General features: G+C 76.3%; 52 protein-coding genes (2 of these 52 only partly in view). 17 read left to right on the top strand and 35 right to left on the bottom strand.

From position 1 onward, the window contains the following. The 14 genes in view from ACI8AC_RS03825 to ACI8AC_RS03760 are tightly spaced (at most 34 nt apart) and all read right to left on the bottom strand, a layout consistent with a single transcriptional unit that may run on beyond the window. Window positions 1–157 carry the start of a VOC family protein gene (locus ACI8AC_RS03825; protein ID WP_456895355.1) on the bottom strand. It extends 293 nt beyond the left edge of the window, so 157 of the gene's 450 nt are visible here — the first part of the coding sequence; its start codon is at window positions 155–157; its stop codon lies off the left edge, out of view. Continuing rightward, on the bottom strand, window positions 154–921 hold the full coding sequence (locus ACI8AC_RS03820; RefSeq protein WP_456895353.1) for a TcmI family type II polyketide cyclase: 768 nt from the start codon (window positions 919–921) through the stop codon (window positions 154–156). The genes ACI8AC_RS03825 and ACI8AC_RS03820 overlap by 4 nt, the downstream gene beginning before the upstream one ends. Window positions 922–944: 23 nt before the next feature. Further along, window positions 945–2,216 carry a cytochrome P450 family protein gene (locus ACI8AC_RS03815; RefSeq protein ID WP_456895351.1) on the bottom strand — a complete coding sequence of 424 codons (1,272 nt, stop codon included), beginning with the start codon at window positions 2,214–2,216 and terminating at the stop codon, window positions 945–947. Between the two features lie 30 nt (window positions 2,217–2,246). Continuing rightward, entirely contained in the window at window positions 2,247–5,096 is a 2,850-nt protein-coding gene (locus ACI8AC_RS03810; RefSeq protein ID WP_456895349.1) for an FAD-dependent monooxygenase, read from the bottom strand. Continuing rightward, complete coding sequence (locus tag ACI8AC_RS03805) at window positions 5,093–5,440, bottom strand: putative quinol monooxygenase (protein ID WP_456895348.1); 348 nt, start codon at window positions 5,438–5,440, stop codon at window positions 5,093–5,095. The genes ACI8AC_RS03810 and ACI8AC_RS03805 overlap by 4 nt, the downstream gene beginning before the upstream one ends. Continuing rightward, complete coding sequence (locus ACI8AC_RS03800) at window positions 5,437–6,672, bottom strand: beta-ketoacyl synthase N-terminal-like domain-containing protein (RefSeq protein ID WP_456895346.1); 1,236 nt, start codon at window positions 6,670–6,672, stop codon at window positions 5,437–5,439. The genes ACI8AC_RS03805 and ACI8AC_RS03800 overlap by 4 nt, the downstream gene beginning before the upstream one ends. Beyond that, complete coding sequence (locus ACI8AC_RS03795) at window positions 6,669–7,964, bottom strand: beta-ketoacyl-[acyl-carrier-protein] synthase family protein (RefSeq protein WP_456895344.1); 1,296 nt, start codon at window positions 7,962–7,964, stop codon at window positions 6,669–6,671. Before ACI8AC_RS03795 ends, ACI8AC_RS03800 begins: the two co-directional genes overlap by 4 nt. Continuing rightward, on the bottom strand, window positions 7,961–8,395 hold the full coding sequence (locus ACI8AC_RS03790) for a cupin domain-containing protein (protein ID WP_117375886.1): 435 nt from the start codon (window positions 8,393–8,395) through the stop codon (window positions 7,961–7,963). Before ACI8AC_RS03790 ends, ACI8AC_RS03795 begins: the two co-directional genes overlap by 4 nt. Continuing rightward, the gene (locus ACI8AC_RS03785; protein ID WP_456895341.1) at window positions 8,392–9,360 is read right to left on the bottom strand and encodes an ACP S-malonyltransferase; all 969 of its coding nucleotides are present in this window, start codon (window positions 9,358–9,360) and stop codon (window positions 8,392–8,394) included. The genes ACI8AC_RS03790 and ACI8AC_RS03785 overlap by 4 nt, the downstream gene beginning before the upstream one ends. Further along, window positions 9,357–9,860 (bottom strand): SRPBCC family protein, encoded by a 504-nt coding sequence (locus ACI8AC_RS03780; RefSeq protein WP_456895339.1) that lies wholly within the window; start codon window positions 9,858–9,860, stop codon window positions 9,357–9,359. Before ACI8AC_RS03780 ends, ACI8AC_RS03785 begins: the two co-directional genes overlap by 4 nt. A 15-nt stretch (window positions 9,861–9,875) precedes the next feature. Continuing rightward, window positions 9,876–11,645: an acetyl-CoA carboxylase biotin carboxylase subunit gene (locus tag ACI8AC_RS03775; protein ID WP_456895338.1), complete on the bottom strand. Its 1,770-nt coding sequence runs from the start codon at window positions 11,643–11,645 to the stop codon at window positions 9,876–9,878. Continuing rightward, entirely contained in the window at window positions 11,642–12,172 is a 531-nt protein-coding gene (gene accB / locus ACI8AC_RS03770) for an acetyl-CoA carboxylase biotin carboxyl carrier protein (protein ID WP_456895335.1), read from the bottom strand. Before accB ends, ACI8AC_RS03775 begins: the two co-directional genes overlap by 4 nt. A 2-nt stretch (window positions 12,173–12,174) precedes the next feature. Further along, window positions 12,175–13,914, bottom strand: coding sequence for an acetyl-CoA carboxylase carboxyltransferase subunit alpha (locus ACI8AC_RS03765; RefSeq protein WP_456895333.1), 1,740 nt, complete (start codon window positions 13,912–13,914; stop codon window positions 12,175–12,177). A 34-nt stretch (window positions 13,915–13,948) separates the two neighbouring features. Then, complete coding sequence (locus ACI8AC_RS03760; protein ID WP_456895331.1) at window positions 13,949–14,275, bottom strand: TcmI family type II polyketide cyclase; 327 nt, start codon at window positions 14,273–14,275, stop codon at window positions 13,949–13,951. A gap of 467 nt (window positions 14,276–14,742) precedes the next feature. On the opposite strand from ACI8AC_RS03760, the gene ACI8AC_RS03755 reads away from it, so the two are divergent. Further along, window positions 14,743–15,450 (top strand): LuxR C-terminal-related transcriptional regulator, encoded by a 708-nt coding sequence (locus ACI8AC_RS03755; protein ID WP_456895329.1) that lies wholly within the window; start codon window positions 14,743–14,745, stop codon window positions 15,448–15,450. Window positions 15,451–15,799: 349 nt separating this feature from the next. Beyond that, a complete protein-coding gene (locus ACI8AC_RS03750) occupies window positions 15,800–16,483 on the top strand; it encodes a response regulator transcription factor (RefSeq protein WP_456895327.1) in 684 nt (227 codons plus the stop codon). Window positions 16,484–16,595: 112 nt separating this feature from the next. Here ACI8AC_RS03750 and ACI8AC_RS03745 read toward each other — a convergent pair whose 3' ends face one another. From ACI8AC_RS03745 to ACI8AC_RS03730, 4 genes are all read right to left on the bottom strand, one after another. Continuing rightward, window positions 16,596–17,891, bottom strand: a complete 1,296-nt coding sequence (locus tag ACI8AC_RS03745) for a PhoH family protein (RefSeq protein WP_456895325.1) — start codon at window positions 17,889–17,891, stop codon at window positions 16,596–16,598. A 286-nt stretch (window positions 17,892–18,177) separates the two neighbouring features. Further along, the gene (locus ACI8AC_RS03740) at window positions 18,178–18,354 is read right to left on the bottom strand and encodes a hypothetical protein (RefSeq protein WP_456895323.1); all 177 of its coding nucleotides are present in this window, start codon (window positions 18,352–18,354) and stop codon (window positions 18,178–18,180) included. 6 nt (window positions 18,355–18,360) lie between these two features. Continuing rightward, window positions 18,361–19,578 carry a DUF885 domain-containing protein gene (locus ACI8AC_RS03735; RefSeq protein ID WP_456895321.1) on the bottom strand — a complete coding sequence of 406 codons (1,218 nt, stop codon included), beginning with the start codon at window positions 19,576–19,578 and terminating at the stop codon, window positions 18,361–18,363. Window positions 19,579–19,622: 44 nt separating this feature from the next. Beyond that, the gene (locus ACI8AC_RS03730) at window positions 19,623–20,402 is read right to left on the bottom strand and encodes an isoprenyl transferase (RefSeq protein WP_456895319.1); all 780 of its coding nucleotides are present in this window, start codon (window positions 20,400–20,402) and stop codon (window positions 19,623–19,625) included. Window positions 20,403–20,525: 123 nt separating this feature from the next. On the opposite strand from ACI8AC_RS03730, the gene trhA reads away from it, so the two are divergent. Further along, on the top strand, window positions 20,526–21,338 hold the full coding sequence (trhA, locus tag ACI8AC_RS03725) for a PAQR family membrane homeostasis protein TrhA (protein WP_456895317.1): 813 nt from the start codon (window positions 20,526–20,528) through the stop codon (window positions 21,336–21,338). A gap of 124 nt (window positions 21,339–21,462) precedes the next feature. Here trhA and ACI8AC_RS03720 read toward each other — a convergent pair whose 3' ends face one another. The 8 genes from ACI8AC_RS03720 to ACI8AC_RS03685 all read right to left on the bottom strand — a co-directional run bounded on the left by ACI8AC_RS03720 (window position 21,463) and on the right by ACI8AC_RS03685 (window position 30,337). Beyond that, window positions 21,463–22,713 (bottom strand): geranylgeranyl reductase family protein, encoded by a 1,251-nt coding sequence (locus tag ACI8AC_RS03720; RefSeq protein WP_456895315.1) that lies wholly within the window; start codon window positions 22,711–22,713, stop codon window positions 21,463–21,465. Between the two features lie 59 nt (window positions 22,714–22,772). Beyond that, on the bottom strand, window positions 22,773–23,399 hold the full coding sequence (locus ACI8AC_RS03715; protein WP_456895313.1) for a hypothetical protein: 627 nt from the start codon (window positions 23,397–23,399) through the stop codon (window positions 22,773–22,775). A 56-nt stretch (window positions 23,400–23,455) separates the two neighbouring features. Then, window positions 23,456–25,453, bottom strand: a complete 1,998-nt coding sequence (locus ACI8AC_RS03710; RefSeq protein ID WP_456895311.1) for a thioredoxin domain-containing protein — start codon at window positions 25,451–25,453, stop codon at window positions 23,456–23,458. 157 nt (window positions 25,454–25,610) lie between these two features. Continuing rightward, window positions 25,611–25,901 carry a hypothetical protein gene (locus tag ACI8AC_RS03705; protein ID WP_456895309.1) on the bottom strand — a complete coding sequence of 97 codons (291 nt, stop codon included), beginning with the start codon at window positions 25,899–25,901 and terminating at the stop codon, window positions 25,611–25,613. Further along, the gene (locus ACI8AC_RS03700) at window positions 25,865–27,124 is read right to left on the bottom strand and encodes a serine hydrolase domain-containing protein (RefSeq protein WP_456895307.1); all 1,260 of its coding nucleotides are present in this window, start codon (window positions 27,122–27,124) and stop codon (window positions 25,865–25,867) included. Before ACI8AC_RS03700 ends, ACI8AC_RS03705 begins: the two co-directional genes overlap by 37 nt. Window positions 27,125–27,183: 59 nt before the next feature. Further along, window positions 27,184–27,732, bottom strand: coding sequence for a nitroreductase/quinone reductase family protein (locus tag ACI8AC_RS03695; protein ID WP_456895305.1), 549 nt, complete (start codon window positions 27,730–27,732; stop codon window positions 27,184–27,186). Window positions 27,733–27,970: 238 nt separating this feature from the next. After that, window positions 27,971–28,300, bottom strand: coding sequence for a lysylphosphatidylglycerol synthase domain-containing protein (locus ACI8AC_RS03690; protein ID WP_456895303.1), 330 nt, complete (start codon window positions 28,298–28,300; stop codon window positions 27,971–27,973). A gap of 1,182 nt (window positions 28,301–29,482) precedes the next feature. Next, complete coding sequence (locus ACI8AC_RS03685) at window positions 29,483–30,337, bottom strand: phosphatase PAP2 family protein (RefSeq protein WP_456895301.1); 855 nt, start codon at window positions 30,335–30,337, stop codon at window positions 29,483–29,485. A 169-nt stretch (window positions 30,338–30,506) separates the two neighbouring features. Between ACI8AC_RS03685 and ACI8AC_RS03680 the strand changes: the two genes are divergently transcribed. The 4 genes from ACI8AC_RS03680 (at window position 30,507) to ACI8AC_RS03665 (ending at window position 36,193) form a co-directional block, all read left to right on the top strand. Further along, window positions 30,507–32,864, top strand: coding sequence for a heavy metal translocating P-type ATPase (locus ACI8AC_RS03680; RefSeq protein WP_456895299.1), 2,358 nt, complete (start codon window positions 30,507–30,509; stop codon window positions 32,862–32,864). A 38-nt stretch (window positions 32,865–32,902) separates the two neighbouring features. Next, window positions 32,903–33,826, top strand: coding sequence for an alpha/beta fold hydrolase (locus ACI8AC_RS03675; RefSeq protein WP_456895297.1), 924 nt, complete (start codon window positions 32,903–32,905; stop codon window positions 33,824–33,826). Between the two features lie 184 nt (window positions 33,827–34,010). Then, window positions 34,011–34,760: a response regulator transcription factor gene (locus ACI8AC_RS03670; RefSeq protein ID WP_456895295.1), complete on the top strand. Its 750-nt coding sequence runs from the start codon at window positions 34,011–34,013 to the stop codon at window positions 34,758–34,760. After that, window positions 34,757–36,193 carry an ATP-binding protein gene (locus ACI8AC_RS03665; protein WP_456895294.1) on the top strand — a complete coding sequence of 479 codons (1,437 nt, stop codon included), beginning with the start codon at window positions 34,757–34,759 and terminating at the stop codon, window positions 36,191–36,193. Before ACI8AC_RS03670 ends, ACI8AC_RS03665 begins: the two co-directional genes overlap by 4 nt. Window positions 36,194–36,257: 64 nt before the next feature. Here ACI8AC_RS03665 and ACI8AC_RS03660 read toward each other — a convergent pair whose 3' ends face one another. Next, complete coding sequence (locus tag ACI8AC_RS03660) at window positions 36,258–37,262, bottom strand: MBL fold metallo-hydrolase (RefSeq protein WP_456895291.1); 1,005 nt, start codon at window positions 37,260–37,262, stop codon at window positions 36,258–36,260. A gap of 307 nt (window positions 37,263–37,569) precedes the next feature. Here ACI8AC_RS03660 and ACI8AC_RS03655 point away from each other — a divergent pair, with 307 nt between their 5' ends. Genes ACI8AC_RS03655 through ACI8AC_RS03640 form a run of 4 tightly spaced genes read left to right on the top strand, consistent with a single transcriptional unit; the run spans window position 37,570 to window position 40,738 of the window. Beyond that, window positions 37,570–37,869, top strand: coding sequence for a hypothetical protein (locus tag ACI8AC_RS03655; protein ID WP_456895289.1), 300 nt, complete (start codon window positions 37,570–37,572; stop codon window positions 37,867–37,869). Further along, window positions 37,862–38,095, top strand: coding sequence for a hypothetical protein (locus tag ACI8AC_RS03650; protein ID WP_456895288.1), 234 nt, complete (start codon window positions 37,862–37,864; stop codon window positions 38,093–38,095). The genes ACI8AC_RS03655 and ACI8AC_RS03650 overlap by 8 nt, the downstream gene beginning before the upstream one ends. Then, a complete protein-coding gene (locus ACI8AC_RS03645; RefSeq protein ID WP_456895286.1) occupies window positions 38,085–38,990 on the top strand; it encodes an FAD:protein FMN transferase in 906 nt (301 codons plus the stop codon). The genes ACI8AC_RS03650 and ACI8AC_RS03645 overlap by 11 nt, the downstream gene beginning before the upstream one ends. Continuing rightward, a complete protein-coding gene (locus tag ACI8AC_RS03640; RefSeq protein WP_456895284.1) occupies window positions 38,987–40,738 on the top strand; it encodes an FAD-binding oxidoreductase in 1,752 nt (583 codons plus the stop codon). Before ACI8AC_RS03645 ends, ACI8AC_RS03640 begins: the two co-directional genes overlap by 4 nt. A 117-nt stretch (window positions 40,739–40,855) precedes the next feature. Here the strand turns inward: ACI8AC_RS03640 and ACI8AC_RS03635 are convergent, their stop codons facing one another. Further along, window positions 40,856–41,374 carry a MarR family winged helix-turn-helix transcriptional regulator gene (locus ACI8AC_RS03635; RefSeq protein ID WP_456895282.1) on the bottom strand — a complete coding sequence of 173 codons (519 nt, stop codon included), beginning with the start codon at window positions 41,372–41,374 and terminating at the stop codon, window positions 40,856–40,858. A 116-nt stretch (window positions 41,375–41,490) separates the two neighbouring features. Here ACI8AC_RS03635 and ACI8AC_RS03630 point away from each other — a divergent pair, with 116 nt between their 5' ends. From ACI8AC_RS03630 to ACI8AC_RS03610, 5 genes are all read left to right on the top strand, one after another. Beyond that, window positions 41,491–42,540: an EamA family transporter gene (locus ACI8AC_RS03630; protein WP_456895280.1), complete on the top strand. Its 1,050-nt coding sequence runs from the start codon at window positions 41,491–41,493 to the stop codon at window positions 42,538–42,540. Between the two features lie 64 nt (window positions 42,541–42,604). After that, window positions 42,605–43,474 carry an NAD(P)H-binding protein gene (locus tag ACI8AC_RS03625; protein WP_456895278.1) on the top strand — a complete coding sequence of 290 codons (870 nt, stop codon included), beginning with the start codon at window positions 42,605–42,607 and terminating at the stop codon, window positions 43,472–43,474. Between the two features lie 180 nt (window positions 43,475–43,654). Continuing rightward, window positions 43,655–43,882, top strand: coding sequence for a heavy-metal-associated domain-containing protein (locus tag ACI8AC_RS03620; RefSeq protein WP_456895276.1), 228 nt, complete (start codon window positions 43,655–43,657; stop codon window positions 43,880–43,882). Continuing rightward, complete coding sequence (locus tag ACI8AC_RS03615; protein WP_456895274.1) at window positions 43,879–44,880, top strand: hypothetical protein; 1,002 nt, start codon at window positions 43,879–43,881, stop codon at window positions 44,878–44,880. The genes ACI8AC_RS03620 and ACI8AC_RS03615 overlap by 4 nt, the downstream gene beginning before the upstream one ends. A 45-nt stretch (window positions 44,881–44,925) precedes the next feature. Further along, window positions 44,926–47,229 carry a heavy metal translocating P-type ATPase gene (locus ACI8AC_RS03610; RefSeq protein ID WP_456895272.1) on the top strand — a complete coding sequence of 768 codons (2,304 nt, stop codon included), beginning with the start codon at window positions 44,926–44,928 and terminating at the stop codon, window positions 47,227–47,229. A 31-nt stretch (window positions 47,230–47,260) separates the two neighbouring features. Here ACI8AC_RS03610 and ACI8AC_RS03605 read toward each other — a convergent pair whose 3' ends face one another. The 7 genes from ACI8AC_RS03605 to ACI8AC_RS03575 form a co-directional block, all read right to left on the bottom strand. After that, window positions 47,261–48,124: a hypothetical protein gene (locus tag ACI8AC_RS03605; RefSeq protein ID WP_456895270.1), complete on the bottom strand. Its 864-nt coding sequence runs from the start codon at window positions 48,122–48,124 to the stop codon at window positions 47,261–47,263. A gap of 360 nt (window positions 48,125–48,484) precedes the next feature. Further along, on the bottom strand, window positions 48,485–49,135 hold the full coding sequence (locus tag ACI8AC_RS03600; RefSeq protein WP_456895268.1) for a DUF305 domain-containing protein: 651 nt from the start codon (window positions 49,133–49,135) through the stop codon (window positions 48,485–48,487). Window positions 49,136–49,228: 93 nt separating this feature from the next. Next, window positions 49,229–49,675, bottom strand: a complete 447-nt coding sequence (locus ACI8AC_RS03595) for a hypothetical protein (protein ID WP_456895266.1) — start codon at window positions 49,673–49,675, stop codon at window positions 49,229–49,231. Window positions 49,676–49,790: 115 nt separating this feature from the next. Continuing rightward, window positions 49,791–50,960 carry a DUF3159 domain-containing protein gene (locus ACI8AC_RS03590; RefSeq protein WP_456895264.1) on the bottom strand — a complete coding sequence of 390 codons (1,170 nt, stop codon included), beginning with the start codon at window positions 50,958–50,960 and terminating at the stop codon, window positions 49,791–49,793. 101 nt (window positions 50,961–51,061) lie between these two features. After that, window positions 51,062–51,772, bottom strand: coding sequence for a DJ-1/PfpI family protein (locus tag ACI8AC_RS03585; RefSeq protein WP_456895262.1), 711 nt, complete (start codon window positions 51,770–51,772; stop codon window positions 51,062–51,064). Between the two features lie 5 nt (window positions 51,773–51,777). Then, window positions 51,778–52,470: a DJ-1/PfpI family protein gene (locus tag ACI8AC_RS03580; RefSeq protein WP_456895260.1), complete on the bottom strand. Its 693-nt coding sequence runs from the start codon at window positions 52,468–52,470 to the stop codon at window positions 51,778–51,780. Continuing rightward, on the bottom strand, window positions 52,467–54,236 hold the full coding sequence (locus ACI8AC_RS03575) for a multicopper oxidase domain-containing protein (RefSeq protein WP_456895258.1): 1,770 nt from the start codon (window positions 54,234–54,236) through the stop codon (window positions 52,467–52,469). Before ACI8AC_RS03575 ends, ACI8AC_RS03580 begins: the two co-directional genes overlap by 4 nt. A 175-nt stretch (window positions 54,237–54,411) precedes the next feature. Here ACI8AC_RS03575 and ACI8AC_RS03570 point away from each other — a divergent pair, with 175 nt between their 5' ends. Further along, window positions 54,412–56,710 carry the 5' portion of an AfsR/SARP family transcriptional regulator gene (locus tag ACI8AC_RS03570; protein WP_456895256.1) on the top strand. The gene runs 950 nt beyond the window's last position, so only the first 2,299 of its 3,249 coding nucleotides appear in the window; it begins with the start codon at window positions 54,412–54,414; its stop codon lies off the right edge, out of view.

Below are 56,710 nucleotides of genomic sequence, written 5' to 3'. Positions count from 1 at the left end.
CCCCGTCGGCGAGCCGGAACTTGGCGTAGGACGTGCGGCCGCCGGGGCCCGGGCGGGTGAAGTACGGCCCCGTCCCCAGCAGCTCGGTGTACCAGTCCGCGGCCGCGGTCACGTCGTCGGCCCAGTAGATGAGCGTGGCGAACCCCCGGAGGGTCACGACGCGCTCCCCGCCCGCGCCGGGGTGCCGTCGGGGGCCTCGGCCGGTGCCGGGACCGGGGCGGCCTCCTGCTCGGGCGACCAGTCGGGGGCCTGCCAGCGGTGGAACACCCGGGCCACCGAGTCCTTCGGGCTCTGCCAGGTCTCCGGCCGGTACGGGCCGACGTACGGGCTGAGCGCCTGCATGATCTTGGCGAACGCCGGCGCCGGCTTGCCGCCCTCGTGCTCGGCGCGGACCGCCGCGGCCTTCTCCCGGTCCTGCTCCAGCAGGTGCACGAACACGTCCTCCATGGAGAACAGCCACCGGCCGGTGACACCGGTCTCGACGGGCAGGTCACCGGCGTCGGACTCGGCGAAGACGCGGGCGATGTCCTCCTCGGAGCCGGGCTTCATGCGCTGCACGATCACCGTCAGCTCGCGGTCCTCGGGCACGTCGCCCTCGGGCACCCACTGGTAGAACGGCTTGGCCACCGAGTGCGAGGGGTTCTCCCAGTAGCTCGGGTACGGCGTCACGTAGGGGGCGATCTGCTCGGCGATGGCCTGGAACGCCGGCAGGCCGCGGCGCTGCCCGGAGACCGCCGGGTCCTCCTTGCGCTCGATGACGTGGATGTAGAGGTCCTCGAGCGAGCACAGGTACCGGCCGATGACCCCGAGGTCCTGCGGGCGGGTGGTCTCGTCGTAGTAGGCGAAGACGGGACCGACCTTGTCCTCGCTGCCGGGGACCATGTGGCAGACGATCACGTTGCGGAACGGGCGGAAGGTCATGGCAGGGCCTCTCTTCTCATCTCTCATCGGGGGGTGGGGGTGAAGCGCAGGGGCAGTTCCAGCAGGCCGCGGAAGGCCGACGCGGCCGGCAGCCACTGCAGGTCCTCGACCGGGACGTCGAGGCGCAGGTCGGGCAGCCGGACGAGGATCCGGCGCAGCGCCGTCGTGGCCTCGAGCCGGGCGAGGGCGGTGCCCAGGCACTTGTGGATGCCGTGCCCGAAGGACATGTGGTGGGTGGGTCCCCGGGAGAGGTCGAGGGCGTCGGCGTCCGGCACGAACTCCGGGTCGTGGTTGGCGGCGCTGAGCACGATCGTGACGATCGAACCCGCGGGGACGGTCACGCCGCCGATGTCGAGGTCCTCGGTGGCGAACCGGAAGCTCGACACCGGGACCGACCCGTCGAAGCGCAGCAGCTCCTCCACGGCGTCGGGCACCAGGCCGGGGTCGTCGAGCAGCCGCTGCAGCTCCTCCGGGTGGGTCAGCAGCGCGACCACGGCGTTGCCGAGGAAGTCCGAGGTCGTCTGGTAGCCGGCGAACAGCAGCAGGAAGCAGGTGGAGACGAGCTCCGCCTCCGACAGCCTGCCGTCCCCGTCGCGCGCGGCGATCAGCGCGCTCACCAGGTCCTCCCCCGGCTCCCGGCGCTTGCCGGCCACCAGCCCGCTGAAGTACGCGTGCAGCCGCTCCTGCGCCTGCCCGATCGCCGCCCGGTCCTCCTGGGGGCTGCGCCCGCCGGTCCCCACCGTCCGGATCACCTGGGTGCCGGCCAGGATCTCCTCGTGGTCGGCCTCGGGGATGCCGAGCAGGTCCCCGATGACCGCCAGCGGCAGGCGCAGGGCGAACTCGTCGACGAACTCGGTGCGCCCGTGCGGCGCCATCCGGTCCAGCAGGTCCTCGACGATCTCCTCGATCCGGGGGCGCATGGCCTCGATCCGCCGCGGCGTGAACGCCTGCGTCACCAGCCGCCGCAGCCGGGTGTGCTCCGGCGGGTCGGAGTTGAGCATGTTGGTGTTGATCTGCCGGGCCTTCTCACCGAACACCGCGAGGTAGGTGTCCCCCGCGCGGTAGAGGTCCTTGGACAGCCGCGGGTCCGACAGCGCCTGGCGGGCGTCGTCGTACCGGGTGACGAGGAAGGAGTCGAACCGCGGCGTCCGCACCCGGACGACCGGCCGCTCGGCGCGCAGCCGGGCGTAGACCGGGTAGGGGTCGGCGCGGAACGCGGGGGTGTAGATCTCCTGACCGGGGACGATGTCATCCGGCGGCTCGGCGGCCACCGGCGGCTGGGCGGTCTGGGTCATCGGTCTCTCCTGGGGTGGGGGCGGCGGGGGTCAGAGGGCGAACACGCGCGCCAGGTGGTCGCGCAGGGCGGTCTCGGCGACCGGTCGCGCGCGGAAGCCGACGTGCCCGTCGGGCCGGACGAGGTAGGCCGCCGTGCGGGCGCCGGCCAGGCCGTAGGCCGCCTCGAACGCCCGCCGGGCGTCGCGCACCACGGGCAGGTCGACCAGCGCCGGCACACCGGTCCCGGGAGCGGCCACGAGGTAGGCGTCCACCTCCCCGCGGGTCTGCTGCCGGATCCCGACCGCGAGCTTCTCGAGGTCCAGCAGCTCCTCCTCGCCGGCGTCCGGGCCGGCGTGCAGGAGCAGCGTCGAGCGCGGCCCGCGGGTGAGGTCGAACAGCCGCAGGTCGTGCGCCACGCCGAAGCGCCGAAGCCCGTGCACGTCCGGGGCCCGGTGCCCGGGCTCCGGCCCGGCCGGGAATGCCTCGCCGCCCGGTGCCTCGCCGACCAGCGGGCTGCCGGCGTAGTTCATCGTCATCTGCATCTCGAGCAGGAACTGGGCCTTCTCGTCCTCCATGTCCATCTCGTCGGTGAACGCGATGGCCACGGCCCGGTCGACGATCATCTTCCCGGCGGGACGGCGCTCGGCCTCGTAGCTGTCCAGCAGCCCGGGCGCGGCCAGCCCGCGGACGGTGAGGGCGAGCTTCCAGCCGAGGTTCCAGGCGTCCTGGATGCCGGTGTTCATCCCCTGCCCGCCGGCGGGCGGGTGCAGGTGCGCGGCGTCCCCGGCGACGAAGACCCGCCCCTCCCGGTACCGGTCGACGATGCCGTGCTTGATGCGGAAGATCGACGACCAGCGCAGGTTGCTCGCCGTCGTCCCGGGCGGGCCGAGGTCGTCGATCGCCGCCTGCATGTCGGCCAGCGTCGGCGGCTCGTACTCCTGCCAGAAGCCGGGCGGGACGACGCCGGAGCCGACCGCGTCCTGCCACCGCTGCGGCGCCAGGGTCGCGATCCGGTAGCGGTTGCGCCCCTTGAGCGGCACGCAGACGAGCATCCCGGTGAAGTCGTCGCCCTCGATGCGCACGAAGCGCACCAGGTGCCCGGCCGGGAGGTCCCAGTCCACGTCGACGTCCCCGAGCATGAACAGCTGCGGGAACATCGACAGCCCGCCCTCGAAGGCCAGTCCCAGCCCGGACCGGACGGCGCTGTGCGCGCCGTCGCAGCCGACGAGGTACTGCGCCCGCGTGGTCTCCCCCTCGCCCGAGGCGTGCTGCAGCCGCGCGGTGACGCCCTCGTCGTCCTGGCCGAAGGCGACCAGCTCGACCCCGCGCTCGACGACCACGCCGAGGGAGGCCAGCCTGGCGCCGAGGATGCGCTCGGTGTCGTACTGCGGCAGCCCGAGGTGGGCGTAGGGCAGCTCGTCGAGGCCGGCCCAGTCGACCTGGTGGGTCTGCTCGCCGTTGACGAACACCGTCTGGCCGTGCAGCCAGATCCCGGCGTCCATCGCCTCGGTGACGATGCCCTGCTCCTCCCAGATCTCCATCGTCCGGCAGTGGATGCCGATCGCCTTGTCCGCCTGGGTCGACGCCCGGGGCCGCTTGTCCACCACGCGGACGGCGACGCCGCGGCGGGCCAGCTCGATGGCGTGGGTCAGCCCGGCCGGGCCGGCGCCGACGACCAGCACCTCGACCTCCCGCCCGGCGGTGCGGGACCCCGCCACGAGGCCGGACGCCGGCAGCGGTGCGGCCGCCGCGGCGTGCGCGTCGTCCGGCTTCTCCACGAACTCCTGCACGGTGGCGCTGGGCACCGTGGGAACGGGCGCCGTGCTGGTGGGCGGCGCGCTGACGGGCGCCGTGGCGACGGGGACCGGCTCCGGCGTCGGCCCGGGCTCGGGGACGGCGGCCGCCGGCGGTGCCCCCGGTCGCGCGCGCAGCGCGAAGACCCGGCGGTCCTCCCCCCGCGCCAGCCACCGGCCCAGCGGCCCGGCCGACCAGTTCGCCGGTTCGGCCGCCCAGTCGGTGAAGCACCGCTCGGACTCCCACTCGGCGACGACGTGGTAGCGCCGCCCGTCGGGCTCGCGGAGCAGCTCCTCGCGGGCGTGCCCGGGGGCGCTGCGGGCCAGCTGCGCGGCGGCGAGGTAGGCGAGCTCGAAGGCCTCGGCCTCCCAGGGCTCGACGGCGACGGCGGTGTCGATGCGCACCCGCGCCACGTCGACGTCCCCCCCGGGGGCGAGCAGCGGCGGGAAGTCCGCGTCGCCGTCGGGCCGCCGGCGGATCTCGAGCACCTCGCGCCGGAACTCCACCGAGTGCCACCGGGCCAGCGGGGCGCCGGCCGCGATGTGGGACGGGTCCTCGACCCACCGCACGAAGTCCTCCTCGGACTCCCACTCGGCGAAGATGTGGTACCGCAGGCCGGCGGCGTCGCGCAGCAGCTCCTCGCGCACGTAGCCGGGCGAGTCCCCGATCCGCTGGGTGACCGTCGTGTACGCGCGCTCGAAGGCCTCCTGCTCGCCGGGCTTGACGCTGGTGGAGAAGTCGATGCGCACCGGTCGGGGCCGCTCGGCCTCCACCGTCGCGAGGACGGTGAAGGTCGAGCGGGAGGCGTCCTCCTGCAGGTCGCGCAGCCCCTCGGGGAGCAGCGCCCCAGGGACCTCCGGGCCGGCACCGCGCCCCAGCGCGTCCACCGACGCCCGGTCGGTCCAGTCGCCGACGAGGGAGAACCAGCGCGGGTCGCCCTCGTCGCGCATCAGCTGCTGGCGCAGGTTGCCGGGCACGCGGGCGAGCTCCGCGGCGGCCCGGTGCCAGGCCGCCTCGAACTCGACCTCGCAGCCCTCCCGCGCCCGCACCCGCAGCACGGTCCGCGCCCCCGGCGCACCGTCCCGGCCGCTGCCCGGCTCGGTCATGCGGGCCCCTCCCCCGAGCCCTGCCCGCCCGGGACGGTGGCCAGCACCTCGTAGGTGTTGCGGGCCGCGTCCTCGCGCAGGTCCCGCAGCGCGGCGGTCAACGTCTCGCGGGCGCTGCTGCGCCCGAACCCGTCGACCGCCGCCCGGTCGGTCCAGTCCGCCGTGATGAGGAAGGTCCGCGGGTCGTCCACGTCGCGGCCCAGCTCCTGCCGCAGGTTGCCCGGGACGCACGCGATCTCGGCGGCCGCCGCGCGCCAGGCCGCCTCGAACTGCGCCTCGCAGCCCTCCCGGGCCCGCATCCGCAGGACCGTCCGCACCCCGGTCCCGCCGTCGGTCGCCGTCATGCCGCCTCCTGCGCGGGGTACCGGCGCAGCACGAGGCTGCTGTTGAAGCCGCCGAAGCCGCGGGCGAGGACGACGACCACGTCGAGGTCGGCCGGCCGCGTCTCGCGCACCAGGTCCAGGCGGTGCTCGGGGACCGGCTCGTCGACGTTCCCGGTCGGGGGCACCAGGCCGTCGCGCAGCGCCAGCAGCGCGGTGGCCACGTCCAGCGCCGAGCCGCCGGCCATCATGCGACCGGTCCACGACGACGGTGCGGTCACCGGGACGCCGTGCGGCCCGAACACCGCCCCGATCGCCGCGGCCTCGAGCGCGTCGAGCTCCGGCGTCCCGGCGGCGTCGGCGATGACCAGGTCCACGTCGTCCGGGGTGAGGCCCGCGTCGGCGAGCGACACCCGGATCGCCCGGGCGTACTGGGTGGCGTCCGGTGCCGGCGCCTCGTGGTGGAAGGCGTCGTGGGTGGCCCCGTAGCCGACGACCTCGCCCCACACCCGCTCGACGCCGCGGGCCCGCGCCGCGCCCTCCTCCTCGAGCAGCAGGATGGCCCCGCCCTCCCCCACGACGTGCCCGTTGGCCCGCCGGTCGAAGGGCTTGTACGCGTCGTCGGGGTGCGCGGCGGTCGACAGCCGGCCGCTGGTGGTCTGGCACAGCAGCGCGTACGGGCACATCCCGGCCTCCGTGCCGCCCACCAGGACGGCGGGGGTGCCGCGGCGGACCACCCGGCGGGCCCACCCGATGCTGTCCAGGCCGCCGGCCCCCTCGCTGACCACGACCCCCGACGGGCCCTTGTAGCCGTCCCGGATCGACACCTGGCCGGTGCTGGCCGCGTAGAACCAGGCGATCGACTGGTAGGCGCCGACGGCCTTCGGCCCGCGCGCCCACAGCCCCTGGATCTCGTGCTGGCTGAACTCGTTGCCCCCCGACCCGGAGGCGAGGAACACCGAGGTGGCGTAGGCGTCCTCCGGGGAGGTGTAGCCGGCGTCCTCGGCGGCGAGGGTGGCCGCGGCCAGGGACATCCAGGTCCACCGGTCGGTCTGCACCATGAGCCGGCCGTCGACGTGCTCCTCGGGCACGAAGTCGAGGACCTGGCCGGCGAGGGTGACGCCGTACAGGTCGGCGTCGAACCCCTCGATCGGCCGGATCCGCGACTCGCCGCGCAGCACCGTGCGCCAGTGCTCCTCGGCGCCGATGCCGGTGGGCGCGACCACGCCCATCCCGGTGACCAGCAGGCGGCTCACGGCGTCCTCCGGGTGGGTCGGGCCAGCACGATGGCGGACTGGAAACCGCCGAAGCCGCTGCCGACCGAGACGGCGACGTCGACCTTGTGCTCGCGGGCGATCTTCGGCACGTAGTCCAGGTCGCACTCGGGGTCGGGGACCTCGTAGTTGGCGGTGGGCGGCACCACCTGGCGCTGCACGGCCAGCGCCGTGGCGGCGATCTCGATGGAGCCGATCGCGCCGAGCGAGTGCCCGACCATCGACTTGATCGAGCTCATCGCCACCGACTGCGCGGCCGGCCCGAGGCTGCGCTTGACCGCCGCGGTCTCGTGCCGGTCGTTCTGCTTGGTGCCCGAGCCGTGCGCGTTGACGTAGCCGACCTCGTCGGCGTCGGTGCGGCCCTGGTCGAGGGCCTGCCGGATCGCCTCGGCCATCTCCACGCCGTCGGGCCGCAGCCCGGTCATGTGGTAGGCGTTGCAGCGGTTGGCGTAGCCGGTGACCTCGCAGTACACCTCGGCCCCGCGCTCCAGCGCGTGCCCGAGCTCCTCGAGCACCAGCACCGCCGCGCCCTCGCCCATGACGAACCCGTCGCGGCGGGCGTCGAAGGGCTTGGAGGCGTGCTCGGGGTCGGCGTTGTTGCCGGTGGTCGCGCGGATGGTGTCGAAGCAGGCCATCGAGATCGGTGAGATCGGGGCGTCGCTCGCCCCGGCGATCACGACGTCGGCGTCGCCGTCCTCGACCAGCTGGCTGCCGTAGCCCACCGCGTCGATGCCCGAGGTGCACCCGGTCGAGACGACGGTGGCCGGGCCGTGGGCGCCGAAGCGCACCGCGAGCTCGGTGGCCCCGCAGCTGGGCACGAGCGCCTGGTGCAGGAATCGGGAGGCGTAGCGGGGGTCGACCAGCCAGTGCCGGCCGGCGTCGCTGACCGCCACGTACTCCTCCTCCAGCCGCATGGTGGCCCCGACGGCGCTGCCGAGGGTGATGCCGACCCGCTCCGGGTCGGGGGCGTCGGGCGCCCCGCCGACCCCGAACCGGAGCCCGCTGTCGGCGACCGCCTCGTCGGCGGCGACCATCGCCATCTGCACGAACCGGTCGTTGCGGTGGACCTCCTGCGCGGTGAGCCCCAGCTTCCGGCCGTCGAAGTCCACCTCGGCGGCGACCTGGGACCGGAAGCGGCTCGGGTCGAAGAACGTGATCCGCCGGGTGGCCGTGCGGCCGGCGGTGATCATGTCCCAGAAGCCCTCGCGGCCCATCGAGCCCGGGGCGACCACCCCGATGCCGGTGATGACGACCCGGCGCCCGCCGGCGGTCATCGCACCGCGCCGAGGGACCCCGGCGAGGGCTCGGTGTCGACGTGGCCCAGTTCGGGCCGCGGCGCCAGCGGGCCGAGGCAGAAGACGAAGAAGGCCGTCGTGTCGGTGTCGTTGACGATGCGGTGCCGGACCCCGATGGGCACGTGCACGGCCGACTCGCCGACCAGGCGCCGGCACTCCCCGTCGAGGGTGAGCTTCACGTCGCCGCTCACGCAGTAGAGGAACTCCTCCGAGTACGGGTGCCAGTGCTCGGTGACGATCTCGCCCGGTTCGAGGGTGAGGGTGCCCATGAAGCCGGCGGTGGCGCCCACGCTCGCCGGGGACAGCAGCGTGCGGATGTCGCCGCCGCGCCGGCGGTTGGGCGGGGTGTCGCCGCGGTGGACGGTGTGCGTGCACCGGATGACGGACGTCGGGTGCTGGATGGTGGTCATCTCTCTCCTCGGGCGGGGGTGGGGCCGGCGAGGGCGAACGCCGGGGCGGGCAGGGGCAGCGGGGTGTCGGGGCCGGTGGCCAGGTGGACGGGGAGGTCCGGGCACACCTGCCGGGCGAGCGGGCCGAGGGTGGGCACGGAGCCGATCTCGACGAGGGCGTCGGCGGTCCCGGCCAGGACCTCGACCACCTCCGACCACCGCACGGGGGCGACCAGGTGGCCGCGGAGGGCGGTGGCCAGGCGGGCGGTGTCCCGGGTGGGCACCGGGTCGGTGTCCGGGACGACCGGTACCGAAGGGACCGACCAGGTGAGGCCGGCGAGGACCGGGTCGAGCCGGGCCGCCGCGACGGTCACCAGCGGCGAGTGGGCCACCCCGGTCATGGGGACCGGGACCCACTCGAGCCCGGCGGCACGGACCTCGGCGCAGGCGCCGTCGAGCTCCTCGCGGAACCCGGCCAGCACCACCCGCTCGGGGCCGTCGAGCGCCGAGACGACCAGCCGGCCGCCGGGCCCGGCCGCCGCGACCGCGGCCGCGGCGACGTCGGTGGCCCCCGGACCCACGACCGCGGCCCGGGCCGCGCACGAGGGCCGCGGGGTGAGGGCCACCAGCTCGGCCCGCCAGTGCACGGCCGGGAGGACCTCGGCCAGGCGCAGCGCGCCGGCGGCGACGAGGGCGGTGTAGGCGCCCACGCCGTAGCCGGCGACCGCGGCGGGGACCAGGCCCCGGGTGACCAGGGAGCGGGCCGCGGCCACCCCGGTCACGACGACCGCCAGGTGCGCGCGGACGGGGTCGGCGCCCGGGGCGGGGTCGAGCCACCAGTCCGCCACGTCGCGGCCGACCAGGTCGGAGGCCTCGTCGAAGACCTCGCGGGCCGCCGCGTCGTCCAACCAGGGCAGGACCATGCCGGCCCGTGCCGCGGCCTGGCCCGGGAAGACGAGCGCGGGCCCCGCCCCGGCCGCGGTCACCGCGCCGGTCCCGGTCCCGGGTCGCCGGCCTCGCGGGCCGCCGCCTCGACCTTGTCCCGGATGATGCCCATCTGGACCTTCGAGTTGGCGTCGATCCGGCGGGTCATGCCCTCGGTGTCGATCGGCGCCTGGGGCCGCATGCGGAAGTCCTGCACCCAGCGCATGCGGGTGCCGCCGTCCTCCTCGGTGTACTCCCAGCGGATGTCCATGAACTCGAACGGCCCGGGCTCGACCCGGCGGGCCACCACGGTGTGCGTGGCCTCGTCGAGGGTGCGCTCGGAGACCCAGCTCCAGACCGTGCCGTTCTCGTCCGGGTGCATGGCCAGCCGGAACCGGAAGGTGTCCCCGGTGTGGTCGAGGATCTCCACCGAGGCGTACTCGGTGAACAGCTCCGGCCAGCGCTCGAGGTCGTTGGTCATCCGCCAGACGTGGTCGATGCCGGCGGCGATCAGGATCGAGTTGTCGGTGTGGCCGATGGTGGTGGGTTCGGTGGTGGTCACGTCGCCGTCCCCCGGTCAGGCCATGCCGGCGGTCGGCGCGCCGGCGCCGGCCCGGACGACGGACACGATCTCGCCGAACGTGCAGGAGTCGGGCGAGTCGTCGGGCATCTCGACGCCGTAGCGGTCCTGCAGCTCGGTCTGCATGGAGAGGAAGGCCAGCGAGTCCAGGCCGACGTCGGCGAACGTGGCGTCGGGGTCGGTGGTGTGCGACTCGGGCGGCAGCCCGGCCTTCTCGGACAGCAGGGCCATCAGGTCGGCGAGGTCGAACGTGGTGGCGGACATGGCGGTATCCCTCTCCTCGGTGGTGGTGTCGGTGCGGGTGGACGTCGGGGGCTGGGGCAGCGGGAGCAGGCCGAGCAGCGTGGCCGGCGTCCCGTGCTCGACGGCGGGCAGGGCCGGCGGCGGGTCCTCGGCCAGCTCCGCGGCCCGGGCGAGCAGGTCGGGCAGCCGGCGGTCGAGGAACTGCACGTCGTGGCGGTCGGCGCGCACGTCGCGGTCGCGCAGCAGGGCCCGGTGCAGGGCGACGGTGGTGTGCAGGCCGGGGCCCTCGACGCGCAGCTCGGCCAGCGCCCGGTCCATCCGCCGCACGGCCTGCTCGCGGTCCGGGGCCCAGACGACGAGCTTGCCGAGCAGCGAGTCGTAGTGCGGGCTGACGTCGTCGCCCTGCCGGTAGCCGGTGTCGAACCGGGTCCACGGCCCGTCGGGCACCCGGAGCACCTCGAGGCGGCCGGGCGCCGGGGCGAACCCGCGCTGCGGGTCCTCGGCGTTGATGCGGCACTCGATCGCCGCCCCCCGGACGGCGACGTCCTCCTGCCGGAACCGCAGCGGGCGGCCGGCGGCGACCAGCAGCTGCTCGCGGACCAGGTCGACCCCGGTGAGCAGCTCGGTGACCGGGTGCTCGACCTGGATCCGGGCGTTCATCTCCATGAAGTACGCGCGCCCGGCGTCGTCGACGAGGAACTCCATCGTCCCGGCGCCCTCGTAGCCGACGGCCAGCGCGCCCTGCACCGCCAGGGCGCCGAGCTCGGCGCGCCGTCGCGGGGACAGGTGCCCGGCCGGGCCCTCCTCCAGCAGCTTCTGGTGGCGGCGCTGCAGGGAGCAGTCCCGCTCCCCCAGCGAGACGCCGTTGCCGTGCCCGTCGCAGAGCACCTGCACCTCGACGTGGCGGGCGCGCGGCAGGAACCGCTCGACGTAGACGGTGGGGTCGCGGAAGACCGCCCGGGCGACGGCCCGGGTCTCGGCGAAGGACGGCGCGAGGTCCTCGGCGCGGTGCACGACGGTCATCCCGCGCCCGCCCCCGCCCGCGGCGGCCTTGATGATCACCGGGTAGCCGATGGCCGCGGCGATCCCCGCGGCCTCCTCGGCGGTGCGGACGGGCTCGACGACGCCGGGCAGCAGCGGCAGGCCGGCCTCGGCCATGAGCCTGCGCGCGGTGGCCTTGTTGCCCATCTGCTGCATGACCGCCGGCGGCGGGCCGACGAACGTCAGCCCCTCGGCGGCGCAGATCTCGGCGAAGTCGGGGTCCTCGGAGAGGAACCCGTAACCGGGGTGGACGGCGTCGGCGCCGGTGCGCAGCGCGGCCTCGACGATGTTGGGCACGTGCAGGTAGCTGTGCCGCGGCGCCGAGGGGCCGATGTGCACCGCCTCGTCGGCCATCTGCACCACCGCCGATGACCGGTCGGACGTCGAGTGCACGGCGACCACCTCGATGCCCAGCTCCCGGCAGGCACGGGCCACCCGCACCGCGATCTCGCCGCGGTTGGCGATGAGCAGCCGGCTGATCACGCCAGCCGCCCGGGCGGGGTGAGCCGCACCAGCGGCTGGTCGTACTCGACCGACTCCCCGTTGCCGACGCAGAGCTCCGCCACCACGCCCGGCGCGTCGCAGACGATCGGGTTCATCAGCTTCATCGCCTCGACGATCCCGAGGGTCTGCCCGGCCTCGACCTCGTCGCCGACGCGGACGAAGGGCTCGGCCCCCGGGGAGGGCGCCTCGTAGAAGGTGCCCACGAGCGGGGCGCGCACCGTCACGGTGCCGGGCGCGGCGTCGGCAGCCACCTCCGGCTCCTCCGCTGCGGGTGCGGCGACCGCCGCGGCGGCGGGCGCGGCAGCCGCGGGGGCCGCCACCGCTCCGGCCCACTCGACCTCCACCTCGCAGGCGCCGCTGCGGACGGTGAGCCGTCGCAGGTCACCGGGCAGGGTCCGGGCCAGCTCCACCACCTCCCGGCCCAGCGAGCGGGTGGTGTCCTCCTGCTCCGTGGCCACGAGCGGTGCGCCGTTGCGCGCCGCCCGCGGCAGGTCCACCGATGCCACGGTCAGCTCCTCACCAGCGGGATGGGGGCGGCCCACGGTCCGGGGCCGCCGGGGTGCACCGGCCGCTCCTCGCCGCCGCCCACGAGGGAGAGCCGGCGGGCGCGGGCGGTGAGCAGGGTGTCCGGGTCGAGCTCGGCGAGCTCGGCCAGCTCGCGCAGGAGGGCCGCGCGCAGGGCGTCGGCGGCCGCCACCGGGTCGGCCTGCGCCCCGCCGGCGGGTTCGCGCACCACACCGGTGGCGATGCCGGACTCAACGAGGTGCGCGGCGCCCAGTCGCATGGCGCGGGCGGCGAGCGGCGCGGCCGCGGCGGTGCGCCACAGGATGGCGGCGCAGCCCTCGGGGCTGATGACCGAGAGGAACGCGTTCTCCATGACCAGCAGCCGGTCGCTGGTGCACAGGGCCAGCGCGCCACCGCTGCCGCCCTCCCCGGTCACGACCGAGACCACCGGCACCCGCAGCCGGCTGCTGCGCATGATGATGTCGGCGATGGCGTGCGCCTGGCCGCGCTCCTCGGCCTCGGGGCCGGGGTGGGCTCCGGGGGTGTCGACGAGGGTGACCACCGGCAGCCCGAACGCCTCCGCGTGGTCGAGCAGCCGCATCGCCTTGCGGTAGCCCTCCGGGTGCGGCATGCCGAAGTTGCGGGCCACCCGCTCGCGGACGGTGTGCCCCTTCTGGTGGCCGACGACGACCACCGTCCGCCCGCCGATCGAGGCGACCCCGCCGACCACCGCCGGGTCGTCGGCGAAGGCCCGGTCGCCGTGCAGCTCGACGAAGTCGTCGAAGGCGGTGTGCAGGTAGTCGAGGGTGGTCGGGCGGTCGGTGGCCCGGGCGCCCTGGACGACGTCCCACGGATCGGTCCCGGTGGGGACGTCGTCCGCCCCTCCGGCCGGCCCGCCGGCCGGCGCGGGCGTCCGGCCGGTCGTGTGCAGGGCCAGCAGCCGGACCAGCAGGGGCCGCAGCTCCGCGCGGCTCTCGACGCGGTCGACCAGGCCGTGGCCGAGCAGGAAGTCCGCCGTCTGGAAGCCCGGCGGCAGCTCCGCCCGGATGGTCTCCTGGACGACGCGGGGACCGGCGAAGCCGACGTGCGCGCCCTGCTCGGCCACGACGACCGAGCCGAGCGTGGCGAAGGACGCCGACACCCCGCCGTAGGTGGGGTCGGTGAGGACGCACACCGACAGCAGCCCGGCCTCGCGCAGCCGGGCCAAGGCCTGCGCGGTGCGGGCCATCTGGAACAGCGAGAGGACGCCCTCCTGCATCCGCGCCCCGCCGCTGGCGCAGACGGTGACCAGCGGCAGGCCGCGGTCGAGGGCCAGGCCCGCGGCGCCGCTGACCCGCCGGCCCACCTCGACGCCCATGCTGCCGCCGAGGAAGCCGAAGTCCATGACGGCGAGGACGACCTCGGTGCCCCCGACCGTCGCGGTGCCCACCACGACCGCCTCCTCCTCGGCGGACTTCGTGGCGGCGTCCCGCAGCCGGCCGCGGTAGTCGCGCAGGTCGGTGAAGGACAGCGGGTCGGCCGGGTGCGGTGCGAAGCAGGCCTCCGCGAAGCTGTCCGGGTCGGCGAGCAGGTCGATGCGGGCGCGGGCGGGCAGCCGCAGGTGGTGGTCGCACTCGGGGCAGACCTGCAGGTTGCGGTCCAGGCGCTTGCGGTAGACCAGCCAGCCGCACTGGGGGCAGGCGGTCCACCCGGCGGTCGCGGGGGCCGCGGGCGCCGTCCGCGGGGGTGCGGTCGTGTGGGTCATGGCTCTCCGGTCCTCCTGCCGTCGGCGCGCCGGCTCACCGGGCCTCGGGCGTCCAGTGGTAGAAGCGGCGGGCCATCGCGTCCGCCGGCGAACGCCAGTTCGGGTCGTAGGCCTCGATGAAGGGCTTGAGCTCGTCGCTCATCTGCCGGAACTCCGGCAGCGCCTGGGCCACCTTCATGGCCTCCGACGAGGGACGGGAGAAGTCGATGAGGTGCACGTAGAGGCCGTGGAACTGGAACAGCGACCGGCGCTCCACGCCGATCTCGTGGGGCATCGACGTGGCGTCGTAGCGGGCGAAGACCTCGGCCACGTCGTCGGCCGAGGTGGGCGCCATCTTCGCGATGATCATGGTCTGCTGCACCGGTCGCTCCTCGTGGGTCCGGGCCGGGGAGCCTCGCCGGGGCCGTGGGGCCCGTGTGGCTCGGGGGGACGCCGGGAACGCTAGGGCGGCTCGCGGGGCCCCCGAATCGGCCGCGGGACCGGAATCCGGCCGCGCCCCGGGGCGGAGTCGCACCCCCTCCCCCCCACCCCCGGGATGGTCGGTCGGCCCCGGCGGGACCGACCGGGGTCCGACGGCAGCGCACCTCCAGGACCAGGGCACGGGGCCGCTCGGTGGGGGTCGGCCCCCTACCCCGGTATGAAGTCCGGGTGCGAACCCGGCCCGCCGCGCCCAGGTCGGTGGCCCACGACCGATCCGTCACCTAGCGTCAGCAGCGGGGAGCCGACGGACGCGGACGACCACCAGGGCCGCCCGCGGCAGGCCTGACTCCCACGGGGGTTGACCAGCGGTGCCTGCCGGCGCCGCTGCGGGGGAGCGGAGCTGGCGACATGGGAGGACGGTCGCCCGGCGACGGCCGGGTGGAGGACGCGGACGACCGGATCCGCGTTGTGCTCGCCGACGAGGGCGAGGTGTTCCGGTTCGGGCTGCGCACGGTGCTGCGCTCCGGGGGCGACCTGGTGGTGGTGGCCGAGGCGGCCGAGGCCGGTGCGGCGCTGGCCGTTTGCGCGGCGGCCGCCCCCGACGTCGTGCTGGTCAGCCACGACCTGCCCGGCGCCGACGTCGGGACCGTGGTCGGGGACCTGACCGCCCTGGGGGTCGCCGTCCTGGTGCTGGGCTCGGCCGGCCCCGGGAGCGACCTGGTGGAGACGCTGCGCCGCGGGGCCAGCGGCTACGTCCTCAAGGACGTCCGGCCGGAGCGCCTCGTCGAGGCGGTGCGCGCCGTCGCCCGGGGCGAGACCGTCCTGGACGCCGCGGCGACCGGGTCGCTGCTGGACCGGCTCGACGAGCCCGAGCCACGCCAGGAGGCCCAGGACGCGCTCACCCCGCGGCAGCAGGCCGTGGCCGCCCTGGTCGCCGAGGGGCTGACCAACTCCGAGATCGCCGACCAGCTCCGGGTCAGCCGGGCCACGGTCAAGGGCCACATCACCGTGGCGCTGCGGCGGCTGGGCCTGCGCGACCGCACCCAGCTGGCCATCCACGTCAACCGTTCCCGCCGCGACGGCGAGGCCCCCCGACTCGGGTCGGTGACCGGGTGACCGGGCACCGTCCTGTGAACATCCCGGAAATCAGCTGGGAACCTGCTGCGCGCGGGCGGTTCCCGGCCCTAGTCTGCGCCGATCACACTCCCTGCCGGCACGCCGGGCGTGGCAGCACGCCCGGCGCTGCCGGACCGCACCGCCCCTGAACCAGGCGGAGAACGAGGGTGAGCCCGTGAGCCGTGACGACCTCGTCGCCCCGAGCAGAGGGGCGCCGCAGTACCGGGGGACGACCCCACCGCGGACCGTGGGTCCACCTCGACCCCGCGACGGCAGCCGCCCCGGCGGGCCGCACCCGCCGGGAGGCCGGCCGCTGCCCGGGCCGGCCGCGTCGCCGCACCCACCGGGTGTGTCGCCGCACCCACCGGGTGTCCGGCCGCCGACGGCGCTGGTCCGGGTGCTGCTCTGCGAGGACCAGGAGGTCTACCGGGTCGGCCTCCAGGTCATCCTCGACGCCCAGCCCGACCTGGCCGTGGTCGCCGAGGCGCCCGACCTGACCGCGGCCCTGGCGGCCGCGGCGCAGACCCGCGCGCAGGTGCTCGTCGCCCGCCAGGGGCTCGTGGACCGGGAGTTCCGGCTGCTGCCCCACTTCTGCCGCCAGGACGTCGCCATCCTGGTGCTCGGCGAGGGCGACGCCCCCGACCCCGAGCTGGTCGACGTGCTGCGGGCCGGGGTGCGCGGCTACCTGCCCCGTCGCCTGAGTGCGCGCCGGCTGGTGGACGGGGTGCGGGCGCTGGCCCGGCACGAGGCGGCCCTCGACACGGCCGCCGCCGACCGGCTGGTCCGCTACCTGGCCGACGGGTCGGCGGCGCCCCGCCGGCCGGTCCGCGCCCTGGAACAGCTCACCTGCCGGCAGCGCGACGTCGCCGTGCTGGTCGCCGAGGGGCTGAGCAACGAGGAGATCGCCGCCCAGCTGTTCGTCAGCCTGCCGACGGTCAAGAGCCACCTGACCGGGGCCCTGCGCCGGCTGGAGATCCGCACCCGCACCCAGCTGGCCATCCTGGTCAACCGGGAGGCCACCGGCCCCGCGTGAGCCCTGCTCCCGGCGGGGCCGTGCGCCCTCCCGGCGGGGCCGTGCGCCCTCCCGGCGGGGCCGTGCGCCCTCCCGGCGGGGCCGTGCGCCCCGCCGGGAGGGGAGGACGGGTCTACAGCGGGAGATCCCCCAGCATCTCGGTGACCAGCGCCGCGATCGGCGAGCGCTCCGAGCGGGTGAGCGTCACGTGGGCGAACAGCGGGTGCCCCTTGAGCTGCTCGACCACGGCGGCGATGCCGTCGTGCCGGCCGACCCGGAGGTTGTCCCGCTGGGCCACGTCGTGGGTGAGGACCACCCGCGACCCCGAGCCGAGCCGCGACAGCACGGTGAGCAGCACCCCGCGCTCGAGGGACTGCGCCTCGTCGACGATCACGAAGGAGTCGTGCAGCGAGCGGCCGCGGATGTGGGTCAGCGGCAGGACCTCGATGAGGTCGCGGGAGGCGATCTCCTCCAGCACCTCCTTGGAGACCAGGGCGCCGAGGGTGTCGTAGACCGCCTGGGCCCACGGGGACATCTTCTCGCCCTCGCTGCCGGGCAGGTAGCCGAGCTCCTGGCCCCCGACGGCGTAGAGCGGGCGGAAGATGACCACCTTCTTGTGCGCCCGGCGCTCCATCACCGACTCCAGCCCCGCGCACAGCGCCAGCGCCGACTTGCCGGTGCCGGCCCGGCCGCCGAGGGAGACGATGCCGACCTCCGGGTCGAGCAGCAGGTCGAGGGCGACCCGCTGCTCGGCGGAGCGGCCGTGCAGGCCGAACGCCTCGCGGTCACCGCGGACCAGCCGCACCTGCTTGTCCGGGGTCACCCGGCCCAGCGCCGACCCGCGTGAGGACAGCAGCACCAGGCCGGTGTGCGTCGGCAGCTCGGCCGCGGCCGGGACGAACACCTCCCCGGCGTCGTAGAGCTCGGCGAGCCCGGCGTCCTCCAGGGGCAGCTCGGCCATGCCCGTCCAGCCGGCGTCGACGGCGTCCAGCGCCCGGTACTCGTCGGTCTCCAGGCCCACTGCCGCCGCCTTGACCCGCAGCGGCACGTCCTTGGTGATCAGGCAGACGTCGCGGCCCTCGGCCCGCAGGTTGAGGGCCACCACCATGATCCGGCTGTCGTTGCTGTCGTTGCGGAACCCGGCCGGCAGCACCGAGGGGTCGCTGTGGTTCAGCTCGACGTGCAGGGTGCCGCCGTCGTCCCCCACGGGCACCGGGGCGTCGAGCCGCCCGTGCCGCACCCGCAGGTCGTCGAGCAGCCGCAGCGCCTGCCGGGCGAACCAGCCCAGCTCCGGGTGGTTGCGCTTGTCCTCGAGCTCCCCGATCACGACCAGGGGGAGCACCACGTCGGCGTCCCCGAGCCGCAGCAGCGCGCCCGGGTCGGAGAGCAGGACGGAGGTGTCGAGGACGAACGTGCGACGAGTTGTCACGAGTCGGCTCCCGTGGGGGGGGCCAGGCGCGCCCCGGCTCGAAGGTGGCCGGGCCCCGGCACAGGGGCCGGGCACCGGCCCCCTGGTCGACGTCGCACGTCCGCACCCACCGGGCCTCCCGCGGCGGACGACGTGAGGTCGTCCGCCACATCGGACGGTAGGCCGGGGAGGTGACAAGAGCGTGTCCACGAGGAGGCGTGTCCCCCGTCCGGGGAACCCAGCCGCACCACCCGCCCCACCCCCGGAGGACACCGCACCCCGCCCCGCCCCGCCGTACCGGCCCGGCTCAGCGGTCCCGGCGCGGGCGGAGGGCCAGCAGCGCCCACAGCAGCGGGACGAGCAGCACCGGCCACTGCAGGCGCAGGTCACCGATCCACCACAGCCCGCCCACCAGCAGCACCGCCAGCCAGCCGGCCGTCCACAGCCCCAGGTCGCGGGCCTCGTCGGGGTCCCGGCGCGCCATCCCCGCTCAGGCCGCCCGCAGCTCGGCGCTGACCGCGGCCGGGGTCAGCGGCTCGTCGAGCAGCCGCAGGAAGCGGTCGGCCACCGGCTGCCCCTCCGGCCGGGCGTCCAGCCATGCCGAGAGCAGGTCGAAGCCCTCGACGTAGGTGCTCGTGTAGGCCCGCCACAGGGGGTGCGTGAGGAAGCGCAGCTGCTGGCGGGCGCGGTCGGGGCTGACCAGGGACCACCGCTGGATGTGGGCGGCCACCTCGTCGACGTGGACCCCGCGGTCGTGCAGCAGGACCGCGGCGTCCTGGCGGACCCGGTTCAGCGGCGCGGCCGCGGCCGCCACCCGCTCGGCGAGGTGCCCGTCGAAGCGCAGCCCCAGGTCACCGAGCACCTCGGCGGCCCACGGCCCCCAGCCCGCGCCGATCGCGGCCCGCACCCCCAGGTCGGCCAGCCCCTCGGCCATGAGGCACTCCGGGGTGTTGACCAGGAAGACCGTGTGCTCGACCCGCGCCGCCCGCTCGACCAGCCCGAGCTCCTTGCGGCAGTGCTCGGTGTGGTGCCCCGGGTAGGCCTCGTGGGCGACCAGGTGCGGCAGCTGGGAGAGCCGGTGCGGCAGGTCGGCGTTGACGGCGACCCGCGAGCGGAAGTCGCCCTCGTAGTAGTTGAAGCCCGACCAGGGCTTGTCGGTGACCACCTCGTAGTGCACGACCTCGGCCTCGGGCAGCCCGTAGGCGGCGCGGACCCGGTCGCGCAGCGCGCTGGAGAGGGCGTGCACCGCCTCCGCCAGCCGGGCCGGCGGGCACTCCTCGCGGCGCCGGTGGGCGGCGTAGCGCTCGGCCAGGGGCCCGTCGCCGGGGAGCAGGGCGTCGAGCTCGGCGTGCGCGGCCGCGTAGGTGGCCTGGTCCCCGAGGGTGACGTCGACCTGGAAGTAGCTCGACACCTCCTCGAGGAAGCCGACCGGCTCGCCGCTCATCTTCCGGGCGCTGCACTCCAGGCCGGCGAGCTGGCCGCGGAGGAAGCCGGCGCGGTCCTCGGGCAGGGCGGTGGCGTCCAGCTCGCGCAGCAGGGCCCGCGCCTGGTCGCGCAGCCCCTGGGGGGTCGGCGCCGGCTCGTCCTGGACCTGCGCGCGGACCCGGGGGTCGCCGGTGTAGGCGTCGACGAAGCCGGACTCCAGCCGGTCGAAGCGCAGCCCCAGCCGCACGTACTCCAGGGGGACGTCGAGTGCTCCGGCTGCCATGACCGGGAAGTTTCGCAGCCGCCGGAGCGGCGGTGGCGGGGGGCTCAGCCGCCGAAGCGCCGGTGCCGCGCGGCGTAGGCGCGCAGCGCGCGGAGGAAGTCCACCCGCCGGAAGTCCGGCCAGTAGACGTCGGTGAAGTGGAACTCCGAGTGCGCGGTCTGCCACAGCAGGAAGCCCGAGAGCCGCTGCTCCCCGCTGGTGCGGATCACCAGGTCGGGGTCGGGCTGGCCGCGGGTGTACAGGTGCTCGGCGATGTGCTCGACCTCCAGGACGCCGACGAGCTCGTCCAGGGAGGTGCCCCGCTCGGCGTGCTCGGCGAGCAGGGAGCGGACGGCGTCGGCGATCTCGCGCCGGCCCCCGTAGCCGACGGCCAGGTTCACGTGCGCCCCCGGCCGCCCGCGGGTGTCCTCCTCCGCCTGCTTGAGGACGGCGACGGTCTCGGCCGGCAGCAGCTCGAGCGCGCCGACCGGCCGCAGCTGCCAGCGCCGGTCCGTCCCGGCCAGGTCGGCGGCGACCCCCTCGATGATCCGGAGCAACGGGGTCAGCTCGGGCTCGGGGCGGGAGAGGTTGTCGGTGGAGAGCAGGAAGAGCGTGACCACCTCGACGCCGGCCTCGTCGCACCAGCCGAGAAAGCCGGCGATCTTGTCCGCCCCGCGGCGGTGCCCGGCGTTGGGGTCCTCCAGGCCGATCGCCCGCGCCCAGCGGCGGTTGCCGTCGACGATCACGCCCACGTGCCGCGGGATGTCGGCCCCGACCAGCGCGCGGGCCAGGCGGCGCTCGTAGACGGCGGTGAGCGCGTCGCGGACCCACCGTCGTACCCCCACGGACGGTCACCCTAAGACCGCCGGAGACCCGCCGCGCACCGGCTCGCTGACCGGCCCCGCCGCCCGGGAAGATCACAGGCGGCTGCCCCTGCGACCCCGCCTACCGGTGCGTAACCTCCTGTCATGCGCCCCCTCCCCGACGACCGCGAGCCCGTCCGGGTCGAGGCGGACAGCGCCGAGCTCGAGGCACCCGGGCAGCAGGCGGTCACCGCCGTCCTCGCGGAGGGCGAGCAGGTCGAGCGCGCCTGGACCGCCGAGGACTTCGGCGACCGCGACTGGGACCACCCCGACACCCGGCCCCGGATGCGCGGCTGGCTGCACCTGTTCTCGTTCTTCGGGGCGATCGTGGCCGGTGCGGTGCTGATCCCGCTGGGCTCGGTGCTGGGCGCCCGGGCCGGCTTCTCCGTGGCGGTCTACTGCGCGACCATCTGCGGGCTGTTCGGCATCAGCGCCCTCTACCACCGCCGCCGCTGGTCACCTCGCGGCTGGCGGGTGATGAAGCGCCTCGACCACTCGATGATCTTCCTGTTCATCGCGGGCACGTACACGCCGTTCTCGCTGCTGGCCGTCGACCAGCCCACCGGCTACTGGGTGCTGGCCGGGGTGTGGGCCGGCGCGCTGGCCGGTGTCTTCCTCAAGCTCACCTGGCCCACGGCGCCGCGCTGGGTCGGCGTCCCGCTGTACATCGGCCTGGGCTGGGTGGCGGTGTTTATCCTCACCGACATCCTGCACATCGCCGGGGTGACCTCCCTGGTGCTGCTGGCCGTCGGCGGGGTGCTCTACACCCTCGGCGGCGTGGCCTACGCGGTGAAGCGGCCCAACCCCTGGCCGGGCACCTTCGGCTACCACGAGGTCTTCCACGCGATGACCGTCGTCGCGGCGATCTGCCACTACATCGCCGTCTACTTCGCGATGTACAACTCGCCCTTCCTCTGAGCCGGGCCCGGCGCTCGACCGGACCGCGGCGCGGCCGGGGGCGTCCCCGGCCTGCCCCGGCAGTGCAGCTTCCCCGCAGTTGCGGCGGGCGCGCCGGCGCGTGCGCGGCAGCGGGACCGGCCGGTCAGCCGAAGGGCGGTCGCTCGTCGACGCGCAGCGAGGCCCGGCCTGCGGCGCGCCAGAGCCGGGCCACGACGTCCCGGTCCTCGTCGGTGACCAGGTTGCCCATGACCCGCAGCGCGACGGTCATGAGCGCGCGCGAGCGCATGCCCACCGGGCCGGCCGCGGGCAGGAAGCGCGGCACGGTGAGCAGGCCGGCCAGCCGCCGGGCGATGGAGAAGGCCTCGCCGTAGTGCCGGCGCAGGGTGGCCGGCCAGGCCGCCGACCAGTCCGCCTCGTCGAACAGCCCGACGACGGTGCGCCCGGTCTCCAGGCCGTAGTCGATGCCCTCGCCGTTGAGCGGGTTCACGCACCCGGCGGCGTCCCCCACCAGCGCCCAGTTGCGCCCGGCGACCCCGGAGACCGCCCCGCCCATCGGCAGCAGCGCGGACGCCGGCGCCTCCACCGGGCCGTCGAGCAGCCAGTCCTCGCGGCGGGCGTCGGCGTAGACATCCAGGAGCGCCTTGAGCGCCACCCCGGCGGGCCGCCGCGCGGTCGCCAGGGTGCCGACACCGATGTTGACCTGGCCCGACGCCGCGCCGAGCGGGAACACCCAGCCGTAGCCCGACAGCAGCTCCCCCTCGGCACCGCGCAGCTCGAGGTGCGAGGAGATCCACTCGTCGTCCGCCCGCCCGGAGCGCACGTAACCGCGGGCGGCGACGCCGTAGGCGGTCCCCCGGTGCCACTCCCGGCCGAGCACCCGGCCCAGCGGGGAGCGGGCGCCGTCGGCCACGACCAGGCGCCGGCAACCCACGGTCACCGTGTCGTCGCCGACCTCGAGGACCACCCCGGTCACGCGGTCGCCGTCCCGCTCGACGTCGACCGCGCGGGCCCCGGAGAGCGGCGTGGCCCCGTCGGCCAGCGCCACCTCCCGGATGCGGGCGTCGAGCTCGGTGCGGGGCACGGCGCTGCCGTGGCCGGGGAACGCCCGGCCGCCCGGCCACGGCAGCTCCCACACCCGGCCGAACCCGGCCGCCCGGAGCCCGCGGTTGCGCGCGTGCCCCAGTGCCCAGCCGCCCAGGCCGAGCCGGTCGAGCTCGGCGACCGCGCGGGGGGTCAGCCCGTCGCCGCAGGCCTTGTCCCGCGGGAAGGTGGCGGCGTCGGCCAGGAGGACGTCGTGGCCCGCGCGGGCGGCCCAGGCGGCCGCCGCGGCTCCCGCCGGGCCGGCCCCCACGACCAGGACGTCGGTGGCGGCGGGCACGGCGGCGGTCGGCACGGCTCCGAGTGTCCCAGGTGGGCCGCGCAGGCCCCGCCGGCCGTGATCACCGCGGGGTGTCACTCGACGCGGGGCCCGCGGGCGCGCACCTCCTCGACCGAGGCCATGGCGTCCCGGAGCTCGGTGAGCCACGTGTCGGCGTGCTGGCCGACCAGCCGGACCGCCCAGCCCAGCGCCTCGGAGCGCGACCGGGCGACCCCGGCGTCCACCAGCGTGTCGAGGACCAGCCGTTCGGCCTGGCGCAGCCGGGTCATGACCGGCACGGAGAGGTTGGTGAAGAGCTCGCGGGTGTCCCCGCAGGCCGCGCCCCAGGCGACCGAGCGCCCGTAGCGCTCCTGCGCGGCGTCGGCGATGGCCATGCGCTGCTCGCGGGTGTCCTCGCGGAAGCGGGAGATCCGGCCCGCCCGGGCCGCCGCCGGGTCACCCTCCCCCGCCTCGGGCTCGGGCAGCGTGCCGATCACGGTGATCTCGTCCCGGTCGATGGTCAGCTCCACCGGCCCGGTGAACCAGCCGTCGGGCAGCCGGCCGGCGAACCAGCCGGCGACCTCGCCGCGCTCGACCGGGGGCGCCTCGGGCCCGCGGCCGCGGCCACCGGGCCCGCGGCCACGCGCGCCGGCCTGCGCGCGGAAGGCCTCGCGCATGCCGGCCCAGGGGGTGTCGGAGAAACGGGAGTGGTGTCCGTGCACGACGGCCTCCTCGGTACGGTGATTACACCGTTGCAGGGTAATCCTGCCGCAGCGGCTCAGGAAGGGTGCATCGCTGCGCCGAGAGCGGACACGCCCGTCACCGGTGCCGAGCAGACGAAGCCGCGGCACACGTAGGCCGCCGGGGCCCCGCCCACCGGCGGGCGGTCGGCCAGCAGCGGCACCCCGGGCGCGTCCGGGTCCCCGGCGACGACCACCGCCCCCGGGCTCGTCGAGGCGCGCGCGGCGGCCGCCAGCGCCTCCCGCGCGGGCCCGGCGGGGCCGCTGACCGCCACCTCGAGCGGGCCGGCGAGCAGCGCCTCCCCCACCGCAGCGGCCCAGCCGGCCGCCCGCGGCGCGCGCCCCACGAGCCGGGCCAGCGAGCCCACCGCCTGCTCGCCGAGCTCCCGGTGCCGCGGCGACCCGGCCAGCGCGGCGTAGGTGACCGCGGCGCCCGCGACCGCGGCCACCCCGGACGGCGTCGGCCCGTCGGCCGGGTCGAAGGGCCGGTGCACCAGCGCCTCGGCGTCCACCGCGGTGTCGTGCCAGCCCTCGTCGTCGAGGAACCGCGCGGCGGCGTCGTCCAGGAGCTCCCCGGCCCACTCCAGCCACCGGCCCTCGCCGGTCGCCTGGTGCAGGGCCAGCAGCCCCTCGGCCAGGTCGCCGGAGTCCTCCAGCACCCCGGCGGGTGCGCCGGCCACGCCGTCCCGGGAGGCGCGGCGCAGCCGGCCGTCGACCCGGTGCACGCGGTGCAGCAGCTCCGCGGCCCGGCGGGCGGCGGCGACCGAGCCCGGGTGGCCGGTGAGGGCGCCGTGCTCGGCCAGCGCGGCTATGGCCAGCCCGTTCCAGGCGGTGACCACCTTGTCGTCGCGGGCCGGCTGCGGCCGCCGGGCCCGGGCGGCGAGCAGCCGCTCCCGAACCCCCGCCAGCCGCTCGGCGTCCTCGGGGTCGCGCAGCAGCTGCAGCGTCGAGCTGCCGTGCTCGAACGTCCCGGACGGCGTCACCTCGAACACGCCGGCCGCCCACCGGCCGTCCTCCTCCCCGAGCACCTCGACCAGCTGCGCGGGGGTCCAGACGTAGGTGAGCCCCTCGACCCCCTCGGTGTCCGCGTCCAGCGCCGAGGCGAACCCGCCCTCCGGGGTGCCGAGGTCGCGCACCAGGAAGCGGGCCGTGGCGTCGGCGACCCGGCGCGCCCAGGCCTCGCCGGTGGCCCGCCACAGGTGCAGGTACACCCGCAGCAGCAGGGCGTTGTCGTAGAGCATCTTCTCGAAGTGCGGCACCACCCACCGCGCGTCGACGCTGTACCGGGCGAAGCCGCCGGCGAGCTGGTCGTGGATGCCGCCGCGGGCCATCGCCTCCAGGGTGTGCCGCGCCGTGCGCAGCGCCCCCGGGTCGCCGGTGCGGGCGTGCGCCCGCAGCAGGAACTCCAGCACCATCGACGGCGGGAACTTCGGGGCGCCGCCGAAGCCGCCGTGCTCGTCGTCGTGCCCGGCCACCAGCGTGGCCACCGCGGCGTCGAGCGCGTCGGCGGACAGCGGGACCGGCGGGCCGAGGTCGAGCCGGGCGGAGATGCCCTCCACGATCCGGCCGCTCGCCGTCTCGAGCTCGTCGCGGCGGGTGCGCCAGGCCTCGCCGACCGCCGCCAGCACCTGCCGGAAGGCCGGCATGCCGTGCGCGGGCCGGGGCGGGAAGTACGTGCCGCAGTAGAACGGCTTGCCGTCGGGGGTGGTGAACACCGTCATCGGCCAGCCGCCGTGCCCGGTGAGCGCCTGGGTGGCGGTCATGTAGACGCTGTCGACGTCCGGGCGCTCCTCGCGGTCGACCTTGACGCACACGAACCCGGCGTTCATCTCGGCCGCGGTCGTCTCGTCCTCGAACGACTCGTGCGCCATGACGTGGCACCAGTGGCAGGCCGCGTAGCCGACCGAGACGAGCACGGGCACGTCGCGGGCCCGGGCCTCGGCGAAGGCCTCCTCCCCCCACTCCCGCCAGTCGACGGGGTTGTCGGCGTGCTGCAGCAGGTACGGGCTCGTCGCGCCGGCGAGACGGTTGGTCACGAGGCGCCCTCCTTCTCGCATCGGATGGCCGGACCGGCGGCGCGATCCACACCGGCCCGGTGCGCCGATCCCACTGGCGCCGGAGACGGCGTCGACCGGCCGGGCGCTGCACCGGCTCGCCGCGCCCGCCGGACCGGTACCCGGGGTGGTCCCGGCTCTACCGGCGGACGGCGGCGGCCGCGACGGTGGCTGCGGCGGCGCCCATGACCCACCGCCGCGGGTTCTGCCAGGCGGGTTGCTTCTCGAACGACATCAGGTCGAACAGCAGCCGCGGCGGGGAGTCCTCGGTGAACACCACGCCCAGGTCCCAGCCGTGCTCCGGCAGCGCGACGCGGTACACCCGCGGGTCGGCGGGGTCGTCGGGGTGCAGCACCATCGCGGTGCGCATCCCGGGGATCGGCGTCAACGGGGTCAGCACCAGCTCGCTGTGCCGGACGGCCACCTCCACGCCCGCGCCCATCGCCAGCCGGGGGAACAGGTTCGTGATGGGGCCTGCGTCCGGGGCGAACCAACCGCACAGCGCCGGCCACAGCTCCGGGGAGGGGGCGACGTCGTCGCGGACGGGGTCCTCCGGCAGCCCCACCAGGAGCCGCATGAGCGCGTCCGACAGCGGCGCGGGCGCGCCCCGGCCGTCCAGCCCCCGGTGTTGCCCAGGACGACGACGCCGGTCCCCTCGTCGGGCGCCATCCCGATCGCCGACAGGAACCCCGACAGGATCCCGGTCTTGCCGACGAGCGTGCGGCCCCGCTCCTCGTGCCGGTCGAAGCCCAGGCCCATGCCGGCCACCCGCGGATCGGGCCGGAACTGCGGCCCGAACATCGACGCCACGCTCTCCGCGGCCAGCACGCGGCCGTGCTCGCCGGCGCCGCCGCGCAGCAGCGCCGCGACGAAGCGCGCCAGGTCGGAGGCGGTCGAGTACACGCCGCCGCTCCCGGGTGTGGGCACCTCGCGGAAGCGGACCGCCGCGAGCCGTCCGCGGCGGAGCACGTACCCGGTGGCCAGCTGGGCCCGCAGCCGCTCGGTGAGGAGCAGATCGGTGTCCGCCATACCCAGCGGCGCGAAGACGTGCTGCCGCAGGTACCGGTCCAGCGGCTCGCCGGACACGTCCGCCACGAGCTGCCCCAGCGCGGCGAAACCGTGGTTGCTGTAGGCCCACCGCGTCCCCGGCTGCACGTCGACGGGCAGGCCGTCCTTGTAGTACTCGGCCAGGGGCACGATCGAGCGGGCGGTGTCCCCCGAGCCGACGCCGGGGTGCAGGAGCAGGTCGGAGCGCCGCCGCCAGTAGCCGACCCCGGCGCTGTGGGTGAGCAGGTGGCGCACGGTGGCCGGGCGGAAGTCGGCCCGCGCCGGCACCAGCCGGAAGGCCCGCAGGTGGTCGGCGGCCGGCGCGTCGAGGTCGACCCGCCCCCGCTCCACCTGCTGCATCACCGCGACGGCGGTGAGGACCTTCGTCAGGGAGCCCACGCGGAAGACGGTGCGCTCGTCGACCGGACGTCCCGAGGCGACGTCGGCCACGCCCCGGCCGAGGAATCGTGGCGGGGAGCCCTCGCGGACGACGGCGACCGCGAGCCCGGCCGAGGGCCATCGGCTCAGCGTCCTCGCGATGGCGCGGTCGAGGTCGGGCTCCGCCACGGTGGGTCCGCTGCGGTCCACGTCGAGGTCGGTGGTCATGCGGCTGCTCCTCCCGACGGCGCGGGTCCGGTGCGGCTACCGGGGGATGGCCGTGCGGGTCACGGCCGCGGCCCCCGCGAGTCGGCCGGATCCGCAGGGGGTCGGGACCCCGGCGGGCGGCCGGCGCCCACCGGCGCGGTGACGCGGAAGACCGGGTAGTCCGCCGCGATCCGCTCGAACTCCTCCAGCGGAGCCCGGCGGTCGACGGGGACGTGCGCCCGGGCACCCGGGGCGCGGTCGAGGTAACGGCGCAGGACCGGCGCCCGGCGCGCGGGTTCGACCTCCTCGAGGAGGACCTCCTGCCGGCCCCGGTGCCGCAGCGCGGCGCGGCCGTGGGCGGCACGCACGTTGCGCACCCACTGGGAGTCCTCGCCCAGCATCGAGACCAGGTAGCGCTCGCCGTGGACGTCGGCCACCACCACCGGCAGGGAGACGGCCCGGCCGCTGCGCCGCCCGGCCACCTCCAGCACCACGATCCGCGACGGGCCGATGCCGCGTGCCGCCAGTGCGGCCTGCGCCCGGTTGAGCACGCCGGCCAGCCGGTGCGGCCGCCTCCCCCGGTACAGCCGGCGCCGCCACCGGTGGACGCGGGTGCGTGATGTGGTCACCTCCGGCCTCCTCCCTCGCTGGACGCAGGATGGCCGCCGTCGAGGCCCCCGGGCAGTGGCGCACGGCACGGCACGTGCGCCGTTGGTCCCGGGAACGCGATCGCCGCGACGGGAGCAACAGCCCCCACGGACCGGGGCGTCCCCCGGTGGCCGGGCCGCTGCTGCCGCGGAACGGCGCGCGCCGGGCGCGCCCGCCCCCCTCGTCGTCCGGTGGCGTGCACCGCCCGCCGGTGCCGCGTCACAGGAAGAGCCGCTGCTCGAAGCGCGCGGCGGCGAAGGCCCCGGCGAGGGCCGGGAGCCAGAAGGTCGACAGCCGGAAGGCGAGGACGCCGGCGCACGCGCTGGCCAGCGGCTCACCGGAGGCGGTGAGCGCCAGGACCAGCGAGGCCTCGGCGATGCCCGCAGCACCGGCCCCGGGCAGCACGGCCCAGCCGAACTGGAGGACGGCGTACGCCGCGGCGGTCACCAGGATCGGGACGTGGCCGCCGACGCCGTGCAGCGCGGCGACGAGGGCGGCGGCCTCGGCCGCGACCGCCGCGGCGGACCAGCCCGACGACCGTCGCGGCACGGACGGCGCCGAGCCGGTGCAGGTCCGGAGGCTGCGCCGTCCCGGGCGGCACCGGGCCGTGGCGTCGCGCGAGGGCCTGACCGGCCACGATCGCCAGGTGGGCCGCGACCCCGACGAGGAGCAGGGGGAGCGACGAGGAAGGCGTCTGCCAGCTCGCCAGCCGCCCGTCGGCGCGCGCGCCGGCGACCGCCGCGACCGCCACCACCGCTGCACCGGCCGTGGCACCGTCCCGGACGCGGTCGTGCGCCCGGGCGGCGGGCGCGGGCAGGATGCCGGCCCGTTCCAGGTACCGGCCCGCGGCGACCCGCGCTCCGACACGGCCGTGGACCAGCGCCGCGCCGTCCGCGACCAGCGTTGCGACGTAGGTGCGTCCGACGGCCAGCCGGCGGTCGACCGCGGCCCGTGCAGCGGCCGCTGCGGCAACGCGGGCGACGAAGGCCAGGGCGAGCGCGCCACCGAGCCAGCGCCAGCCCTCGACCTCCACCTCGGCGAGCACCCCGGTGGCCTCGGCGATCCCCTCCACCCCGGTGAACAAGGTCGCGGCCCCGACGGCGACGAACAGCCACGCCAGGAGGCCGGCGGGCGGCAGCCGCGGCCGGTCGGGATCGGCCAGGCCGAGCCGGCGGTGGGCTTCCCGGCGCAGCTCCGGAAGCCGAGCCGGGTCGGCGCGCAGCCCGGCACGGGTGACCGCGGACAGCGCCGGAGGCTCCAGGCCGGGCAGCGCCCCCGTGACGACGTCCGCCCCGAGGGTCCTGGTCGCGGTGTCCACGACGAGGCGCGGGTCGACGTGCAGCGCGAGCGAGGCCATCAGTTCCGCGACGTCCCGGCTGATCGTGTCGGGATCGGCACCGGTCTCGGCGTTGCCGAAGTCCACGACCCACACGTCGCCGGAGGCGTCGACGAGCACGTTGGCGGCCACGAGGTCGCGGTGGGCGACGTGCGCCGCGCGGAGCAGGGCGACCTGGGACCAGACGCGGCCCAGCAGCTCGGCGGTGATCTCCCCCGGCGGGAGGTCCTCGACGGGCCGGGCGTCGGTGCGGTCCTGCACGACCAGGGCGCGGCCGTCGGTGCCCCGGGCCAGCACCATGACCGGTGCGCGCACGCCCCGTTCCCGGGCGCTCATCATGGCCACGGCCTCGTCGGCGGCCTGCCGCCCCAGCGTGGCCAGGGCGTCGGCGTCCTTCACGTCCCCGACGACGAGGTATCGGGCTGTCCGGTACAGCCAGTCGCGGTCGAGGGGGGTCGGGGTCGAGCACCTTGACGAAGAGCGGGCGGCCACCGGGGCCGGGTGGCGGAGAAGGGGTGCGAGCTGCGGGCGGGGACGTCCGCGTGCTGCAGGTCACGGACGGGCAGGCCGAACCGCTCGAGCAGATCGGCCACGTGCGCCGTGGTGGGCTGCCACCGGGGCACGCCGCACGCGTAGTGCACCAGCGAGCCGCAGACCCAGCCCAGGAGCAGTCCACCGACGACGTCCAGCGGCAGGTGCGCGCCCACGTAGAGACGTGCCAGCGCGACCACGACCGCCAGCGCCCACACCACGCGCCGCAGCCGGCGGGACAGGTAGGGCGCAGCCGCGGTGGCCAGGGCGGCGGCCACCGCCGAGTGCCCGGAGACGAACCCGTGGCCACCGAGCACGCCCTCGTGCAGGACGGCTCCGACGGGCAGGCCACCAGGCCGCTCGCGACCGATGACGTCCTTGAAGAGACTCGCGACGAGGCCGGCGACACCGGCGGAGAGCAGCACGTCCCGGGCCATGCGGAACCGCCGCGCCAGGACGGCTGCTCCGGCGAGGAGCACCGCGGCCATCCCGTTGCCGAACTGCATGACCGCCCAGACCGGCCGGTAGATCAACGGGGGCAGGTCGTTGGCCAGCCGGAAGACGTCGGTCTCGAAGACGCTCAGCTCCCCCCGGCGGGCGACCAGGACGGTGAGCCCCAGCAGCGCCGTGCCGAGCCCGACGCGCAGCAGGTCACCCGGATGCCGGTGGACCGCTGCCCGGCCGGCCGACCGCGGCGGACGCAGGCCCCGAGCACGCACCCTCGTCGTGGTCCGGGTCGCCACCCGAGCAGCGCACCGGCCACGGTCGCCGGCGGGCAGTGCCGTTCGACTCTCGCGGTCCGGGTCCGGCGTCGATGGTCCTCCCGGCGCCGGACGGCGAGGGTCGGTGTCGTCGATGCGCGCCGGCCGGCAGCGGGAGGAGATCCGCGTGTCCGTGATCGAGTCACCCCCACGTCGTCCTGGTGCCCCCGGGCCGGTGTCGCGGCTGCGGCGGTGGGCCGAGCCGGCGCTGCTGGTGGTGACGCTGGGGCTGCTGGTGGTGACGCTGGGGCTGCTGGCTGCCGGCGGCGTGGCCTGGCTGGTCGGCGCCGGCCGGTGGGACGACGTGCTGTGGGCCGCGGCGACCCTCCTCGCGGTGGTACCCGCGACCGGCTGGGTGGTGGTCGCGCTCCTGCGGAGGAGGGTCGGCGTCGACCTGATCGCGCTGCTCGCGCTGGTGGGCACCCTCGCGGTCGGCGAGTACCTGGCCGGGGCGCTGATCGCGGTGATGCTGGCCACGGGGCGGGCCCTGGACGCGGCCGCGCAGCGGCGGGCGACGCGGGACCTGCGGGCGCTGCTGGACAGAGCCCCGCGGACGGCGCGCCGCCGGGTCGGCGACGTCGTCTCCGAGGTCCCGGTGGACGAGGTCACCGTCGGGGATCTCGTGCTGGTCGGCCCGGGTGAGGTGCTGCCCGTCGACGGGGTCGTCGAGGGCGGTCCGGCGGTGCTGGACGAGTCGGCGCTGACCGGGGAGCCCGAGCTGGTCGAGCGGGCCACCGGCGATGCGGTCCGCAGCGGCACGCTCAACGCCGGCGGCGCGTTCGAGGCCCGGTGCACCGCGACGGCGGCGCACAGCGCCTACGCCGACGTCGTCGCCCTGGTCCGGCAGGCCGGCGCGGAGAACGCCCCGGTGGTCCGGCTGGCCGACCGGTTCGCCGCCTGGTTCCTCCCGCTGTCGCTGGCCGTCGCCGGGCTGGCCTGGGTGGTGAGCGGATCGCCGACCCGGGCGGTGGCGGTGCTGGTGGTGGCGACCCCCTGCCCGCTGCTGATGGCCGCCCCGGTGGCGATCGTCTCCGGGTTGTCGCGGTCGTCGCGGCTCGGCGTCGTGGTCCGCAGCGGCGGCGCGCTGGAGAACCTCGGCCACGCCCGGACGATGGTGCTGGACAAGACCGGCACGCTGACCGCCGGCCGGCCGGCGGTGACCGAGGTGCTGACCGCGCCGGGGTGGTCGGCGCCGGAGGCACTGCGGCTGGCGGCATCGGCCGACCAGCTCTCCCCGCACGTGCTCGCCGAGGCCGTGGTGGCCGAGGCGCGGGCCCGCGGCCTGCCCCTGTCCCTGCCGCGGGACGTGCGGGAGGAGCCCGGCCGCGGCGCCGAGGCCACCGTCGAGGGCAGGCACGTCCGGGTCGGCAAGCGCGACCCGGCACCCGACGGCAGCTGGGCGCGCACGGCGGTCAGCCGGGCCGGGCTGGACGGCTGCGCGCTGGCGTGGGTCGAGGTCGACGACGTCCCCGTCGGGGCCGTCCTGCTGAAGGACCCGGTGCGGGCCGACGCCGGACGGACGCTGCGGCGGCTGCGCTCGGCCGGGATCGACCGGCTGGTGATGCTCACCGGCGACCGGACCGAGCCGGCGCGGGAGGTCGGCGCGGTGCTCGGCCTGGACGAGGTGTGCGCCCAGCAGACGCCGGCGAGCAAGGTCGCCGCGGTCCGCGCCGAGCAGGAGCGCGCGGTGACCGTGATGGTCGGCGACGGCCTCAACGACGCCCCGGCGCTGGCCGCGGCCACGGTCGGGGTCGCGATGGGGGCCCGGGGGTCGACGGCGTCCTCGGAGGCCGCCGACGTGGTGCTGACCACCGACCGGCTGGACCGGATCGCCGACGCGATGGAGATCGCCCGGTACGCCCGGCGGATCGCCGTGCAGAGCGCGGTCGCCGGGATGGGACTGTCGCTGGTCGCGATGGGCCTGGCCGCGGTCGGCCTGCTGCCGCCCACGTTCGGGGCGCTGCTGCAGGAGGGCATCGACGTCGCGGTGATCCTCAACGCCCTGCGCGCCCTGCGTGGCGGCCAGGTGGGCGGGCGGCCGGTGCCGCCCGCGACGCAGACGCTGCTGCGCCGCTTCGACGCGGAGCACGACGACCTCCGCCAGGTCCTGCCGCTGGTCCGCTCGGCCGCGGACGCGCTCGTCGCCGGACCGACCCCGCAGGCAGTGGAGGCGCTGCACCGGGCCCGGACCGCGCTGGTGGAGCGCCTCGTGCCGCACGAGGACGCCGAGGAGACCGAGCTCTACCCCGCCCTGGCCCGCGCGCTGGGCAGCGGCGAGGCGGTGGCGCCGATGAGCCGTGCGCACGCCGAGATCGGCCGGCTCAGCCGCCGGCTGCAGGCCCACCTCGACGCCGTCGACGCCGGCGCGGCGCTGGACCCGGAGCGGCGGCAGGACCTGCTGGCCTGCCTGTACGGCCTGCACGCCCTGCTGCAGTTGCACTACCTGCAGGAGGAGGAGAGCTACTTCGCACTCGCCGCCGAGTAGCCCCCGCACCGCACCGACCCAGGAGGAGACGACCGCCGATGCGCACGGCCACGGACAGGCTGCTGAACGCCGTGCAACGGCCCGACGACTACCGCGAGGTGCTCATCCACTCGGCAGAGGCGCCGATCGTCCTGTCGGTGTGGAAGGGGCAGCCCGACCGGCCCGTGGTCGTGTTCCTGCCCGGGACGATGACGCATCCCCTGTTCTACGAGGAGTTCCTCGACGCGCTCGGCCGGGCCGGGATCACCGCGGTCGGCGTCCACGCCCAGGGCCACGGCAAGAGCGCGCGCGTGCGCCGGCTCCTCGTCTTCTCCACCCTCGTCACCAACGCCCGCGACGCCGTCACCTGGACCCGTGCCGAGTTCCCCTCCCGGCCGGTCGCCGTCATCGGCTCCAGCCAGGGCGGCGTGGTGGCGATGGCGTTGGCCGCCGCCGGGGAACGGCTCGACGCCGTGCTGGCGCACAACGTCCTCGATCCGACGCTGCCGTCGACGGTCGAGATCACCCGGTTCCCCGGATGGCTGGCGCGGGTGTACCCGGCCGTCGTGACGGCGTTCCGGGTCGGCGGTCGGCTGCTGCCGCGCGTGCCCGTGCCCTTCGACGCCTATCTCGACATGGCGCGGGTGGCGCGCGACCCGGCGAACGCCGAGTACTTCTACACCGACCCCCTCGGGCTGCGCGCCTACCCCCTGGCGTTCATGGCCAGCCTCTTCGCCGCCGACCTCTCCGGCATGGCCGACGGCAGCATCCGCTGCCCGGTCACCGTCATCGCCGGCCGCGGCGACCCGCTCTTCCCGCTGACCTACACCCGGCAGGTCCACGAGCGCATCGTCGCGCCCGGCAAGGAGCTGCTCGTCGTCGACTCCGACGCACACCTGCTGCTCAACGAGGACCTCGACGCCGTCCTGCCGCCGTTGCTGGATCGGCTGATGCGGCTGCCCGCAGCGGCCCTGCCCGCGTGATGCGCCCGGGCCTCGGCGAGAGACCCGGGAGCGGCCGACCTTCGGCCCTGCACCGCCGACGTCGTCGACGGGCACCGTGGTCTGCACGTGGTGGCAGGGAGGTCGGTGTGCGCGCACGTCGGTCGGGAGGCCACCCGCAGGACCGGACGCCCGGCGTGGCCGGAACCGCGGTCCGGTACGCATCGTGAACCCGCCCGTGGCCGACCAGCGGCCCGAGGACCGGACCCCCTCCCGGAACACGTCTGCGCCGCACGGCGTCCCGCGGCCACCGGGTCCGCAGCTGCTGCTGGTGGAGGACGACCCGACGATCGCCGAGCCGCTCGTCGAGGGCCTGGAGTACGAGGGCTTCGCGGTGCGCTGGGTCCCGACCGGGCAGGCGGCCCTCGCCGATCCCGGGGCGGACCTGGTGCTGCTCGACCTCGGCCTGCCCGACGTCGACGGGCGGGAGGTGTGCCGGACCCTGACCGCGCGGTCGGCGACGCCGGTCGTCGTGGTCACCGCCCGCGGGGACGAGTTCGACCGGGTGCTGCTGCTGGAGCTCGGCGCCGACGACTACGTGGTCAAGCCGTTCGGCTTCCGCGAGCTGGTGGCCCGGATCCGCGCCGTGCTGCGGCGCGGAGCCCGGACGCAGGCGGCCGACGGGCGGCAGGAGCTCGGGGCGTTGAGCATCGACCGGCGCGGCCGGCAGGTCCGGCTGGCCGGCTGTCCGGTGGAGCTCACCACGAAGGAGTTCGACCTGCTGGCCCTGCTGGCCGAGGAGCCGGGCACGGTCCGCCGCCGGGAGGACATCATCGCCCGGGTCTGGGACGAGAACTGGTGGGGGTCGACCAAGACCCTCGACGTGCACGTGGCGTCGCTGCGCAAGAAGCTCGGCGACCCCCGCTGGATCGCCACCCTGCGCGGCGTCGGGTACCGCCTCGACGTCCCGCCATGACCCGCCGCGTGCTGGCCTCCTACCTCACGATCACCGCGGTGGTCCTGGCCGTGCTGGTCCTGCCGCTCGGGCTGGTCGTCGCCGACCACGAGCTCGACGCGCTGTTCGCCGCCCTGGAACGGGACGCCACCTCGGTGGCGGCGGCCGTCGAGGACGACCTCGAGGCCCGCACCCGGCCGAGGATCGACACCCTGCTCACCGGGTACGCCGCCGGCGGCGGTCGGATCGTCGTCGTCGACCGAACCGGGACCAGCCAGGCCGACTCCGCGCACATCGGCGCCGCGGGTGAGGACTTCACCAACCGCCCCGAGTTCACCACCGCGCTGTCCGGTGAGCGCGCCACCGGCACCCGCACCTCGGAGACCGTCGGCGGCGACCTGGTCTACGTCGCGGTGCCGGTGACCTCGGGCGGGCAGGTCCACGGCGCGGTCCGGGTCACCTACCCGATCGCCGAGCTCGACCAGCGCATCCGGGCGGCCTGGACGTGGTTGGGTCTGCTGTCGGTGGTCGTGCTGCTCGTGGTGACGGTCGTGGGGGCGGTGCTGGCCCGGCAGGTCACCCGGCCGGTCCGCCGGCTGGAGGACGCCGCCCGGGACCTGGCCGACGGCCGGCTGGACACCCGGGTGCCGGTGCCCGCCGGCCCGCCGGAGCTGCGCTCGCTGGCCGGGACCTTCAACCGCACGGCCGATCGTCTGGAGCGGCTGCTCGCCTCGCAGCGGCGGTTCGTCGCCGACGCAGCCCACCAGCTGCGCACCCCGCTCACGGCGCTGCGGCTGCGGCTGGAGAACCTCGCCCGGCACCTCCCTCCGGGCCAGGAACCCAGGCTGCAGGCCGCGGTCGACGAGACCGACCGGCTGGCGCGGCTGGTGGAATCCCTGCTCGTCCTGACCCGGGCCGACGCAGGTGCCGCCGCCCCGGTACCCGTGGACGTCGCCGAGGTCGTCGCCGGGCGGCTGGAGGTGTGGCGGTCGGTGGCCGAGCAACGCGGCGTCCGGCTCGGCGCCGACCCCGGCGCGGACGCCGCGGTGCTGGCCGTGCCCGGTGCGCTCGAGCAGATCCTGGACAACCTGATCTCCAACGCCATCGCGGCCTCCCCGCCGGCCGGGACGGTGCAGGTCACCGTCGCTGCGCCGTCTCCCGGCTCCGTCGACGTGGCCGTCACCGACGAGGGGCCGGGGCTCCTCCCGGAGCAGCAGGAGCGGGCCTTCGACCGCTTCTGGCAAGCTCCCGGTGCGACGGGCACGGGTTTCGGGCTCGGCCTGGCGATCGCCCGCCGGCTGGCCGAGGCCGGCGGCGGCACCGTCGAGCTGCGGCCCGCGCCGTCCGGCCGGGGCCTGCGGGCCCTGGTCCGGCTGCCGACGGCGACCACGCCCGGCCACGAGATCGCCGTGCCCGCTCCCGGACTCCGCTGGACCTCTTCCGGCCGTCCGTAGCTCGGACGCGGTCCGACGGGGACCGGCCGGCGGGACGTCACCGCGGCGACCCGACCGGAGCAGGTCATGCGGCGGAGACGTGCAGCTCCGAACCCACACGCATGGTGCGGTACCCCTCCCCGAACGCATGCCGGAACGCGTCGAAGGTCCAGGGCGTGCTGTCGTGCCCGGACAGGGCGACGACGCGCGGGCCACGTGCCCGGATCTGCTCGATCACCTCTGCTGCGTCACGCTCGCCGATCGGCTGCCAAGGCCAGTGCGGGTTGCCCAGCACGGCCTGAGGGAGCAACGGCGTACTGCACGGGTGGACGGGCAGGTGCAGCCCGCCCACGACGGCGCGGATGGGGACGTCGAGCACCTGCTCCGTGACCCCGAGGATCCGCTCCATCGGCGGGTGCCCGCACCCGGTCAGCACGACCAACCCGAAGTCGCGCACGTTGACGACCAGCGCCTGCTCGGCCACGGGACCGAGGAAGACCACGGCCGGTAGCGGCGGGAGGACCGCCACCCCGGGGGCGATCACCCGGGGACCGCTGACGGGCACGACGTCGGCCCGCTCGTGCGTCATGTCGGTGGGCACGTAGGCGGGTAGGCCACGCGGCTCGAGCGGCGCCGGCGCCAGGCCGAAGGTGCGGCGACGGGCCATCCGCAGCCCGCCGACGTGGTCGGGGTGCAGGTGCGAGATGACCACGCCGTCGAGTGCCTCCAGGTCGACGCCCAGGACGTCGGCGTTCTCCACGAGGGGCGACCGCTGGTCCCCTCGCAGGTTGAGTCCGGTGTCGAACAGGATCGTGGTCGCGCCCGCCCTGACCAGGTAGGAGAGGCCCGCCTCCCCCCGCAGCGGTGAGTGCCCGGCGTCCCCGGTGGTGAGGCGTTCCACCAGCGGCAGGATCGAGACCTCCGCCACCTCGCCGATCCCGGTGAGGCGGGATTCGACACGCACCGCCCAGTCACGGTCGGCAGCCGCCCTCGCCCGCGCGAAGCGCCCGGCCAGGGCGGCCAGACCCGCGGCGGCCAGCGTGCCGGCGGCAGCGGGGATACCCGTGCGAGTACGTCCCTGGTGGGTCATCGCGATCTCCCTCGTGCGGTGAGGTCGAGCTTCGCCGGGCAGCGCAGCGGGATCGAGGGCCCGACGTCCCTGGCCGGCGGGATACCGGTCGGGCCGCCGGGTCGGCGAGCACGTCGTCGGGAAGTCGCGGCCCTCGCCGGCGTCCGCACGACGCCCTGGTCCCGGCTGCCGGTGTCCGGGACGCCCGCCATCGACATCCCTTACCTGCTCCTAACCTGCGCCCGGCCTCCGCCTTCCCCGGCCGTCCCTAGCGTGGCGGACGCGCCGGACCACCAGGCCCGGCAGCAGCTCCTGCGAGGAGGCGACGGTGTACCGACGGACCACGATCGCGGCGGCGGCGACCGCCCTGGCCCTGCTGGGCGGCGGCTCCGCGCTGGCCGCCAACGCCGGCCTGTTCGACGGCGACCGGCCCGACGGGGCCGGCACGCTGCCCGCCGTCACGACCCCTGACACCGACCCGGCCGGCGACGGCCCCGCCCCACCCGGCCCGCCGCCGTCGACGGACGTCGCCCCGCCCCCGGCCGACCCCGGCCATGCGTACGAGGACGACGCCGACGAGGACGAGAGCGGCGAGGACGAGGGCGGCGAGGTGGAGCGCGATGACTGACCGGGCCCGGACCGCCGTCGGGGCGCGCGTGCTGGCCCTCGGCGCCAGCGCCGCCGCGACCCTCGCCCTGATGGGGGGCATGGCCGCCGCGGCACCGGACACCGGCACGGCGCCCACCTCGCCCGGGACGGCCACCCCGGTGGACCCGCAGCAGGCTTCCCCGCGGCCGCAGCCGCAGCCGCAGCCGACGACCGCCCCGCCGACCACCAGCAGCCATGCCAGCTGACCTCGTCATCGCCGTCATGGGCTCCACCGCCCACGTCGTCGTCGTGGCCGACGACCCGGCGCCGCTGCTGCACCGGGCGTGGGAGCGGCTGGCCGACCTCGAAGCCCGGTGGAGCCGGTTCCGCGCCGACAGCGAGCTCAGCGCGCTGAACGCCGCGGCCGGCCGGCCGGTCCTCGTCTCCCCCGAGACGGTGACCCTGGTGAGCTGCTCGGTCGAGGGATGGCGGCGCACCGGCGGACTGTTCGACCCCACCGTGCACGCCGCGCTGGTCGGGCTCGGCTACGACCGCGACCTGGGCCTGGTGCAGGCCGGAGGCGCCGGAGCGGTGGTCGCCACCGGCCCGGCTCCTGGCTGCGCCGGCATCGACGTCGACCCCGCCGCCTCGACCGTGCGGCTGCCACCGGGCGTGGCCGTCGACCCCGGCGGCATCGGCAAGGGCCTGGCCGCCGACCTCGTCGCCGCGGAGGTCCTCGACGCCGGCGCTGCCGGCTGCCTGGTCAACGTCGGTGGCGACCTCCGTGCCGTCGGCGAGCCGCCGACCGGGGCCGGCTGGATCGTCACCGTGCCCGACCCGGCTCGCCCGAGCGAGGAACTGCTCCGAGCCGCCGTGCCCGAGGGCGGGGTGGCCACCAGCAGCCGGCTCGAGCGACGGTGGCAGGCCGGCGACACCGAGGTGCACCACCTCGTCGACCCGTCCACCGGCGCGCCGGCCGACGGCGAGGTCGTCGCCGCCACGGTCTTCACCGCCCGGGCGTGGGAGGCCGAGGTGCTGGTCAAGGCCCTCACCGTCGGCGGCAGGGCCGGGTTCGACCTGCTCGGGGACGCCGCGGCGGTGGCCGTCACCAGCAGCGGGGAGCGCCTGTCCGCCCACGTCCCCACGGCAGTGCTGCGATGACCGATCCCCAGTTCTGGTGGTACCTCGCCCGGGCCGGCGGCCTGGTCGCCTGGGCGCTGCTCTCCACCACGGTCGTGTGGGGCCTGCTTCTGCGCAGCGGCCTGCTGGGCCGCTGGATCCCCTGGGCCTGGACGGCCGCGGTCCACCGGTTCCTCGGCATGCTGGCGGTGCTGTTCACCGCCCTGCACCTGACCGGGCTGCTGCTCGACGACTACGTGCAGATGAGCCTCCCGGACCTGCTCGTGCCCCTGACCAGCAGCTGGCGGCCGGTACCGGTGGCGCTCGGCGTGGTCGCCGGCTACCTGCTGGTCGCCGTCCTGGGCACCTCGCTGCTCGCCGCCCGGCTGTCCCGGCGATGGTGGAAGCGGGTCCACCTGACCAGCTACCTGCTGTTCTGGTCGGCGACCATGCACCTGGTCACCGCCGGGACCGATGCCGGCAACGCCGTCGTGCGCGCCGTCGTCGCCGCCACAGTGACCGTGGTGCTGCTGCTCACCCTCGTCCGCATCGCGCGCTGCGCGCGGTGGGCACGCGCCGGCCGCCCTGCCGCGCCGGTCCCTGCCCTCCCGGCGGCGGCCGCGCCCACCTACCACCCGCTGCGGGTCGCCGAGGTGCGCCGGGAGACCCCGGACGCCGTCTCGGTTCGCTTCGCCGTGCCGCCGGCCCTCGCGCCGGGATTCCGATTCCGCCCCGGTCAGCACGTGCTCCTCCGGGCGCGGATCGGCGGCACCGTGGTGACCCGGCCGTACTCGGTCTGCAGCGGCGTCGCCGACGGCGAGCTGCGCATCGCCGTCCGGCAGCTCCCCGGCGGGCGCATGTCGACCTGGGTGAACACGGCACTGCGCGCAGGCGACACCCTGGACGTCGCCCCGCCGGCCGGGACCTTCGCCACCGAGGTCCGCGGTCGCAGCGCGCGCCACGTGCTCGGCGTCGCCGCCGGCAGCGGCATCACCCCGGTGATCTCCATCATGAGCAGCGTGCTCGCCGCCGAGCCGGGCAGCCGCTGCACCCTCGTCTACGGCAACCGGACCGCGGCCGGCACCCTCTTCGCCGCCCGGCTCGCCGCGCTGCAGGAGCGGCACCCGGGCCGGCTGCGCGTGGTGCACCTGCGCAGCCAGGAGGCCGCGTCCCCGCCGGTGCTGCCCGGACGCATCGACCGGCACGTGCTGCGCACGCTCGCCGACCGCGGCGACCTGGCCGGCGTCGACGAGGCCTACGTCTGCGGGCCGGAGGGGATGGCATGCGAGGTCCAGCGGGCCCTGGTCGGTGATCTGGGCCTCTCGCCCCGGCAGGTGCGCACCGAGGTCTTCTCCACCACTCGGCCGACGCCGCCGAGCGGCTCGGACGCCGGAGAGGCCACCGTACGCATCCGGCACCGCGGTGCCGAGCACACGGTGCCCGTCGCCACCGGCGAGTCGATCCTCGACGCGGGCCTGCGGGCGGGTCTGGACCTCCCCCACTCCTGCCGTGCCGGGGTCTGCGGGACGTGCCGCGCCACCCTCCTCAGCAGGACGGCCGGGGACGGCGACTGGGCGACCGAGGCCCTCCTCACGTGCCGGGGGACGGCGGCCGACGGCGCGACCGTCGACTTCGATGCCGTCGACTCCGATGCCGTCGACTCCGATGCCGTCGACTTCGATGCCGTCGACTTCGATGCCGTCGACTTCGATGCCGTCGCTGTTCCCGACCGTCCTCCTCGTCCGGCCGGCGGCCGGCGGACCGGTCAGGTCACGACGTCCGCACCGTGATGGCCTGCCACGTCGTCGCGCACGAGGCGGCCACCCCGACCCGGGAGCGCCCCGACCCACACCGCGATCACCCCGCGTGAGGGACCGGGACGCGTCGGCACCGGCTCCGCCGGCCGTTCAGCCGTGCCGCTCGACGGAGGCCAGCAGCTCCCGGAGCAGGTCGTCGACCTGCCGCTGCTTCTCGGGGGGGAGATCACCCAGCAGCCGCTGCTGGACGTCGAGCCCGGCGACGACGGCCCGGTCGATGAGCTCGCGCCCGGCCGGGGTCAGCGTCACGAGCAGGGCACGGCGGTCGCCGGGGTCGGGCTGCCGTGCGACGAGGCCGGCGCGCTCGAGCCGGTCCAGCCGGCTGGTCATGCCACCGGTGGTGAGCATGAGCGCTCCGGTCAGCCGGCCCGGCGACAGACCCTCCGGCGGGGCCGCCCGGCGCAGCGTGGCCAGCACGTCGAAGTCGGCCCGGGTGATGCCGAACTGCGCGTAGGTGCGCTCCTGCGAGTCACCTGCCAGCTTCGCCGCCCGGTAGATCCGCCCGAAGATCGCCATCGCGGCGGTGTCGAGCTCCGGGCGCTCCCGCCGCCACTGCTCGACGATCTCGTCGACGCCGTCCCCGTCGCTCACGCTCCACCCTTCGCTCACGCTCCGCCCTCCTGCCGTCCGTCGGCACATCCTCGCACGTCCCACGCTTGACAGATACACGGTCCCAAGTATCTTGGCATCGAGATACTTGGGGACGAGGCGACTGGGGTGCAGCGATGGGAACGCCTTCGACGGGCACGGACGCCGGCACGCGTCCCGGCGCCCTCCGCGCCCGACGGGGCGGTCGACCTGGACCGCGCGCGTGGGCGCTCACCGCACTGACGGCACTGGCGCCGGCGACGTGGGGCACCACGTACGCGGTCACCACCGAGTGGCTGCCGGCCGAGCGCCCGCTCCTGGCGGCCACGGTGCGGGCGCTCCCGGCGGGGCTGCTGCTGGTGACCCTCGGCGGCCGACTCCCCCGCGGGCAGTGGTGGTGGAAGGCGCCGGTGCTCGGGGTCCTGAACATCGGGGCCTTCTTCGCCCTGCTGTTCGTCGCCGCCTACCGGCTCCCCGGCGGGGTCGCCGCCGTGCTGGGTGCGGCGCAACCGCTGGTCGTCGCGGTCCTGGCCCTGCCGCTGCTCGGCCGGCGACCGCGGAGGCGCACCCTGCTGCTCGGTGCGAGCGGGATGGTCGGCGTCGCGCTCATCGTGCTGAACGGCACCGCACGACTCGACCCGGTCGGGGTGCTGGCCGGCCTGGCCGGCACGGCCTGCATGGCGGCCGGGATCGTGCTGACCCAGCGCTGGGGCCGACCGGCCCCGCTGCTGGCCTTCACCGGCTGGCAGCTGCTGGCCGGCGGGCTCCTGCTGCTCCCCCTTCTCCTGGTGGCCGAGGGGCTGCCGCACGGGATCACCGCCGGCGAGGCGGGCGGGTTCGCCTACCTCGCCGCGGTCAACACCGCCCTGGCGTACGCGCTGTGGCTCCGCGGCGTCGGCCTGCTGGCGGCCGAGCGGATCAGCTTCCTGGGGCTGCTCTCCCCGGTGGTGGCCGCCACGGTCGGCTGGGTGCTGCTGGGCCAGTCGCTGACCCCCGTGCAGCTGGCCGGCGTCGCGCTCGCCCTCGGCAGCCTCCTGCTCGCCCAGCGACCCGACCGCACCGGCCCGCGGACGCCCGCCCGACCGCCCGCCACCGCCGGCCGCGAGGCCCGTGCGCCCGGCCCGCACCTGCCCGTGCCCACGCCGCTGCGACCGGCCGACGTCCCCGAGCTCGCCCGGCCCCGCTGACCCGTGATCCGCCCCCACCCCGACGTCCGCGGGTGGGCCACCCATCCCCTGGAGGAGTTCCCCCGTGCACGTCTTCCTGACCGGCGGCACCGGCCTGATCGGGTCCGGCGTCCTGGCCGCCCTGCTCACCGACGGGCACCACGTGTCGGCGCTGGCCCGCAGCGACAGCTCGGCCGCGGCCCTGCAGGCGGCCGGCGCCGCCGTCGTCCGCGGCGACGTGACCGACCTCGAGGTGCTGGCCGCCGCGGCCCGCGGCGCGGACGGCGTCGTGCACACCGCCTCCACCGCGGCGGCGGACCCCGGTGTGCTGGACGCCGTCCTCGGCGCACTGGCCGGCACCGGCAAGCCCTACGTGCACACCAGCGGCGTGTGGACCTACGGCAGCGGTCCGCTGGACGAGGACACCCCGTTCGACCCGGCCGCGCTGCCGGCGTGGCGGCTGCCGCTGGACGCCCGCGTCCGGGCGGCGGCCGCCGACCGGATCCGCAGCGTGGTCATCGCACCCGGCATCGTCCACGGCCGCGGCCGTGGCCTCCCGGGTGTGATCCGCTCCGGTCCCCGGACCGCGGACGGCGCCCTGCTGCTACCCGGCAGCGGCGCGCAGCGGTGGACGACGGTGCACACCGACGACCTGGGTCGGCTCTACGCCCTCGCCCTCGTGCGCGCCGCGGCCGGCTCCTACTACCTCGGCGTGGGCGGTGAGAACCCGACCGTGCGGCAGATCGGCGCGGCCGCCGATCGTGGGGCCGGCGGCAGCGGCCGGGTGGCGCCCAGCTCGGCGGAGGACACCGCGGCCCGCCTGGGCGCGCTCGCCGGGCCCTTCCTGCTGGACCAGCACGCCACCGGCAGGAAGGCCCGGGCCGAGCTGGGCTGGCGGCCGGCCGGCCCCGCCCTGCTGGACGACCTGGAGCTCGGCTCCTACGCGGCACGCTGACCGGCTCGGTCGGCGAGGCACCCGCCTGCCGCGGTCCGGCCCGGCGGCGGCGACCGGCCCGCCGCCGGCCCCGCGCCCGCGTCCGGCCCCCGCTTGGCGTGGATACCCCCTAGTGGTATGTTCGCACCGCCAGGACGGGTACCCCCTGGGGGTACCTACTCGCAGACAGGAGGAGTTCCGATGAGCACCACCGCCCGCTACACCGTGACCGGCATGACCTGCGGCCACTGCGTCTCCGCCGTCACCGCCGAACTCGGTGCGCTGCCCGGCGTCACCGACGTCGCGGTCGACCTGGTGCCCGGCGGCGACTCGACGGCAACCGTCACCAGCGCGGCGCCGCTGGACGCCGACGCCGTCCGGGCCGCCGTCGACGAGGCCGGCTACGAGGTCACGGGGGGCACCCGGTGACCCTCTCCCGCACCCCCGTGAAGCTCGGCGCCTACGCCGGCGGCCTGGCCGTGGCCTTCGCCGCGGCGTTCGCGACCGGCGGCGCGGTCGACCCGATCACCGATCCCGTGGCGGCCCCGGCCGCCGCCGAGCACCAGGAGGCCGACGTGGCCGGTCACGGCAGCGGCGAGGACACCCACGACCCCGGTGCGGAGGCGCTGCCGGCGGGGCTGGCCGTCTCGGAGCGCGGCTACACCCTGACCCCGGCGGCGGGCACGCTCCCGGCCGGGGACGCGGTGCCCTTCACCTTCACGATCACCGGGGCCGACGGCGCCCCGGTGCGGGAGTTCACCGAGGAGCACGAGAAGGAGATGCACCTGATCGTGGTCCGCCGGGACCTGGCCGGCTTCCAGCACGTGCACCCGGTCCGCGACGGCGACGGCACCTGGAGCGTGCCGCTCGACCTCGACGCGGGCGGGACCTACCGGGTGTTCGCCGACTTCGTCCCCACCGCGCTCGGCGAGGGCCTGACGCTGGGCACCGACGTGGCCGTGGCCGGGGAGTACGCGCCGGCGCCGCTGCCGGCACCGGCGGCCACCGCGACGGTGGACGGCTACGAGGTGCGCCTCGACGGCACGCCCGTCCCCGGCGGGGAGTCGCAGCTGACCTTCACCGTCAGCCGGGACGGCCGTCCGGTCGCCGACCTGGAGGCCTACCTGGGCGCCTTCGGGCACCTGGTCTCGCTGCGCACCGGCGACCTGGCCTACCTGCACAACCACCCGCACGAGGAGGCGCACGCCGGCGACACCGGCGGGCCGTCGGTGCGGTTCGCCACGACCTTCCCGACCGACGGGGTCTACCGGCTGTTCCTCGACTTCTCCCACGACGGGCAGGTCCGCACCGCGGAGTTCACCGTCGCCGTGGGCGCCGCCGCACCGGCCGCGGCGGCCGGCGACCCGGCCCACCAGGACACCCCGCAGGAGCACGCCCCGCACCCGGACACCCCCCACCAGGACTGACCCCGCACCGAGCCCGGCTCGGCCTTGCGCGAAGAGGAGAACTCCGTGAGCACCCCCACCCCGACGGTCCCGTCGGGCTCCGCCGCCCCCGTGCAGGGGCGCACCGTCGAACTGGCCATCGGCGGGATGACCTGCGCGTCCTGCCAGGCGCGGATCGAGAAGAAGCTCAACCGGATGGACGGCGTGAGCGCCACGGTCAACTTCGCCACCGAGAAGGCGAGGGCCACGATCGCCGAGGACGTCGCGGTGGAGGACCTCATCGCCACCGTCGAGGCCACCGGGTACACCGCGGCACTGGTCGAGCCCGCCCGGCCCCGTCCCGAGGCTCCCCCCGAGCCTGCGAGGGGTGAGGAGGACAGGGTCCTCCAACCGTGGCGCCACCGGCTGGTGGCCAGCACCGTGCTCACCGTGCCGGTGATCGCGCTGGCGATGGTGCCCGCGCTGCAGTTCGACCACTGGCAGTGGCTCACCCTCACCCTCGCGGCCCCCGTGGTGACCTGGGGCGCGTGGCCGTTCCACCGGGCCGCCTGGACCAACCTGCGGCACGGCGCGGCCACGATGGACACCCTCATCTCCCTCGGGGTGCTGGCCGCGTTCGGCTGGTCGCTGTACGCGCTGTTCCTCGGCGGCGCCGGGGTGACCGGCATGACGATGCCGTTCACCCTGCTGCCCACCGACAGCCACGGGGCGGCCGAGATCTACCTCGAGGTGGCCGCCGCGGTCACCACGTTCATCCTCGCCGGTCGGTACTTCGAGGCCCGTGCCAAGCGCCGCTCCGGCGCGGCCCTGCGGGCGCTGCTGGAGATGGGCGCCAAGGACGTCGCCGTGCTGCGGAACGGGGTCGAGACCCGGATCCCGGTCGAGCAGCTGGCCGCGGGCGACGAGTTCGTCGTCCGGCCCGGCGAGAAGCTGGCCACCGACGGCGTCGTGGTCACCGGCACCTCCGCCGTGGACGCCTCGCTGCTCACCGGCGAATCGGTGCCGGTCGAGGTCGGCCCCGGCGACGCCGTCGTCGGCGCCACCGTGAACGCCGGCGGCCGGCTGGTCGTCCGCGCCACCCGCGTCGGCGCCGACACCCAGCTGGCCCAGATGGCCCGCCTGGTGGAGGACGCGCAGAACGGCAAGGCCGCCGTGCAGCGGCTCGCCGACCGGGTGTCGGCCGTCTTCGTCCCGATCGTCATCGCCCTGGCGTTCGCCACGCTGGGCTTCTGGCTGGGCAACGGCGCGCCGGCCGAGGCGGCCTTCACCGCCGCCGTGGCGGTGCTGATCATCGCCTGCCCGTGCGCCCTGGGGCTGGCCACGCCGACCGCGCTGATGGTCGGCACCGGTCGCGGCGCCCAGCTGGGCATCCTCATCAAGGGCCCGGAGGTGCTCGAGAGCACCCGCCGGGTCGACACGGTCGTGCTCGACAAGACCGGCACGGTCACCACCGGCCGCATGAGCCTGGTCGACGTCGTCCCCGCCGCGGGCGAGGACGCCGCTGCGGTGCTGCGGGTGGCGGGTGCGCTGGAGGACGCCTCCGAGCACCCGATCGCACAGGCGGTCGCGGCCGGCGCCCGGGACCGGCTCGGCGACCTGCCCGCGGTGGAGGGGTTCGCCAGCGCCGAGGGGCGCGGGGTCTCCGGCGTCGTCGACGGGTCGGCCGTCGTCGTCGGCCGCCGGGCCTGGCTGGCCGAGGAGTGGGCGCTGGCGGCGCCGCAGGACCTGCTCGCCGCGGCCGCCGCCGCGGAGGAGCAGGGCCGGACGGCGGTGTGGGTCGGCCGGGACGGCGCCGTCCGCGGCGTCGTGGTCGTCGCCGACACCGTCAAGCCCACCTCCGCCGAGGCGATCACCCGCTTCCGCGAGCTGGGGCTGCGCCCGGTGCTGCTCACCGGCGACAACGCCCGCGCCGCCGCCGCGGTGGCCGCCGAGGTCGGCATCGACCCCGGCGACGTGATCGCCGAGGTGCTGCCGGCCGACAAGGTGGACGTCGTCCGCCGGCTCCAGGCCGAGGGCCGGGTCGTCGCGATGGTCGGGGACGGGGTCAACGACGCCGCCGCCCTCGCCCAGGCCGACCTCGGCCTGAGCATGGGCACCGGCTCGGACGTGGCCATCGAGGCCTCCGACCTGACCCTGGTGCGCGGGGACCTCCGGGCCGCCGCGGACGCGATCCGGCTCTCCCGGCGCACGCTGGCCACCATCAAGGGCAACCTGTTCTGGGCCTTCGCCTACAACGTCGCCGCCCTGCCGCTGGCCGCCGCCGGCCTGCTCAACCCGATGATCGCCGGCGCCGCGATGGCCTTCTCCTCGGTCTTCGTGGTGAGCAACAGCCTGCGGCTGCGCCGGTTCACGACCCTCGCCCGCTCCTGACCCGGGAGGGTCCGGGGGGCCGCGTCCGGGCTCACCCGCGCGTCGCCGTCCGGTCGGCCGCGGCGCGGGTCCCGCGGGCGGCGGCCGCCCCGGATCGCGGGGCACCGCCTGCCTCGGCTCCCGCTCCCCCGTCGCCCCCCGGCGCGGCGGCGGGGGCGGGGGCCCGGCTCGTGTCGCCGGTCAGCGCCTGCAGCAGCTGCTCGGTGCGCTCCCGGGTGACCCGCCACCGGCGCGTGTTGTCGTGCACCAGCTCGGCGGACTCGCAGCACAGGTCGGCGGCCCGAGCGACGACCTCGGCCGCGGCGTACAGCCGGCGGGGTGTCACCCGGGGTCCGGCCAGGTCGGCACGCAGCGCGGCGGGGGTGAGCTCGACGTGCTCGAGCATGTCGGCGGCGCGGGCCAGCAGGGTCGCGACCAGCGACTGCATGTGCGCGGCCAGCCAGTCGTTGCTGATGATCCGGTGCCGCTCGCCCATCACGTCGGCCATCCCGTCGAACCGCAGCATGGACGCGGCCATCTGCCACGAGGCCGCCATCGCGTCCGCCAGCCACTCGCCGCAGCCGGCGAAGGTCCCGGCCAGGGCGCGCAGCTCCCCGATCACCGCGGTGATCTCGGGCGGGCGGCCCTCCCCCTCCAGGAAGAGCACGCCGTCGAGGGCGGTCGCGGCCTCGCTGTTGAGGTCCTCGGCGCCCTCGAACGGGCTCACCCCCCGGTGCCCGGAGACCTCGACGGTGGCCCAGCGATCGGCCAGCGCCAGCAGGGTCCGGGCGTGCCGCTGCAGCCGCAGCGCGCTCTCCAGCGGGGCGGAGGCGTAGAAGCGCTCGTGCTGCTCGTGGGAGCGGGCCAGGTTCAGGACCGCCTCCAGCAGCGGCTCGGAGCCGGCAGGGGCACTCACCGGAGCGCCCCCGCCGGCTCCGGGTGCCCGGTCGCGGGTCCACCGGCGCAGGGGCGGACGAACGTGCGCAGGAGGATTGCTCGCCGGTCCGCGCGCGGAGGAGTGGCCATGCGCCACGGTGCGCCGACCCAGCGGCCGGGGGTCAGGGCCGTTCGGTCCGGGGCCGCGAGCAGGAAGACACCGCCCTGGCCGCACGAGCCGACCACTCCGCCGGTCGCCGGACCCCGGGAGATGCCGGCGCTCCGCCGGGCACTGGCTGCTGCTGCGCGGTGGCCGGCACGGTGCTGCCGTGACCGGCGGCGGTGGAGGTGCAGGGGGAATCGGCGGGACGGGCCGGGAAGCCCGTCCCGCCGATCCGGGTCAGCCGCCGAGCTCGGTGAGCAGCTGCTGCATCTGGGCGATCTCCGCGGTCTGCGCATCCCGGATGGCCTCGGCGAGCGCGCCGACGTCCGGGTCCCGGCCGTCGGCGATCACGGTCTCGGCCATCCGCACCGCACCGACGTGGTGCTCGATCATCTGCTCCAGGAACAGCCGGTCGAACTCGCCACCGGTGGCGGTCATCAGCGCGTGCATGTCCTGCCCGGACATCGTCCCGCCCATGCCGCTGCCCGTGTCGCCGCTGCCCGTGTCACCGTCCGGGCCGTCCATCCCGCCGTCCACGTGACCCATGCCGACGTCCCACTCGTCGAGCCAGCCGGACATCTGCTCGATCTCCGGCTGCTGGGCTGCCTCGATGCGGGCGGCGAGGTCGCGGACGCGGGGGTCCTCGGCCTGGTCCTCGGCCAGCCGGGCCATCTGGATGGCCTGCTGGTGGTGCGGGATCATGTCGCGGACGAAGGCGACGTCCGTGTCGTCGACGGTGCTCCCCGCACCGTCCGAGGCGTCGCTGCTGCCCATCATCGGGCCGTCGTGCACGGCGTCGGGGGCGTCGTCGCCGCAGCCGGCGAGCAGCAGGGTGCCGGCGACGAGGGCGGCGGCCAGGCCGCCGAGGCGTGCGGTGGTGCGGGTCATGGTCGTGCGTCTCCTGACTGGGGTCGATCGAGGGCGTGCGCGCACCGCCGCCGGGGCCGGCGGATGCCGGGGCGGGGCGGTCGGGCGGTCGGCCTAGATCCGCAGGAGGCAGAGCGCGGAGAGATCCGGGGGGCGCGGCGGCGGCGGTGACCCGGACCGCGAGCGGGCGGACGCCGGCGCGGGTGAGGCCAGGCGCACCAGGTGCGGTGCCACGACGGCGAGCAGGACGGCGAGCCCGGCGGCGAGCACCGCCAGGCACAGCGTCCAGAGGTGGCCGGCGGACTCGGGCGGCGCCCACGGGTGCCGCCCGGGCGGTGCGTGCGGGGCCGACTCGAGGACGCCGTGACCGGCCAGGGCATGAGCACTCACCGGCAGGGCCGCGGTGACGACGAGCCCGGCGGAGGCCACCTCGCCGTGGGCGGCCGCGGAGAGGTCGGCTGCCGCGTGCGCCGCGTGGCCGTCGGCGGCCGCGGTGCACTGCAGGCCGTGCACGGCGAAGACGGCGGCCAGCACCAGCAGCGCCGTCCACGGTCGGGGCACGACCACCTCCTCCTCCCTGACGGTACGACGGGCTCACCGGTGCGCCGGGGAGGCCGTCGTCCCACCCGTCAGCCCGAGGCCGGCTCCGGCGCAGGGCCGGCGGCCCAGCGGGAGGTCAGGTCATCCGGCGGGGGTGTTCCGGTGGGGGTCCGCCAGCATCGCCGATCGCCGCCGGTACTCCTCCTCGTCGATCTCCCCGCGGGCGAACCGCTCGTCGAGCAGCTGCTGCGCCGTGGGCCGCACGGGAGCGGCACCGGCGTCCGACGGCCGGTTCAGCGACCGGAGGAGCAGGACGCCGCCGAGGATGAGCAGGCCCAGGAACAGGACGGTGCTCACCGACATCACCACCCAACCCCAGGCGCTGAGGTCGTGGCCGGTCCAGAACATCATCGAAGGTCACACCCCTGAGTGGAGGGAGGGCGCATCGCCCTCCGCGCCCCACGGTGGTCCGCCCCCGGACCCGGCCGAGGGGGCCGGAGGTCCCCGGCCGCAGAGACCTTCCGCCCGTCCGGTGCGGGAGTCGACCGGCGCCCGACCTGAGGCCGGCCGGCCCGGGACGAGGACCCTTCCCGGTGGCGGTCGGCCGGATGTCCCTCACCGCGTCGCGGGTGGCGCGGCGGACGGCGGCCAGCGTGAGCACGACGGCGGCGAAGGTCAGCGGCCAGCCCAGCAGCAGCTTGCTGACGGCGAGCAGGCCCGGCAGGTCCTCGCGGTACAGGACCGCCTGCACCCCGGCGCGGACGGCGAACAGGCCCGCCCAGCCGAAGGTGGCCACGACGAACAGCCGGCGCAGGCGCGGGTCGTCGCGCCAGTCGCGGCGCCGGTGGAGCAGGCCGTAGAGAGTGCCGACCAGGGGGTGACCGAGCACGGCCGAGCCGGCGAAGACGGCCCCGTAGGCGGCGTCGACGAGGATGCCGGGCAGGAAGAACCCGCGCGCCTCGCCGGAGGTGGCGGCGAACAGCACGGCGACGGTGAGCCCGGCCAACCCGCCGAGGGCCTGGCGCAGCGTCTCCCTGCCGGCCAGCCGCAGGACGACGATGCCCAGGGCGGTCGCGGCGGCGGCGCCGCTCGCCGCGGCCAGGGCGGCCGGCCGAGTGCTCTGCGCACTCGCCGCGGCGTGCACCGCGACGAACACCAGCGACGGCAGGCCGCCGTCGACGAGCCCGCGGATGCCGCCGAACCAGGCGAGCACGGAGGGGTCGCCGGTGGCGGCGGCGGCCGGCCGGTCCGGTGGGCCGGCGGGCGGGGCCGTCCCGCGGCGGGCGGGGGTCTCGGTGCGGCTCATCGCTGCCTTCTCTCCTGCCGGGGGCGTGCTGGTGGGACCTCCCCACGGTGGTCGGGGTGCCTGTCGCGACGCTGTCGGTCCGCTTGCCCCTGCTGGGGCCGTCAGGCGCCGGCCCGGCTCATCCGCGCGGGTCCGGCCGCGATCGCCGGTGCCAGCAGGCTGATCGCGCCGCGCACGGCCAGCGGGAGCGCGGGGAGGTGGGCCCAGTCGATGCCGCCGAACGGCGGCCGCGGGTCGTAGTCCAGCGCCTGCTGCACCCGACGGGCGGTGGCCTCGTCGGTCAGGCGGGCGACCAGGTGCAGCGCCCAGTCGATGCCGGCCGACACCCCGGCGGACGTGGTGACGTCGCCGTCCTCGACCCACCGCTGCCGGCGGTAGGTGGCCCCGAGCCGCTCCAGCACCCCGGCGAAGAACCAGTTGGTGGTGGCCTGGCGGCCGGTCAGCAGGCCGACCGCGCCGAGGATGAGCGAACCGGTGCAGACCGAGCCCACCACCTCGGCCGAGGCGGCCGCGCCGCGCACGTAGGCGCGCACCCCGGGGTCCCTCATGGCGCGGATGGTGCCGACCCGTCCACCGGGGACGACGAGCACGTCGGGGTGCGGCACCTCGGCGAAGGCCCGATCGGCCACCAGGGAGAGGGGCAGATCGGTGGTCATCGGCCCGGTGTGGGCACCGACGACCACGGCGCGGTACTGCGGGGTGAAGCGCTCCAGCTCGGTGAGCACCTGCAGCGGTCCCACCAGGTCCAGGGCGGTCAGCCCCGGGTAGAGGACGACGGCGATGGTCTTCTCGCCGGATCCGTCGGTGGTCACGGCGCTCACCTCTGCTGTGCCGGGTGGTCGGTGCGGGTGCGCCGGCGCGGGGTGCGGAGCAGCCCGGCCAGGTCGGGATCACCGCGGTCCGGCCCGAGGGGCCCGAACGGCGGCTCCGGGTCGTACTCGATGAACAGCTGGGCGAGCTGGGCGGCCGAGCGGTTCCTCAGCCGGGCCAGCAGGGCCAGCATCGCGTCGATGCCCGCCGTGCCACCGGCGGCGGTGAGGAACCGGCCGTCCTCGACCCACCGCTCGGGCGCCCAGGTCGCGCCGCAGCTCTCCAACTGCTCGGCGTGGGCCCAGTGGGCGGCCGCGCGCCGACCCTGCAGGAGGCCGGCGGCGGCGAGGACCAGCGCGCCGCTGCCGATCGCGCCGACCAGCTGCGCGGTCGACGCCGCGGAGCGGACGTAGCCGACCAGCGCGTCGTCGGCCATCGCCGCGACGGTGCCCGACCCGCCGCCGGGCACGATCACCGCGAACGGCGCGGGCACGTCGGCGAACGTCGCGGCCGGGACCACGTGCAGCGCGGTGTCGGTGGGCAGCCGGTCGGCGCGCTCGCCGACGACGACGGTGCGGTACGCGGTGCCGGTCAGGTTGCGCAGCACGGTGAGCGGCCCGACCAGGTCCAGCGGCGTCACGCCGGGGTACACCGGGAAGGCCAGCAGCTGCTCCTGCCGGCGCCGGGCGCGGACGGTCATGCCGTCGCCCCGGCGGTCACGGTGAAGTCGAACATCATCCCGCTGTGCATGTGCTCGGGGATGTGGCAGTGGGCCATCCACGTGCCCTCGTGGGTGACGTCGAGCAGGAGGTCGACGGTCTGCCCGGTGGGGATGAGCACGGTGTCCTTCCACACCAGGTCGGGTTCGGTCGCCCCGTCGCGGGCCAGCACCAGGAACCGCCCGGCGCCGTGGACGTGGAACGGGTGGTGCATCGGGTGGTCGGAGTACCGCTCGTTGACCACCCGGATCTTCACCCGGTCGCCGACGGTGAAGCGCCAGCCGGCCGGGGGTGCGTTCCGGCCGGCGGTGCGGTCCAGCAGCCGCCAGTGCATGGTGGCCGAGGTCATCGCCCGGTTCATCTCGACCATGTGGTCGTCCCACTCGATCCCGTCACCGGCGTCGCCCTGCATGCCTCCCGTGCCGTGGTCCGTGCCGTGGTCCGTGCCGTGGTCCATGCCGTGGTCCGTGCCGTGGTCCGTGCCGTGGTCCATGTCCATCTCCGCGACGATCGCGAGGACCTTGTCCGGCGGGGCGGCCAGCCACCGGTCGAGCTGCCGGCGCTCGGCGGCCAGCTCCGGGGCGGACCGCAGCCGCTCGAACTCCCGCCGCAGCGGCGGCCGTGCGACCTCGTCGGTGACGGTGATCGCGGCCAGCCGGTGGACGTGGTCGGGGGTGCGGTGCTCCAGTGCGTACTCGCCGGGCCGGTCGACGAGCACGTCGACCACGGCCCGCTCGGACGGCGCGAGGACCACGTCGTCGACGAACCGCTCGTGCTCCACCCGACCGTTGTCGCCACCGACCAGCTTCATCCGCGCCCCGGGCAGGGCCACCCGGAACACCCGGCTGTTGGCGGTGTTGACCAGCCACAGCCGCAGCACCTCGCCGGTCCGCGCGGTCAGCGCCAGGTCGGTCTCGCCCGCGACGAGGAAGGTGTTCCCGTAGCGGCCCATCGCCGCGTGGTCGGTCTCGGTGCGGCTGAACGGGGCGATCGCGCCGTCCTCGAGCAGCACGTCGTCGAGGGTGAGCACGACGTCGCGGTGGGCAGGGGGCCAGTAGTCCGGCTCGGCCGGGTCGACCAGGATCGTGCCGTAGAGGCCCATCTCCTGGGCGTAGTCCTCGCGGACGTGCGGGTGGTACCAGAACAGCCCGGCGTCGACGAAGGGCAGGCGGTAGGTGAACTCGCCGCCGGGCGGGACGGGCGCCTGGGTCTGCTGCGGCACGCCGTCGTAGCGGTTGTCCAGCCGCAGGCCGTGCCAGTGCACCGTCGTCTCCAGGTCGGTGTCGTTGGTGACGTGCACGACGACCTGCGACCCCTGCCGCACGCGGAGCGCCGGTCCGGGGACCGAACCGTCGTAGGCCAGCATCCGCACCGTCGTCCCGGCCAGTTGCTTGGCGACCGGGGCGAGGCGCAGCCGCAGCTCGTCGCCGTCGGCGAGGTCGAGGGCCTGCGGGCGGGTCGCCCCGGGCAGGCCGGTGGTGTCGGTGGGGAAGAAGGTGGTCACGGGAGGTCCTCCTGTTCGTGTGGGGCCCAGGTGCGGGGAGCCGTCGACGGCCGGGGTGACCGCGTGGCCGGCGGCGGTGACGGCCGCGGTGACCGCAGCGGGATCGGCGGGCCCGGTCACCTGCACGGTCCGGGCGGCCAGGTCGGCCCGGAGGGTCCGCACGCCGGGGACGTCGCTGATCGAGGCGCTGACCGTCCGCACGTCCCGCCGTGCGGTCATCGTCGGCACGTGCACCGTGATCATGGCGTCTCCCCCGGGGCGGGTGGGCTGGTACCACGGTGGCGGGGCGCGCTGTCCGGACGCTGTCCACCCGCTGACCGCGCCCCCCTGCGACGGGGCACGAGTCCGTTGTGCGGGTCCTGCTCGCGGCCGACAATCGGCGCCTCGCCAGACGGACCTGTTCCGGGGAGGGCGCCGCATGGAGATCCGCGTCCTGGGGCCGGTCGAGGTGGTCGTCGACGGCCGGGCCCGCTCGGTGCCCGGGGCCGGGGAGCGGGAGCTGCTGGCGCTGCTGGCGCTGTCGGCCGGTCGGCTGGTCGCCGTCCCGGCCCTGGTCGACGCCCTCTGGGGCGAGGCGCTGCCCGCGAACCCGGGCAACGCGCTGCAGGTGCGGGTGTCCAAGCTGCGCCGGGTGCTGGCCGCCGCCGGGGCGCCGAGCGCGGTCGTCGTCACCCGCCCGCCCGGCTACCTGCTCGACGTCGCCCGCGACAGGGTCGACGCGCTGCGTCTCACCGACGAGGTGACCGCGGCCCGCACCACCGCCGGCACCGATCCGGCCGCGGCCGGCCGGCGGTACCGGGGAGCGCTGGCCGCCTGGCGCGGCCCGGCGCTGGCCGAGTTCGCCGGAGCCGCCTGGGCCCGGGGCGAGGCGGCCCGGCTGAGCGAGCTCCACCTGGCCGCCCGCGAGGAGCTGGTCGACCTGGAGCTCGCCGCCGGCCGGCACACCGAGGTCCTCGGCGAGCTCGAGGAGCTCACCGCCGCCCACCCGCTGCGCGAGCGGCTGCACGCCCGCCTCATGCTGGCGCTCTACCGAGCCGGCCGGCAGGCCGATGCGCTGGCCGTCTACCGGCGGGCCCGCGACGTCCTGGATGCCGAACTCGGCCTCGCGCCCGGCGCGGAGCTGCGCGAGCTGCAGGAAGCGATCCTCCAGCAGCGCCCCGACCTGCAGGCTCCCCCACGGGCACCGACCGTCCCCGGGATGTCTGCTCCGGCACCGTCGGCGTCACCACCGCCGACGCGCCGGTTGCCGCCACGCCTGACGTCGTTCCTCGGCCGGGAGGCGGACCTGGACCGTGTGGGCGAGCTGCTGCGGGCGGCGCGGCTGGTCACCGTCACCGGTCCCGGCGGGGTGGGCAAGACCAGCCTCGCCCTGGAGGCGGCCCGCACCGCCGCGGCACGGTTCCGCGACGGAGTCGGCTTCGCCCGGCTGGCCGGCGTCACCGACCCCGGTCAGGTGCCCTCGGCGGTGCTCGCCGCGCTGGAGCTGCCGGATGTGGCGACCGCGACCGCCGAGGACCGGTTGCTCGGCCACCTCGGCGACCGCGCGGTGCTGCTGGTGCTGGACAACTGCGAGCACCTCGCCGACGCGTGCGCCCTGCTGGCCGAGCGGCTGATGGAGTCCTGCCCCGGCGTGCGGATGCTGGCCACCGGCCGCGAGCCGCTGGCCGCCCGCGGCGAGGTCCAGTACGCGATCGACCCGCTGCCGGTCCCGCCGACGACCGCCGACCCGGCCGAGCTGACCGCCGGCGTGGCCGCCCAGCTCTTCCTCGACCGGGCACGCGGCGCACTGCCGGACTTCGCCGTCCGCGACGAGGTCGACGCCGCGGCCGTCGCCGACATCTGCCGGCACCTCGACGGCATGCCGCTGGCCCTGGAGCTGGCCGCCGCCCGGGTCGCGGCGCTACCCGTCAGGGAACTCGCCAGGCGGATGAGCGAGCGGTTCGCCCTGCTCACGACGGGTCCGCGCACCGCGGAGGCACGGCAGCGGACCCTGCGCGCCACCGTCGACTGGAGCCACCAGCTCCTCACCGACCCGGAACGGGTGCTCCTGCGACGGCTGTCGGTGTTCCGCGGGAGCTGGACCCTCGAGGCGATGCAGGCCGTCGCCGGCGGGCGACCGCTGGAACCGTCCGCGCTGGTGGACCTGCTCGGCCGGCTCGTCGACCGGTCCCTGGTCGTGGTCGACCGCGCCGTTCCTGCACGGGACGCCGGACCGCGCTACCACCTGCTGGAGACCATCCGCGAGTACGCCGCCGAGCGGCTGACCGAGTCCGGCGAGGCCGACCGGGTGGCCCGCGCGCACGTCGTTCACCTCACCCACCTGGCCGAGCGGGCCGAGGCCGAGCTGCGCGGCGACGGGCAGGCCCGGTGGCTGCCACGGCTGGCACTCGAGCGCGACGACGTCGACGCCGCGCTGACCTGGTGCACCGCGCACGCCGGGGAGGAGCCGGACGCCGGTCTGCGGCTGGTCGCCCCGCTGGGCTGGTACTGGTACTTCGCGAGCCGACCCGACGGCGGCCCGCGGGTCGCTGCGGTGCTCGATGCGGCCCCGACCGGCTCCCCGGCGGCGCGGGCGCGGGCGCTGCAGGCCCTGGCCGTCGCGGGCCGGCCCGGCGCCTGCATCGTGCACCCCAACGCCCGGTGCGCTGCCGCCGCCGCGCGGAGCCGGGCGCTGTTCGCCGAGCTCGGCGAGGAGTTCCGCACCGCGCTGTCGGGCA

The organism is Geodermatophilus sp. SYSU D00758 (genome assembly GCF_054049955.1).
Note: the sequence above shows the minus strand (reverse complement) of the source record. Positions and strands in the feature narration are given on the sequence as shown.

Excerpts from the sequence above, each read along its gene's own strand:
- ACI8AC_RS03820 (WP_456895353.1), bottom strand. The coding sequence starts at position 921 with ATGACCTTCCGCCCGTTCCGCAACGTGATCGTCTGCCACATGGTCCCC.
- ACI8AC_RS03815 (WP_456895351.1), bottom strand. The coding sequence starts at position 2,216 with ATGACCCAGACCGCCCAGCCGCCGGTGGCCGCCGAGCCGCCGGATGAC.
- ACI8AC_RS03810 (WP_456895349.1), bottom strand. The coding sequence starts at position 5,096 with ATGACCGAGCCGGGCAGCGGCCGGGACGGTGCGCCGGGGGCGCGGACC.
- ACI8AC_RS03805 (WP_456895348.1), bottom strand. The coding sequence starts at position 5,440 with ATGACGGCGACCGACGGCGGGACCGGGGTGCGGACGGTCCTGCGGATG.
- ACI8AC_RS03795 (WP_456895344.1), bottom strand. The coding sequence starts at position 7,964 with ATGACCGCCGGCGGGCGCCGGGTCGTCATCACCGGCATCGGGGTGGTC.
- ACI8AC_RS03790 (WP_117375886.1), bottom strand. The coding sequence starts at position 8,395 with ATGACCACCATCCAGCACCCGACGTCCGTCATCCGGTGCACGCACACC.
- ACI8AC_RS03765 (WP_456895333.1), bottom strand. The coding sequence starts at position 13,914 with ATGACCCACACGACCGCACCCCCGCGGACGGCGCCCGCGGCCCCCGCG.
- ACI8AC_RS03755 (WP_456895329.1), top strand. The coding sequence starts at position 14,743 with ATGGGAGGACGGTCGCCCGGCGACGGCCGGGTGGAGGACGCGGACGAC.
- ACI8AC_RS03740 (WP_456895323.1), bottom strand. The coding sequence starts at position 18,354 with ATGGCGCGCCGGGACCCCGACGAGGCCCGCGACCTGGGGCTGTGGACG.
- ACI8AC_RS03735 (WP_456895321.1), bottom strand. The coding sequence starts at position 19,578 with ATGGCAGCCGGAGCACTCGACGTCCCCCTGGAGTACGTGCGGCTGGGG.
- trhA (WP_456895317.1), top strand. The coding sequence starts at position 20,526 with ATGCGCCCCCTCCCCGACGACCGCGAGCCCGTCCGGGTCGAGGCGGAC.
- ACI8AC_RS03700 (WP_456895307.1), bottom strand. The coding sequence starts at position 27,124 with ATGACCACCGACCTCGACGTGGACCGCAGCGGACCCACCGTGGCGGAG.
- ACI8AC_RS03675 (WP_456895297.1), top strand. The coding sequence starts at position 32,903 with ATGCGCACGGCCACGGACAGGCTGCTGAACGCCGTGCAACGGCCCGAC.
- ACI8AC_RS03665 (WP_456895294.1), top strand. The coding sequence starts at position 34,757 with ATGACCCGCCGCGTGCTGGCCTCCTACCTCACGATCACCGCGGTGGTC.
- ACI8AC_RS03660 (WP_456895291.1), bottom strand. The coding sequence starts at position 37,262 with ATGACCCACCAGGGACGTACTCGCACGGGTATCCCCGCTGCCGCCGGC.
- ACI8AC_RS03650 (WP_456895288.1), top strand. The coding sequence starts at position 37,862 with ATGACTGACCGGGCCCGGACCGCCGTCGGGGCGCGCGTGCTGGCCCTC.
- ACI8AC_RS03645 (WP_456895286.1), top strand. The coding sequence starts at position 38,085 with ATGCCAGCTGACCTCGTCATCGCCGTCATGGGCTCCACCGCCCACGTC.
- ACI8AC_RS03640 (WP_456895284.1), top strand. The coding sequence starts at position 38,987 with ATGACCGATCCCCAGTTCTGGTGGTACCTCGCCCGGGCCGGCGGCCTG.
- ACI8AC_RS03630 (WP_456895280.1), top strand. The coding sequence starts at position 41,491 with ATGGGAACGCCTTCGACGGGCACGGACGCCGGCACGCGTCCCGGCGCC.
- ACI8AC_RS03620 (WP_456895276.1), top strand. The coding sequence starts at position 43,655 with ATGAGCACCACCGCCCGCTACACCGTGACCGGCATGACCTGCGGCCAC.
- ACI8AC_RS03600 (WP_456895268.1), bottom strand. The coding sequence starts at position 49,135 with ATGACCCGCACCACCGCACGCCTCGGCGGCCTGGCCGCCGCCCTCGTC.
- ACI8AC_RS03590 (WP_456895264.1), bottom strand. The coding sequence starts at position 50,960 with ATGAGCCGCACCGAGACCCCCGCCCGCCGCGGGACGGCCCCGCCCGCC.
- ACI8AC_RS03580 (WP_456895260.1), bottom strand. The coding sequence starts at position 52,470 with ATGACCGTCCGCGCCCGGCGCCGGCAGGAGCAGCTGCTGGCCTTCCCG.
- ACI8AC_RS03575 (WP_456895258.1), bottom strand. The coding sequence starts at position 54,236 with ATGATCACGGTGCACGTGCCGACGATGACCGCACGGCGGGACGTGCGG.